The 56,453-nt window shown below is 68.9% G+C and carries 56 protein-coding genes and 1 other RNA gene (2 of these 57 cut by a window edge); 32 read left to right on the top strand and 25 right to left on the bottom strand.

What is annotated here, in order from left to right:
• On the bottom strand, positions 1–44 hold the beginning of the coding sequence (locus ACWEKS_RS08755) for a TetR/AcrR family transcriptional regulator (RefSeq protein ID WP_452339522.1). Its footprint begins 544 nt before the window's first position; the window shows 44 of its 588 coding nt (coding positions 1–44); it begins with the start codon at positions 42–44; the stop codon falls past the left edge of the window.
• Between the two features lie 113 nt (positions 45–157).
• Between ACWEKS_RS08755 and ACWEKS_RS08750 the strand changes: the two genes are divergently transcribed.
• On the top strand, positions 158–1,237 hold the full coding sequence (locus ACWEKS_RS08750; protein ID WP_452339521.1) for a Gfo/Idh/MocA family protein: 1,080 nt from the start codon (positions 158–160) through the stop codon (positions 1,235–1,237).
• A 75-nt stretch (positions 1,238–1,312) separates the two neighbouring features.
• Positions 1,313–1,729 carry a VOC family protein gene (locus tag ACWEKS_RS08745; protein WP_452339520.1) on the top strand — a complete coding sequence of 139 codons (417 nt, stop codon included), beginning with the start codon at positions 1,313–1,315 and terminating at the stop codon, positions 1,727–1,729.
• Between the two features lie 274 nt (positions 1,730–2,003).
• On the opposite strand, the gene ACWEKS_RS08740 is transcribed toward ACWEKS_RS08745, so the two are convergent.
• On the bottom strand, positions 2,004–2,615 hold the full coding sequence (locus tag ACWEKS_RS08740; RefSeq protein ID WP_452339519.1) for a hypothetical protein: 612 nt from the start codon (positions 2,613–2,615) through the stop codon (positions 2,004–2,006).
• A gap of 366 nt (positions 2,616–2,981) precedes the next feature.
• On the opposite strand from ACWEKS_RS08740, the gene ACWEKS_RS08735 reads away from it, so the two are divergent.
• The 3 genes from ACWEKS_RS08735 to ACWEKS_RS08725 all read left to right on the top strand — a co-directional run bounded on the left by ACWEKS_RS08735 (position 2,982) and on the right by ACWEKS_RS08725 (position 5,429).
• Entirely contained in the window at positions 2,982–3,224 is a 243-nt protein-coding gene (locus ACWEKS_RS08735) for a hypothetical protein (RefSeq protein ID WP_452339518.1), read from the top strand.
• A gap of 127 nt (positions 3,225–3,351) precedes the next feature.
• Positions 3,352–3,831, top strand: coding sequence for a DUF4253 domain-containing protein (locus tag ACWEKS_RS08730; RefSeq protein WP_452339517.1), 480 nt, complete (start codon positions 3,352–3,354; stop codon positions 3,829–3,831).
• A gap of 116 nt (positions 3,832–3,947) precedes the next feature.
• Positions 3,948–5,429: a glyceraldehyde-3-phosphate dehydrogenase gene (locus tag ACWEKS_RS08725; protein ID WP_452339516.1), complete on the top strand. Its 1,482-nt coding sequence runs from the start codon at positions 3,948–3,950 to the stop codon at positions 5,427–5,429.
• Between the two features lie 65 nt (positions 5,430–5,494).
• Here the strand turns inward: ACWEKS_RS08725 and ACWEKS_RS08720 are convergent, their stop codons facing one another.
• Together ACWEKS_RS08720 and ACWEKS_RS08715 are read right to left on the bottom strand one after the other, a co-directional pair.
• A complete protein-coding gene (locus ACWEKS_RS08720) occupies positions 5,495–6,205 on the bottom strand; it encodes a hypothetical protein (RefSeq protein WP_452339515.1) in 711 nt (236 codons plus the stop codon).
• 113 nt (positions 6,206–6,318) lie between these two features.
• The gene (locus ACWEKS_RS08715) at positions 6,319–7,257 is read right to left on the bottom strand and encodes a cutinase family protein (protein WP_452339514.1); all 939 of its coding nucleotides are present in this window, start codon (positions 7,255–7,257) and stop codon (positions 6,319–6,321) included.
• Between the two features lie 451 nt (positions 7,258–7,708).
• Between ACWEKS_RS08715 and ACWEKS_RS08710 the strand changes: the two genes are divergently transcribed.
• Positions 7,709–8,491 carry a helix-turn-helix domain-containing protein gene (locus tag ACWEKS_RS08710; RefSeq protein ID WP_452339513.1) on the top strand — a complete coding sequence of 261 codons (783 nt, stop codon included), beginning with the start codon at positions 7,709–7,711 and terminating at the stop codon, positions 8,489–8,491.
• Positions 8,492–8,504: 13 nt separating this feature from the next.
• On the opposite strand, the gene ACWEKS_RS08705 is transcribed toward ACWEKS_RS08710, so the two are convergent.
• Positions 8,505–8,990, bottom strand: coding sequence for a nitroreductase family deazaflavin-dependent oxidoreductase (locus tag ACWEKS_RS08705; protein ID WP_452339512.1), 486 nt, complete (start codon positions 8,988–8,990; stop codon positions 8,505–8,507).
• Between the two features lie 103 nt (positions 8,991–9,093).
• Here ACWEKS_RS08705 and ACWEKS_RS08700 point away from each other — a divergent pair, with 103 nt between their 5' ends.
• The 3 genes from ACWEKS_RS08700 (at position 9,094) to ACWEKS_RS08690 (ending at position 12,495) form a co-directional block, all read left to right on the top strand.
• Positions 9,094–9,699: a TetR/AcrR family transcriptional regulator gene (locus ACWEKS_RS08700; RefSeq protein WP_452339629.1), complete on the top strand. Its 606-nt coding sequence runs from the start codon at positions 9,094–9,096 to the stop codon at positions 9,697–9,699.
• A 481-nt stretch (positions 9,700–10,180) separates the two neighbouring features.
• On the top strand, positions 10,181–10,738 hold the full coding sequence (locus ACWEKS_RS08695; RefSeq protein WP_452339511.1) for a TetR/AcrR family transcriptional regulator: 558 nt from the start codon (positions 10,181–10,183) through the stop codon (positions 10,736–10,738).
• Positions 10,739–10,809: 71 nt separating this feature from the next.
• The gene (locus ACWEKS_RS08690; protein ID WP_452339510.1) at positions 10,810–12,495 is read left to right on the top strand and encodes an alpha/beta fold hydrolase; all 1,686 of its coding nucleotides are present in this window, start codon (positions 10,810–10,812) and stop codon (positions 12,493–12,495) included.
• Between the two features lie 24 nt (positions 12,496–12,519).
• On the opposite strand, the gene ACWEKS_RS08685 is transcribed toward ACWEKS_RS08690, so the two are convergent.
• Positions 12,520–13,251, bottom strand: coding sequence for a DUF7873 family protein (locus tag ACWEKS_RS08685; RefSeq protein WP_452339509.1), 732 nt, complete (start codon positions 13,249–13,251; stop codon positions 12,520–12,522).
• A 106-nt stretch (positions 13,252–13,357) separates the two neighbouring features.
• Complete coding sequence (locus ACWEKS_RS08680) at positions 13,358–14,134, bottom strand: C1 family peptidase (protein WP_452339508.1); 777 nt, start codon at positions 14,132–14,134, stop codon at positions 13,358–13,360.
• Between the two features lie 272 nt (positions 14,135–14,406).
• Between ACWEKS_RS08680 and ACWEKS_RS08675 the strand changes: the two genes are divergently transcribed.
• Both ACWEKS_RS08675 and gndA read left to right on the top strand, forming a co-directional pair.
• Positions 14,407–15,351, top strand: a complete 945-nt coding sequence (locus ACWEKS_RS08675) for a LysR substrate-binding domain-containing protein (RefSeq protein ID WP_452339507.1) — start codon at positions 14,407–14,409, stop codon at positions 15,349–15,351.
• Positions 15,352–15,495: 144 nt separating this feature from the next.
• On the top strand, positions 15,496–16,938 hold the full coding sequence (gene gndA / locus ACWEKS_RS08670) for an NADP-dependent phosphogluconate dehydrogenase (RefSeq protein ID WP_452339506.1): 1,443 nt from the start codon (positions 15,496–15,498) through the stop codon (positions 16,936–16,938).
• An 84-nt stretch (positions 16,939–17,022) separates the two neighbouring features.
• Here gndA and ACWEKS_RS08665 read toward each other — a convergent pair whose 3' ends face one another.
• The 6 genes from ACWEKS_RS08665 to ACWEKS_RS08640 all read right to left on the bottom strand — a co-directional run bounded on the left by ACWEKS_RS08665 (position 17,023) and on the right by ACWEKS_RS08640 (position 22,983).
• Positions 17,023–17,760: a helix-turn-helix domain-containing protein gene (locus ACWEKS_RS08665; RefSeq protein WP_452339505.1), complete on the bottom strand. Its 738-nt coding sequence runs from the start codon at positions 17,758–17,760 to the stop codon at positions 17,023–17,025.
• A gap of 243 nt (positions 17,761–18,003) precedes the next feature.
• On the bottom strand, positions 18,004–19,638 hold the full coding sequence (locus ACWEKS_RS08660; protein ID WP_452339504.1) for a CocE/NonD family hydrolase: 1,635 nt from the start codon (positions 19,636–19,638) through the stop codon (positions 18,004–18,006).
• A 687-nt stretch (positions 19,639–20,325) separates the two neighbouring features.
• Entirely contained in the window at positions 20,326–20,958 is a 633-nt protein-coding gene (locus ACWEKS_RS08655) for a TetR/AcrR family transcriptional regulator (protein ID WP_379378382.1), read from the bottom strand.
• A gap of 142 nt (positions 20,959–21,100) precedes the next feature.
• Positions 21,101–21,274 carry a hypothetical protein gene (locus tag ACWEKS_RS08650; RefSeq protein ID WP_169336781.1) on the bottom strand — a complete coding sequence of 58 codons (174 nt, stop codon included), beginning with the start codon at positions 21,272–21,274 and terminating at the stop codon, positions 21,101–21,103.
• Between the two features lie 141 nt (positions 21,275–21,415).
• A complete protein-coding gene (locus ACWEKS_RS08645) occupies positions 21,416–21,931 on the bottom strand; it encodes a gamma carbonic anhydrase family protein (protein WP_354838296.1) in 516 nt (171 codons plus the stop codon).
• A 68-nt stretch (positions 21,932–21,999) separates the two neighbouring features.
• Entirely contained in the window at positions 22,000–22,983 is a 984-nt protein-coding gene (locus tag ACWEKS_RS08640; protein ID WP_452339503.1) for a GlxA family transcriptional regulator, read from the bottom strand.
• Between the two features lie 71 nt (positions 22,984–23,054).
• On the opposite strand from ACWEKS_RS08640, the gene ACWEKS_RS08635 reads away from it, so the two are divergent.
• Positions 23,055–23,849, top strand: coding sequence for an MBL fold metallo-hydrolase (locus tag ACWEKS_RS08635; protein WP_452339502.1), 795 nt, complete (start codon positions 23,055–23,057; stop codon positions 23,847–23,849).
• A 54-nt stretch (positions 23,850–23,903) separates the two neighbouring features.
• On the top strand, positions 23,904–25,013 hold the full coding sequence (ald, locus tag ACWEKS_RS08630; protein ID WP_452339501.1) for an alanine dehydrogenase: 1,110 nt from the start codon (positions 23,904–23,906) through the stop codon (positions 25,011–25,013).
• Between the two features lie 59 nt (positions 25,014–25,072).
• Here ald and sigJ read toward each other — a convergent pair whose 3' ends face one another.
• The 4 genes from sigJ to ACWEKS_RS08610 form a co-directional block, all read right to left on the bottom strand.
• The gene (gene sigJ / locus ACWEKS_RS08625; RefSeq protein ID WP_452339500.1) at positions 25,073–26,038 is read right to left on the bottom strand and encodes an RNA polymerase sigma factor SigJ; all 966 of its coding nucleotides are present in this window, start codon (positions 26,036–26,038) and stop codon (positions 25,073–25,075) included.
• A 141-nt stretch (positions 26,039–26,179) separates the two neighbouring features.
• Positions 26,180–27,121: a cobalamin biosynthesis protein gene (locus ACWEKS_RS08620; RefSeq protein WP_452339499.1), complete on the bottom strand. Its 942-nt coding sequence runs from the start codon at positions 27,119–27,121 to the stop codon at positions 26,180–26,182.
• Between the two features lie 204 nt (positions 27,122–27,325).
• Positions 27,326–28,273 (bottom strand): SURF1 family cytochrome oxidase biogenesis protein, encoded by a 948-nt coding sequence (locus ACWEKS_RS08615; RefSeq protein WP_452339628.1) that lies wholly within the window; start codon positions 28,271–28,273, stop codon positions 27,326–27,328.
• A gap of 17 nt (positions 28,274–28,290) precedes the next feature.
• Positions 28,291–28,776: a low molecular weight protein-tyrosine-phosphatase gene (locus ACWEKS_RS08610; RefSeq protein WP_452339498.1), complete on the bottom strand. Its 486-nt coding sequence runs from the start codon at positions 28,774–28,776 to the stop codon at positions 28,291–28,293.
• Between the two features lie 44 nt (positions 28,777–28,820).
• On the opposite strand from ACWEKS_RS08610, the gene cobC reads away from it, so the two are divergent.
• From cobC to ACWEKS_RS08590, 4 genes are all read left to right on the top strand, one after another.
• Positions 28,821–29,870 (top strand): Rv2231c family pyridoxal phosphate-dependent protein CobC, encoded by a 1,050-nt coding sequence (gene cobC / locus ACWEKS_RS08605; protein ID WP_452339497.1) that lies wholly within the window; start codon positions 28,821–28,823, stop codon positions 29,868–29,870.
• A gap of 64 nt (positions 29,871–29,934) precedes the next feature.
• Positions 29,935–31,065, top strand: a complete 1,131-nt coding sequence (locus tag ACWEKS_RS08600) for a Nif3-like dinuclear metal center hexameric protein (RefSeq protein ID WP_452339627.1) — start codon at positions 29,935–29,937, stop codon at positions 31,063–31,065.
• A 208-nt stretch (positions 31,066–31,273) separates the two neighbouring features.
• Entirely contained in the window at positions 31,274–32,011 is a 738-nt protein-coding gene (locus ACWEKS_RS08595) for a zinc ribbon domain-containing protein (protein ID WP_452339626.1), read from the top strand.
• A 165-nt stretch (positions 32,012–32,176) separates the two neighbouring features.
• The gene (locus tag ACWEKS_RS08590) at positions 32,177–33,376 is read left to right on the top strand and encodes a bifunctional RNase H/acid phosphatase (protein WP_452339625.1); all 1,200 of its coding nucleotides are present in this window, start codon (positions 32,177–32,179) and stop codon (positions 33,374–33,376) included.
• 21 nt (positions 33,377–33,397) lie between these two features.
• Here ACWEKS_RS08590 and ACWEKS_RS08585 read toward each other — a convergent pair whose 3' ends face one another.
• On the bottom strand, positions 33,398–34,285 hold the full coding sequence (locus ACWEKS_RS08585) for an alpha/beta hydrolase (RefSeq protein ID WP_452339496.1): 888 nt from the start codon (positions 34,283–34,285) through the stop codon (positions 33,398–33,400).
• Positions 34,286–34,315: 30 nt separating this feature from the next.
• On the opposite strand from ACWEKS_RS08585, the gene rnpB reads away from it, so the two are divergent.
• The 5 genes from rnpB (at position 34,316) to ACWEKS_RS08560 (ending at position 38,825) form a co-directional block, all read left to right on the top strand.
• An RNA gene (gene rnpB, locus ACWEKS_RS08580) (RNase P RNA component class A) lies at positions 34,316–34,746 on the top strand.
• A gap of 274 nt (positions 34,747–35,020) precedes the next feature.
• Positions 35,021–35,989: an SPFH domain-containing protein gene (locus tag ACWEKS_RS08575; protein ID WP_452339495.1), complete on the top strand. Its 969-nt coding sequence runs from the start codon at positions 35,021–35,023 to the stop codon at positions 35,987–35,989.
• A 429-nt stretch (positions 35,990–36,418) separates the two neighbouring features.
• Complete coding sequence (locus tag ACWEKS_RS08570) at positions 36,419–36,745, top strand: hypothetical protein (RefSeq protein ID WP_354838327.1); 327 nt, start codon at positions 36,419–36,421, stop codon at positions 36,743–36,745.
• Positions 36,746–36,759: 14 nt separating this feature from the next.
• Positions 36,760–38,250 carry an RNB domain-containing ribonuclease gene (locus ACWEKS_RS08565; RefSeq protein ID WP_452339494.1) on the top strand — a complete coding sequence of 497 codons (1,491 nt, stop codon included), beginning with the start codon at positions 36,760–36,762 and terminating at the stop codon, positions 38,248–38,250.
• On the top strand, positions 38,247–38,825 hold the full coding sequence (locus ACWEKS_RS08560) for a Uma2 family endonuclease (RefSeq protein ID WP_452339493.1): 579 nt from the start codon (positions 38,247–38,249) through the stop codon (positions 38,823–38,825). The genes ACWEKS_RS08565 and ACWEKS_RS08560 overlap by 4 nt, the downstream gene beginning before the upstream one ends.
• Before the next feature lie 55 nt (positions 38,826–38,880).
• Here the strand turns inward: ACWEKS_RS08560 and ACWEKS_RS08555 are convergent, their stop codons facing one another.
• On the bottom strand, positions 38,881–40,128 hold the full coding sequence (locus ACWEKS_RS08555) for an ROK family protein (RefSeq protein ID WP_452339492.1): 1,248 nt from the start codon (positions 40,126–40,128) through the stop codon (positions 38,881–38,883).
• Between the two features lie 156 nt (positions 40,129–40,284).
• Here ACWEKS_RS08555 and ACWEKS_RS08550 point away from each other — a divergent pair, with 156 nt between their 5' ends.
• The 8 genes from ACWEKS_RS08550 to dgoD are packed head-to-tail and all read left to right on the top strand — an operon-like array spanning position 40,285 to position 48,451.
• Complete coding sequence (locus tag ACWEKS_RS08550; RefSeq protein WP_452339491.1) at positions 40,285–41,334, top strand: substrate-binding domain-containing protein; 1,050 nt, start codon at positions 40,285–40,287, stop codon at positions 41,332–41,334.
• Positions 41,325–42,836, top strand: coding sequence for a sugar ABC transporter ATP-binding protein (locus ACWEKS_RS08545; RefSeq protein ID WP_452339490.1), 1,512 nt, complete (start codon positions 41,325–41,327; stop codon positions 42,834–42,836). Before ACWEKS_RS08550 ends, ACWEKS_RS08545 begins: the two co-directional genes overlap by 10 nt.
• A gap of 6 nt (positions 42,837–42,842) precedes the next feature.
• A complete protein-coding gene (locus ACWEKS_RS08540; RefSeq protein WP_452339489.1) occupies positions 42,843–43,910 on the top strand; it encodes an ABC transporter permease in 1,068 nt (355 codons plus the stop codon).
• 16 nt (positions 43,911–43,926) lie between these two features.
• On the top strand, positions 43,927–44,880 hold the full coding sequence (locus ACWEKS_RS08535; protein WP_452339488.1) for an SMP-30/gluconolactonase/LRE family protein: 954 nt from the start codon (positions 43,927–43,929) through the stop codon (positions 44,878–44,880).
• On the top strand, positions 44,870–45,532 hold the full coding sequence (locus ACWEKS_RS08530; protein ID WP_452339487.1) for a bifunctional 4-hydroxy-2-oxoglutarate aldolase/2-dehydro-3-deoxy-phosphogluconate aldolase: 663 nt from the start codon (positions 44,870–44,872) through the stop codon (positions 45,530–45,532). The genes ACWEKS_RS08535 and ACWEKS_RS08530 overlap by 11 nt, the downstream gene beginning before the upstream one ends.
• A complete protein-coding gene (locus ACWEKS_RS08525; protein ID WP_452339486.1) occupies positions 45,529–46,536 on the top strand; it encodes a sugar kinase in 1,008 nt (335 codons plus the stop codon). Before ACWEKS_RS08530 ends, ACWEKS_RS08525 begins: the two co-directional genes overlap by 4 nt.
• A 17-nt stretch (positions 46,537–46,553) precedes the next feature.
• Positions 46,554–47,309: an SDR family NAD(P)-dependent oxidoreductase gene (locus tag ACWEKS_RS08520; RefSeq protein ID WP_452339485.1), complete on the top strand. Its 756-nt coding sequence runs from the start codon at positions 46,554–46,556 to the stop codon at positions 47,307–47,309.
• Positions 47,306–48,451 carry a galactonate dehydratase gene (dgoD, locus tag ACWEKS_RS08515; protein WP_452339484.1) on the top strand — a complete coding sequence of 382 codons (1,146 nt, stop codon included), beginning with the start codon at positions 47,306–47,308 and terminating at the stop codon, positions 48,449–48,451. Before ACWEKS_RS08520 ends, dgoD begins: the two co-directional genes overlap by 4 nt.
• Before the next feature lies 1 nt (position 48,452).
• Here dgoD and ACWEKS_RS08510 read toward each other — a convergent pair whose 3' ends face one another.
• Entirely contained in the window at positions 48,453–49,370 is a 918-nt protein-coding gene (locus ACWEKS_RS08510; RefSeq protein WP_452339483.1) for a DUF4436 family protein, read from the bottom strand.
• Positions 49,371–49,493: 123 nt separating this feature from the next.
• On the opposite strand from ACWEKS_RS08510, the gene ACWEKS_RS08505 reads away from it, so the two are divergent.
• On the top strand, positions 49,494–50,186 hold the full coding sequence (locus tag ACWEKS_RS08505; RefSeq protein ID WP_452339482.1) for a TIGR00645 family protein: 693 nt from the start codon (positions 49,494–49,496) through the stop codon (positions 50,184–50,186).
• 15 nt (positions 50,187–50,201) lie between these two features.
• Here ACWEKS_RS08505 and ACWEKS_RS08500 read toward each other — a convergent pair whose 3' ends face one another.
• The 5 genes from ACWEKS_RS08500 to ACWEKS_RS08480 form a co-directional block, all read right to left on the bottom strand.
• On the bottom strand, positions 50,202–51,098 hold the full coding sequence (locus tag ACWEKS_RS08500) for a CHAD domain-containing protein (protein WP_452339481.1): 897 nt from the start codon (positions 51,096–51,098) through the stop codon (positions 50,202–50,204).
• Positions 51,099–52,055: a prolyl aminopeptidase gene (gene pip / locus ACWEKS_RS08495; RefSeq protein ID WP_452339480.1), complete on the bottom strand. Its 957-nt coding sequence runs from the start codon at positions 52,053–52,055 to the stop codon at positions 51,099–51,101. It lies immediately after the preceding gene.
• Positions 52,055–52,528, bottom strand: coding sequence for a hypothetical protein (locus ACWEKS_RS08490; RefSeq protein WP_452339479.1), 474 nt, complete (start codon positions 52,526–52,528; stop codon positions 52,055–52,057). The genes pip and ACWEKS_RS08490 overlap by 1 nt, the downstream gene beginning before the upstream one ends.
• A 167-nt stretch (positions 52,529–52,695) precedes the next feature.
• Positions 52,696–53,550, bottom strand: coding sequence for a 3-methyl-2-oxobutanoate hydroxymethyltransferase (gene panB, locus ACWEKS_RS08485; RefSeq protein WP_452339624.1), 855 nt, complete (start codon positions 53,548–53,550; stop codon positions 52,696–52,698).
• A 184-nt stretch (positions 53,551–53,734) separates the two neighbouring features.
• Positions 53,735–54,874, bottom strand: coding sequence for a S1C family serine protease (locus ACWEKS_RS08480; protein ID WP_452339478.1), 1,140 nt, complete (start codon positions 54,872–54,874; stop codon positions 53,735–53,737).
• Between the two features lie 294 nt (positions 54,875–55,168).
• On the opposite strand from ACWEKS_RS08480, the gene ACWEKS_RS08475 reads away from it, so the two are divergent.
• Positions 55,169–56,453: the 5' portion of an alpha/beta hydrolase gene (locus ACWEKS_RS08475; RefSeq protein WP_452339477.1), read on the top strand. Its footprint extends 242 nt past the window's final position; 1,285 of the gene's 1,527 nt are visible here — the first part of the coding sequence; it begins with the start codon at positions 55,169–55,171; its stop codon lies beyond the right edge, outside the window.

The following is a 56,453-nucleotide window of genomic DNA, read 5'->3' as shown; positions in this document are numbered from 1 at the left end:
AGTGCGGTGTCTGCATCGAATGCGCGTGGGCGTCCGCCGGGCATGCCGTTCTCCGTGCTCTCTCCCGTGTTTTTTACCTATCGGTACATTACCCCTTGCGCGTGCGTGCCGTGCCACTTAGTTTCTTACCGAAAGGTACATAACTAAGGAGTGGGACATGATCCGAGTCGGAGTTGTCGGGGCAAGCGGGTGGGCGGACAGCTCACACCTACCCGCGCTCGCCGCGCTCGAGGAGTTCGATCTGACCGCGGTCGCGACCACCAACCAGGCCAGCGCGGACCGGGCCGCTGCCGCCCACGGCGCCCGGCATGCCTTCGCCGACGCACGCGAACTCGCCGCGCACCCCGACGTCGACCTGGTCGTCGTCTCGGTGAAGGCATCCGGCCATGCCGCCGTGATCAGGGCGGCACTCGATGCGGGCAAACACGTTGTGTCCGAGTGGCCATTGGGCGTCGACGCCGACGAAGCGCGCGAGTTGACCGAGGCCGCCACCGCCGCCGGCGTCGTTCACGCGGTTGTCCTGCAGGGCCACCATTCCGCGAGTGCCCGCTTCGCCGCAGACCTGTTGGCAGACGGTCGGATCGGCAGGCTCGAATCGGTCGCGCTGGTGGCGGAAGGGGCTCCCTTCGGTGGCAGTCGAATCTGGCCGAATCTGGTGTTCGGCCTGGATCCTGCGGCGGGAACCAACATCCTGACCATCATGGCCGGTCATTTCCTGGCCGCACTCGAACGGGTCGCGGGCCCGCTGACCGAGGTCACCGCACGACTCCCTCGCATGCACGACCACGTTCTCGTCGCGGGGACGGATCGGACCGTACCCAACGCCACGCCCAGCCACGTCCTGCTACACGGACTGCTGGCCGGCGGCGCCACCGCCTCCGTCGCCGTGCATGGCGGCAATGGGCCCGCCCGCGAAGGGTTCCGCCTCGAGCTCGTTGGCAGTGATGGCACGTTGACCGCCACCCCAACCGAGCCCGGGACATTCATCCACTGGGGCGACTGGAACATCCGGATCGACGGCGAAGCCTTGCCCGTGCCCGACACCTATCGCACCGTCCCCGCCGGCGTCCGGTCCGGCCCACCGGCCAACATCGCAGCCCTCTACCAGGAAGTCGCCCGCGCCATAGCCGAAGCCCGCCAACCACATCCCAGCTTCGAGTCAGCCCTGCGCCACCACCGGCTCCTCGCCGCCATCGAAGAGTCCGCGACCGATGGAATCGTCCGGCACATCTCGTAACCGACACGCCGTTCGAGTATTTCCGCTGACGCATTTCACCCGAACGCCAGGCTGGGGACGCCCTAGGCTCACGGAGTGCATCTGGAGCTGATCACGATCATTGTCGAGGAGTACGACTCCGCCATCGAGTTCTTCGTCGAGACACTCGGTTTCGATCTGATCGAGGACTCCCCGTCGCGCACCAATGATGGACGTCCGAAGCGGTGGGTCGTTGTTCGCCCACCTGCCGGGACTACCGGAATCCTGCTTGCGCAAGCGGACGGGGACAGGCAGCGCGGCGCTGTCGGAGATCAGGTCGCTGGGCGAGTCGGGTTCTTTCTCCGGGTCGTCGACTTCGCGGGGACGTATCGCCGGATGGTCGGTGCCGGTGTGACGTTCGTGACCGAGCCGCGCACCGAACCCTACGGTCAGGTTGCCGTCTTCCTCGACATCTCCGGAAACCGGTGGGACCTGCTCGGGCCACCCGAACCCGACCGCGCGGGCCGCGGCTGAGTAGGCGAGAGGATCGCGACGCTCAACCCTCGAGCAGTTCTTCCACCGCGGCGGCGCTTGTATTCGGTTCCAGCGCATCGACTATCGCGTCCGGTGAGTGCTCGGGGTATCGCCGATGCCCACCGTGCGGGCGGGATCGAGCGCCTCGCCGTATGTATTCGGACGTCCGAGACGATCGGTCCCGTGCGCTCCACGCTCATGCGATGGAGCAGTGACCGTGGTGGAGGCGGACTATCCGGTGCCGGTGCCGGTGCCGCAGGGATGGCGAAGCGGGTCAGGGGAGGACGTTCGGGATCAGTTGCGGGGCTTGCTCGGCCACCCAGGATCCGATGAAAGAGCCTGCGTAGTAGCCGATGTAGGTGCCCGCCACGCCGCCGATGATGCCGCCGCCGATCGCGCCGATGGGCAGGGCCACGCCGGCGGTGAGGGCGGTGGCGAGAGCGCTGCCCGCGGCGCCGCCGAGGATCGTGCCGGAGATGCCGCCGAGGATCTGGCCTGCTGTCTGGCCGATGTAGGTGCCGTTCTCGATGGGGCTCGCGATCGGAGCCGCTGTAGCGATCGAGGTGGCGGACGGAATCGGCTGGGGCGCAACGGGTTCGAGAGTATCGACTGCCGGAGCGGAGGCGGCGGCGTCGGGGACGAAGCCCACCGGCGCGGCCGGCTGGGTGGCCGCGGCGAGCGCGATCGGCTCGGCGACGGGGCTGTCGGTCGCCGCGTCCGCGGCGGTGTTCACCATCGCGGTGGGCTCGATGACCCGAGGGGCGGCGGGCTCGGCCGCGGCCGTACCCATCCCGGCGACGCCGACCGCGGCGGGGACGACCACGGCGACCGGAAGTCCGCGCAGCACTCTGCTGGGCTTGCTCGCCGCACGATGCCGACCTGCCATGTCTATCCGCCTTTCCAAGCGCCTGCTGTCACACCCTCATCGCCGGCGGCCGGCGGGGCACAACACGAATGTGACCGGCTTCCCAAAATGCGGTGGCGGCTATGGGTATTCGCCGAGGGCAACGACTCCGCGTCAGGGGCGTGCCGCCGGAACCACGGTCTTCACGGCTCGGAATCGCAGGGCACGCGCCTCGGCGATCTATTCGCAAATCAGTGTTATCGACGCGGGCCGATCGAGCGTCGGGCGAGGTCGGCGTACCAAACGGTCCAAAACGCTCATCTGAATTACCAATATTTCATATGCTCTGGCGCGCGGAGCAGGGGACGACTACACCTGCTTCGCGACGTGGATAAGAGGAACAGCTTCATGAAACGAACCATTCTTGTGAGTGCGGTGGCCTGCGCTCTGTTCGGAGCGGGCATCGGGACGGCCGCAGCGGACGGGCTTCCACTGACGGATGTCGACATCACGCCGGGCTCGGCCGCCGATCTGGGCAATGCCGTGGGCGCCGGGTCGGTCGATGCCGGTAGTGCGGCGGCGGCGCTCGGCAGCGCCTTCGGCGGCGGCTACGCGGGCGGGGTGCTCAGCAGCCTCTCCGCACAGCACTGAGGCGCCCAGCACAGCGGCGAATCGGCAGCGGGCGGTCGTCGTCGCGGCGACCGCCTCCGGTTCGGAACCCGGGAGCGGCGGATTGTCGGTCCGGGCTGATTGGATCCGGGGGTGCTGAATTCGATTGGTGTACCGCCGTTCCGGGCGGATGGGGATGCTGCCGGTCACCGAGGGCGTCGATTCGATTCCACGGAGCCCGCGCGTGCTCACCGCCGCGGATCTGGATCACGACGGATTCGGCTGGGCCGACGCCTGGGCCGTCCTCGACGACGACACCGAGTACCTGGCGCTCGTCCCGGCGCCGCACCCGTGGCGGGTGCCGCACCTGCTGAACTGGTGGGGAGCCTGCAACTACGAACTCGACGGCAGCGATCACGCCGCGATGCTGCGCCGCTGGGCGGGGCACTGGGGTGCGGAGCTGATGGGAATGGGGCTGGGCACCATCGCGCTGCGGGTGGGCAACCCGCCGCAGAATGATGAAGAGGCGCTTGCCGTTTCGCTCGAACGGTTCCTGTACTGCTCGGATCAGGTGCATCAGGGCGTGGGGACGCTGGACGAGCTGAAGCCGCACGCGGCGGCGCCACTGTGGTGGTTCTGGTGGGACTGACCTCGCGGGCTCCCGGCGCGACCTGGATCTCACATGCGGGTAGCCGCGGTTTGTGATACCGCCGGGCTGGCTAGCATCGGTGCACGTACGCATCGAGGCAACCCCGAGGATTTGTGTTGACTACCGACCATCTTGACCGCTGGAACGCTCACGAGGCTGCCGCGGAGGCGATGATTCCGATTATCGGCAGGCTGTATCGCGACAAGGGGGTGACGATCCTCCTGCACAGCCGGTCGCTGGTGAACAAATCGGTGATCAGCATTCTGCGGACGCACCGGTTCGCGCGGCAGATCGAGGGCGAGGAACTGTCGATCGACGAGACGCTGCCCTTCCTCGAGGTGCTCAGCGAGCTGGATCTGGGACCGAGCAAGATCGACCTCGGCCGCCTGGTCCACGCCTACCGCGCCGACGACCGCGGGCTGTCGATTCCCGAGTTCACCGCGACGGTGCTGGCGGAGGTGCTCGACGGGAACAAGGCCGTGGCGCCGGGCCCGCGGGACGTGGTGCTGTACGGCTTCGGCCGGATCGGCCGCCTGGTGGCCCGGTTGCTCATCGAGAAGGCCGGCTCCGGAAACGGGCTGAACCTGCGGGCCGTGGTGGTGCGCAAGGGTGGCGAGGAGGACCTGGTCAAGCGCGCGTCGCTGCTGCGTCGGGACTCGGTGCACGGGCAGTTCAACGGCACCATCAAGGTCGATGCCGAGAACAACACGATCATCGCCAACGGCAACGTGATTCGGTTCATCTACAGCGACTCCCCGGCGCAGATCGACTACACCGAGTACGGGATCAACGACGCGATCCTGATCGACAACACCGGCAAGTGGCGCGACCGCGCGGGGCTCGAGCAGCACCTGCGTCCCGGTATCGCGAAGGTCGTGCTGACCGCGCCCGGCAAGGGCGACGTGCCGAACATCGTGCACGGCGTCAACCACCGCGACCAGGACGCGTCGCAGCAGATCTTCTCCTGCGCCTCCTGCACCACGAACGCGATCGTGCCGCCGCTGAAGGCGATGGACGACGAGTTCGGCATCGTGCGCGGGCATGTGGAGACGGTGCACTCGTTCACCAATGACCAGAACCTGCTGGACAACTTCCACAAGTCGGATCGCCGTGGCCGGTCCGCGCCGTTCAACCTGGTGCTGACCGAGACCGGCGCGCAGTCGGCGGTGAAGAAGGCCATGCCGGACTTCCAGGCCAAGATCACCGGCAGCTCGATTCGCGTTCCCACGCCGGATGTTTCGGTCGCGATCCTGAACCTGCAGCTGAAGCGGGAGACCACGAAGACCGAAGTGCTCGAGTACCTGCGGCAGGTGTCGCTGTCGGGTCCGCTGAGCCGCAATCTCGATTTCACCGCGGCCACCGATGTGGTGTCGAGTGACTTCATCGGGTCGCGGGCGGCGTCGATCGTGGATGCCAATGCCGCCATCGTGGATGGTGACACCGCGATCCTCTACCTCTGGTACGACAACGAATTCGGCTATTCGTGCCAGGTCGTGCGGACGGTGCAGTACATCTCGGGCATCGAGTATCCGACGTACCCGCGGCTGGGCGAGCAGGACCTCGCCGAGGGTGTGCCCGCTGTGGCCGCGGCGGTGTAATTCCCGGTCGACGATGTGAACGGGGCCGGGCAGTCACACTGCCCGGCCCCGTTCACATGTCGGGTCTAGCTGGATTTGACCGGCTGCCAGCACACCACGCGAGCGGGTTGCGGCGTGACGGTCGCCCCGGCGGGGATGGCGCACTGGTTGGGGTCGGTGGTGCCGTCGAAGCGGCCGCCGATCTGGACCGTGACGCCGGGCCCGGCCTTGCTGGCGCAGTCGACCGGCGTGATCTGGTTGACGTCGGCCTGCATCGAATAGCAGTCGCCCACCTTGACATTGGGGGCGAAGCACAGCGAGTGGTTGCCGTCGGTCAGCACGAAGTAGCCCGCGTCCCGGAGTTTGCCGTCCGGGCAGGTGGCGCCGTTGGTGACCGAGGCGGCCAGCTCGTAGACGGCGGTGTGGTCGTCACACGGGGTGGCGTGGATCTTGCCGATCTGGGCGCCGCGGTAGTCGCTGGCGGTCACGCAGTTGCCCACGGCGAGTTCGGGATCGTGGGTGGCGGTCGTGCTGGCGCCCTTGGTGACGGTGGCGAGGATGCCGAGCGCCAGGATCAGCACGCCCGCGACGGCGACGACGGTGCCGGTGTGTTTGGGCAGGCCGGTCGAGGCTGCCGCGTCGGCCGCGGGCCGCTTCGCCCGATTGCGCAGGACGAGGCCCACCACCAGCAGGACCACGCCCGCCGCCGGGATCAGCAGGGTGCCGGCGGAGACGCCGGAGGAGTCGGCCGAGTCGGCCGCAAGGATCGCGGTCGACCCGATTTGACCAATGAACACTGTCTTTCAATTCCTTCCGGTCCGCTGACGGACACGGGCAGGAAGGTACCCCGAGGCGAGGACCGGTCGGGCTGTTTTGAAATGAACTCGTTCCGGAAATTTGTTTCGTGTCGTCAGGGCTTCTGGTCGGCGGTGTCGGCGAGCCAGTTGTGCAGCCAGGTGGTGGCGGTGGTGCCGTCGGCGTCGACGACGTAGTGCGGGTAGGACTGGTGGACGCCGGAAGCCAGGAAATCCTGGACCTGGCGGAGCCATTGCTCGCTCGCGGGGTCGTCGGCCGGGGCGGACAGGATGGCGGCGCCGCCCTGCCAGAGGGCCTCGTTCAGAATGGATTGCAGGGTCATCGCGTAACTCGGGATCTGGACCGGATCCTGCGCTGTCAGCTGGGTGAGCAGACCGGCCGAGCGCCCGGCCAGATCGTCGTTGGGGACCGAGCAGTAGAGATCGCCCGCGGCGCAGAAGGTGCGGACCTTCGGGCTGAGCCAGCCGAAGCCGCCGGCGCGCGCTCCGCCCGCGCCGGTGCCGGGGACCTGCGGGCCGATCAGCGCATCGGTGGGGGAGCGGCGCGGGTCGGAGATCAGCCCGACCGCGACCACCCGATCGGGCGGGACCACTCCCAGCCCGGTGCCGATCTCCGCGGCCAGGTCGCCCGCGGCGTCGGCGCCCTGGCTGTAGCCGATGAGTGCGAAACGCGTTGCGGCGCAGCGTGCCGCGGTCCCGGCGAGCAGCGCCCGCGCGGCATTCACGGCTTCCCGTTTGGAGCTGCCGTAGACCTCGCCGTCCCAGGGGAAGGCGGTGGCGGGATAACTGACGTAGTCGGCGTGCACCGTGGTGGGCAGCCCGCGGGTGACCTGCGAGAGCATGCCCTGCTTCGGGTTCTCGATGGAGGTCTCCCAGGTGCCGGGGACGGCTATGACAGAGAGGCCCGGGCAGTCGGCGGGCGCGGCCTGCCCGCTGGGCTCGCCGGTGACCGTCAGGATTCCGGTCGCGGCCGCCACGACGGCCGCGAGAGCGCCGCCGGCCACCCGGAATGTTCGCAGTGCTCGAAAGGACAAGGCCCACACCCTTTGTTCGAATCGTTCGGACGACTTTTCCACCGCAGGGTCGTGCTCGGTGCAACATACCAAAGGAACTGGTTGGTCCCGCCGCTGATTGCGCGGGAAACGCCGGTAACCGGACGGATCGGATATCCCGGACTTGCCTTCGGGGAACCCCGGTTCGGCGTTGGTCCGCCCGAATTCGATTGCGCCGTATCGAGTTCGATGACGGTAATTCCTCGAATTGCGCAGACCGGCAGCACTGATATCGAAACGCTGCCCGTGTGACACGTCGATCTCGAAATGCCGTGGTTTGCCGATTCGGGCCTTGCCCTCGTCGGATTGCCGGTGTTGTTGCGGGACACGACGGTGGAAATTGTGGCAGCATTCCGTCCTGGGCGTTGCCCCGGCCGCGATCTAGGACTGTTGTCCGACGAAACGGCGGGGGCGGGAAGGAAGCCGGGCGGCTATGACGGGCCGTGTAGGAAGTATCGACGAGAGGCAGGCGGTCGCGCTTCCCTCGTTCGGCGAACTGCTGCGCCGGTTGCGCGACGATCGAGGTGTTTCCCGGGAACGCCTGGCATTCGCTGCCGGAGTGAGCGCCAGCTATATCACGCAGCTGGAGAAGGGCGGGAAAGCCAAGCCGACCCGGGCGGTGGTGGACGCGCTGGTGCGGTGCCTGGAGTCGTGGAATCCATTGTCGGCCACGGAGCTTCGCTATCTCCACGATCTGGCGGGACTGGAGATCGGCGGCCATCCGACGGTCGCGGAGTTGCGGAAGTCGATCGACGCCGACGTTCTGCGAGTGCTCGCGATGCACCGGCCGAACCTGGCCGCGCTGTACGACATCCGCGGGAATGTGCTGGCCGGGAACGAAGATTGGGCGCAGGCGTTGCCCGGATTGCGCGAGGTCGGGAATCTCTACCGGTGGATGTTCGCCGATCCCATGGCCCGGGAGGTGATGGTCGACTGGGAATCCGATGTCCGGCAGTCGGTCAGCTGGCTGCGGGGGACCGTGGGGTCGGCCGCGGATCCCGGCGGATTCGCCGGGATTATGCGGGAGCTCGGCGCCTTTCCGGATTTCCGGCGATTCTGGGCCACGGGCGACGTGGGATTCGCGCCGCCCGTGCACACCATGCGGCTGCGCGATCGGAGCACGGGCGCGGTGCGGAGCTTCCGGGTGCAGGGCGGCGTGCTGAACACCGAGCTCTATCCGGGCCACATCGTCGCCACGGTCGCGCTGGCCGTCTGAGGCGGTGCGGCGACTAGCCGGCCGGCCGGAGGATCACGACCGGAATCTCCCGTTCGGTCCAGGCCTGATAGGTGTCGAAGTCGGCGTATGCCTCGACGAGCCGGGGCCACAGCCGGGCGCGCTGTTGCGGATCGGCGGTGACGGCGTGCACCGGGAAGCGGTCGGCGCGGATCTGGATGTGGGTGTCCGGATCGGCGCACAGATTGCGGTACCACTGCGGGTGTTTGGGGAGCCCGCCCTGCGAGGCCACCACGATGGTGTCGGGCCCGTCGGTGATGTAGAGCAGCGGGACGGTGTAGACGGCGCCCGTCTTGCGCCCGCGGTGTTCGAGCAGCAGGGTCGGCACCGGTTTGCGGAAACCCGCACCGATGCGCCACTTTCCGCCGATGCGGCCGCCGGTGCGCCGGTAGATCCAGACCTGGGCCCGGCCGACCCGCTTGAAGATCTTGGGCAGGACGGGGGAGTCGAGCTGCGGGGGCCGGGGCGGGGCGGTGGTCATGGGCTTCCTGCGTCCACTGACCATACAGTCATGGCCATGTGTATGGTCAAGGCCGGACGGTAATCTCGGCCGGGACAGTCGCGAGCGAAGGGATGGCGATCCGGTGCGCACGCATGGATGGTCGGGGGCGGCGCCGGCCGATGACACGGAGGCCGTCGAGCGCATCGTGGCCGCCGCGCGGCGGGCCATCGATCATTCCGGTGCCGAGTTCAGCATTGCCGAGGTGGCCCGCGATCTCGGTGTCACACGTCAGACGGTGTATCGCTACTTCCCCAGTGTCGAAGCGCTTTTGACGGCCACCGCCCTGGCGCAGACGGAACATTTCCTGGATGTGCTGGCGGAGCGGCTCGGTGATATCCGCGATCCGGCGACCGCCGTGGTGGAGGGTATCGCCTATACGCTCGAGCGCCTGCCGGAGGAGAAATACCTCGGCCTGCTGTTGCGATCGGGGCGGGCCGGCGCTTTCTCGGCCGGCGTAACCTCCGATACCGCACGGTCTTTCGGGCGTTCGATACTGGAACGTTTCTCGGTGGATTGGGCCGCGGCCGGAATCTCCGGCGCCGATCTGGACGAACTCGTCGAGCACATGCTGCGGATCGTGCAGTCCTTCATCATCGATCCGGGCCGACCACCGCGGCGGGGCAAGGAGATTCGCGGTTATCTCTCGAGATGGGTTGCGCCCGCGCTACCTGGGACGCATGAGCAGTAGCCGCGCCACGGGGAGCGGGATGGGAAACCCCGGGGCCTAGCCTGCCCCGGGGTTTCGGTGTCCGCCCATTTGCGGCACGCCGACACGTTTAAGAACGGGTTGAGTCTGAAGTTAACGTGACGCTCTGCGATTGAGCTACGGCCCATTGGTGGCTGAGCCGGCGGGAGTTGAACCCGCAACCTTCACGCTGACAATCCGTTCCCTCGATTCGGCGTTCGGCGGCAAATGCTGAAACTGGAGCGAGAGTGTGAGTTTGAGGGCGCGGTGCCTCTGCCAATTGGGCTATCCCGCCGTGGATGGCGGGAGGAGGACTCGAACCTCCACTGGGCCGCTGTGCCCGTCACAGGGAACTTCGGTTTCAGCTTGCGCTCCTTGCGCACTGCCGACTGTAGACGGCGCCGCGGCGGTCGGCCAAGCGATTATCCGCTCGCCGAGCGGGCCGGGGTTGACAGAAATATGTAGACCGGTCTAGTTTTTCCGCATGGGACAGAAGGGCGCCGAAACGCGAGACCGGCTGCTGGACGCTACGCAGGAGCTGGTCGAGGCCGGAGGGTACTTCGGCGCGGGGCTCAACCAGGTGATCGCGCTCAGTGGTGCGCCGCGTGGTTCGCTGTACTTCCACTTCCCCGGCGGCAAGGACCAGCTGGTGGGGGAGTCCGTGCGACGGGCCGGCGGGGTGATCGGCGATTCCCTTGGGGCGCTTGCCGATTCCGAGTTGCCGGTGGCCGAATTGGTCGACCTGGTGTTGCAGCAACTGGGGGATAGACTGGAAACGTCGGAGTGGCGGAAGGGGTGTCCGGTCGCCACCGTGGCGCTCGAGACGGCCGCCGCCAATGACTCGATGCAGCAGGCGTGTTCGGAGGTCTACTCCTCGTGGGAGGAGACCCTGCGTGCGCGGCTGGCCGGGCAGCCCGGTGCCGATGACCTGGCAACCGCGATTCTCGCCCTGATCGAGGGCGCGCTGCTGCTGGCCAGGGCGCATCGCAGCAGGGAGCCGCTGAATCGGGTCGGCAGGCAGATCGCCGTCTGGCTGCGGTGAGTGCGGGCCGGCGTGATCGCCGGCTCTCTTTTTGGCTCGAGAATATATAGACCGGTCTATTAGGAGTGGGCATGGATGCAATCGTCTTCGGCGCAACAGGATTCATCGGCCGTTCGCTGGTCGCCGAGTTGCTCGGCAGGGGGCAGCGGGTGGCGGCGGCGGTGCGAAACGACACCCTGACCCCGTGGCTCGTCGCCAAGGGGGTCGACATCGGTGGGCTGACGGTCGTCACCGCCGACATCACCGCACCGCTCACGGGGTTGCCCGAGGTGCGCGACGTGTACAACGCCGCGGCGCGGTACGCGTTCGGGCTCGACGTGCGAGAGGCGCGGGCTACCAATGTGATCGGGGTGATCAATGTGCTCGACTGGGCCGCGACCCTGCCCGGGCTGCGGCGGCTGGTGCACGTGAGCGGGTACCGGGTCAGCGCGCCGGACGGCGAGCCCGACTACGCCGGACTGGGGGCGTACGAGGCATCGAAATTCGAGGGCGATCTCGCGGTCCGGAACCGGGCACGCGAGCGCGGCGTGCCGCTGACCATTGCCAACCCGAGCACCGTGATCGGGCCGGGGCAACATCTCGGGCTGGCCGGTCTGGTCCGGGATCTGTGGGAGGGGCGGCTGCCCGCAATCCCGGGTGGTCCGGAGGTTTTCGTTCCCATCGTCACCATCGACTATTTCGTTCGGTTCTTGGCGGCTATTCCCGAATCGCCTGCGGGCGAGCATCATTGGGTGCTCGACGACACCACGCCGCGACTGCCCGAACTGGTGCGCACGGTCGCCGACCAGATGGGGGTGCGGGCGCCGCGCCGCAGCGTTCCCGTCGGTCTGCTCCGGCGCCTGCCGCGCAGGATCACCGGAGCCGATCCCGAGACGCTGTCCTTCCTCTCGACCGACCGCTATCCGACGGCTTCCGCTCGAACCTTCGCCGCCGCAACGGGTCTGGAGATGCCCTCCGCGCACGATGCGCTGCGGACATGGGCCGACGACCTGGTCGCCGAGCGCTTCGGCGCCGCGTCACCGTGGGCGCGCCCCTACGGCTTCCATACCGTGGCGGGCAGCCGGACCTGGATCGCCGGAGACAGGCACACCCCCGATCACGTGCTGCTGCACGGGCTTCCGATGAATGCCGATCTGTGGGCTCCGCTCGCCGCGCGGCTGCACGGTTCGGTCCTGACGCCTGATCTGCCGGGTCTGGGCCGCTCGGCCGCCTCCGGCCGGCCGGTGGAGGAGTGGCTGGGGGAGGTGCTGAGCCAGGTCCGGACGCGGCCGGTGCTCGTCGCGCACTCGCTGGCGTGTGGGCCCGCACTGCGCTATGCCATCGAGCATCCCGACCGCATCAGCAGGCTCGTTCTGATCTCCCCGCCGTTCCTGCAGGCTCCCGGTCCGAAGTCGGCCCGCTCGCCGCTGGCGGCGTCGGTCCTGCGGCGCATGTCCACCGACCGGCTCGCCGAGATGTTGGGGGTTCCCGCGAGTCACGAGATGGACAGTGCCGCAGCAGATTTGCGACGCCCCGGAGTCGCGCGGCGGGTGGTCGAGGCAATGCGGACAGTGCACGCCGAGCGGGCGCGGTCCCGGGAACTGCTGGAGCGGGTGAGTGTCCCGGTCGAGATCATCGCCGGGTCGGCCGATCCGCTGGTCGTGCCCGTCGGCCATCCGGTGACCGAACTGCCCGGCGCCGGACACTATCCGCAGCTCACCCACCCGGCCCAGCTTGCCGGCCATCTCGAACCGGTCCCCGGCCCGCTCCGCGGGTGACTCCGGCCGTGGACGGCTCGGGGATCAGCCGAACAGATATCCGAAGACCTCATCGCCCAGCTTGCGCTGGGTGATCTCGGCATTGTTGGCCTCTTCGCGCGCGAACTTGACTGCGTGCTGGAGCTTTTCGACGCGCTCGGTGAGTTCGTTGACGCGCTTGGCGGGCAGCGCGCCGGAGAACCTGATGGTGCGCCAGTAGCCGACCACCACATCCTCGTGATACACCTCGACCTGCGCCGGATGCTTCTCCGTCGCTTCGGCTTTCACGTGGTTGCGTGGAATCTTCTTGGTGCGCACCGTCTGTACCGGCTCGGTGGCGTAGCAGTCCGCGGCGGCATCGTATTCCCACGACTCCGCGGCATCCAGCACCGGCAGTTTGCGCACGAAGGTGTGCAGGTCCACCAGCTGCTTCTCCAGGAACAGCAGGTAGGTGATGGGCGCGCCCTGCACCAGGGTGCGGCCGTCCACCACCACATCGGCGGTGGCGGTGCAGTTCGCCCAGTCCTTGGTGGCCACCACGTCGAACAGTTTGGTCAGGATCTCCGCCGTGGCCTGCAGGACCTCCTCGGATCTCACCTGGACGCGCGTCGACTCGGGCGGCAGCTGCTCGCCCTCCTCGTCCTTGGGGCGGTAGGTGCGCGAAATACCGCTCAGCAGCGGGTTCTTGGCCAGTTTGTGATGGGCCTCGGTGAGGTCGGAGAAGGTCCGGGACTTGATCCCTTTCTCGACGGCGACAATCTGATTCAAACGTGTCATTCCGGCACTGTATCGGTGCGCACGCGGCAGCGACCACCGGTTTTCGGCGGTCGCTGCCGTGGGTATCCGGCTTGGCGGACAAGCGGTTTCGGCTTGTCCGTGGCGGCTAGCCGGTGACAGTGCGGATGGTCCAGAGGTCGGACGCGTTGACCGAGAGCATGTACGCGTAGGGCAGGGTGCCGTATCCGTTCCGGCCCCAGGCGGTACCCCAGGAATTGCGGATCCGGAATACCGACCGGGTGTCGTCGTATCCGACCGCGACCACGCAATGTCCGCCCACCACCTGTTCATTGGCGGCGGGCAGGGGGATGTCGCCGGTCTTGTCGACCTCCGGGGTGAAGATGCTCTCGTAGACGGTGAAGCCGAAGACGAACGGATATCCGTCGGCCAGGCACCCCTGCATCTGGGAGAGCGTGCGCGCCACCCGGGAATACTGGATGGCCCGATGCTCGGCCGCATCGGTGAAGCACTTCTGCGGCGGTTCGATCGCGAATTCCGAAATATCGTAGGGCCATTCGGATTCCGGGCAGGCGCCCACGGTGGCCACGCTCTTGATGCCGTCGCGGATCATCGCGCCCGCGTCCTGACCGACCGTGCCCTCCATGACGCGTTCGTTGTAGTAGATGAACAGCCGGGACGGCACGGATACGTCGGCCAGTTGCTCTTTCATGGCGTCGAACTGCAGCGCCCCCGCAATGCCGTTGCCGGTGCAGGAGCCGAGCTTGCCCTGGTCGTAGACGGGGGCGAACTTCGAGGTCAGGTCCACGGACGGCGGCAGCTGGGCGATCGTCGCGGCCGGCGCGGCGTAGAGGTGATCGCGCTGGTCGGGTAGGTCCGGAATCCAGCCGAGCCCTTTGTTCTGCTTGATGCTGATTGCTTTCATGACGGGCGGTCCTTCGAGGGAAACGGTGAATCCGCCCGGCGGGGCGAGTTCTGATGCCCTCCAGTGCAGCCCGGGCCGCCGCGATCGGAAACCAGCGAAGTCCGAAAACATCTTCACTCGAACTGATCGGGGTATGTCTCCGAAAATCGGGTAGCCCACCACTCGTTACCCGGACGGCCGTGCGCGCGATATTCGATGGGCACGAGAAGGAGAAACTGCCGACGGCAACCGGTCATCGACCACCGGTGCCGAACGGCGCGAGGGGGTCGGTCGTGGAGCTGCGGCAACTGCGTTACTTCGTGACGCTGTCGGAGGAACTGCACTTCGGGCGCGCCGCGGCGCGCGAGCACATCGTCCAGTCGGCGTTGAGCCAGCAGATTCAGCGGCTGGAACGCGAACTACGGGTCCCGCTGGTGGAGCGCAGCACCCACCACGTGCGCCTCACCGCCGCGGGCACGCTGCTGCTGGGCGAGGCCCGGCTGATCCTCAGCCACGTCGACCGGGCCGCGGCCGCGGCGCGCACCATGACCGGCACCGATGCCGTCCTGCGGGTTGCGCAGGGGGACGCCAGTTTCGACACCATGCCGGTGGTGCTGGCCGCGGTCCGGCATCATCATCCGGAACTGGTCGAGGTGCATCAGGTCGAGGCCGGGGTGCCCGAGCAGTGCCGGTTGCTCGCCCAGGGGCGGCTCGATGTCGGCATCGGGCGTGCGACACAGCTGCCGGACGGGGTGGCGTCGGAGGTCATCCGGTTGGATCGGCTGGGTGTGCTGGTCGCCGCGGAGCATCCCTGGGCGCACCGGCACGCGGTGCCGCTCGCCGAACTGGCCGGGGAGACGCTGGTGTTCGCCGACGAATCCCGCGCGCCGGAATTCAACGAGTACATCCGGGAGCTGTGCCGCACAGCGGGATTCGCGGCCAAGCCCTACCCGGGCACGGTGCACAGCGTGCTGGGCGCGGGCCGGCTGGTCCGCGACGGTCACGCGCTGGTGTGCGTGCCCCGCTCCTGTGCGCCGCTGCCGGGCCTGCGCTGGATCGCGATCGCCGAGCCCGCCTACTATCCGTGGTCGCTGCTGTGGCGCGCGAACGGCGAGACCGAGGCCGTGCGCTCCATCCGCTGCTGTGCCCGGGTACTGGGCGAGCGGCTCGGCTGGACGTCCCGCCGCGAACCCGAGGCGGCCGCGATCCCGCCCGTCACCGGTCGCCTGGCGGGCTGAGCCCGGCCGCGTGGCCGGGGTCCCTCGGTGCGGCGGAGGCCGGACCGGGTAGAAAAGGTATGGCGTCGTGGAGCGCATCCGTCGATGCCGCCGCCGAGGAGACTTCGTGCGGTCATCACAATCTTCGAACGGAGAGGCTGTTTCATGGCGACCTCGGAAGCGCGCGCTCAGATCGGCGTGACCGGCCTGGCGGTCATGGGTAGCAATATCGCCCGCAACTTCGCACGGCACGGGTACACCGTCGCCCTGCACAACCGCAGCATCGGCAAGACCGACGCGCTGCTCGAGGCGCACGGCGGCGATGGTGATTTCGTGCGCACCGAGACCGTCGAGGAGTTCGTGGCCGCGCTGGAGAAGCCGCGCCGCGTGCTCATCATGGTCAAGGCCGGTGACGCCACCGACGCCGTGATCGAGGAGCTGGCCGCGGCCATGGAGCCCGGCGACATCATCATCGACGGCGGCAACGCCCTCTACACCGACACCATCCGCCGCGAGGCGGCCATGAAGGCGCGCGGGCTGAACTTCGTCGGCGCGGGCATCTCCGGCGGCGAGGAGGGCGCGCTGAACGGGCCCGCCATCATGCCGGGCGGCCCGAAGGAGTCCTACGAGTCGCTGGGTCCGCTGCTGGAATCCATTGCGGCGCAGGTCGACGGCACCCCCTGCTGCACCCACATCGGCCCCGACGGGTCCGGCCACTTCGTGAAGATGGTGCACAACGGCATCGAGTACGCCGACATGCAGCTCATCGGCGAGGCCTACAACCTGTTCCGGGACGCGCTGGGCTTCGACGCCAAGCAGATCGCGGACGTGTTCACCCAGTGGAACTCCGGTGAGCTGGAGAGCTACCTGGTGGAGATCACCGCCGAGGTGCTCGAGCAGGTCGATGCCAAGACCGGCAAGCCGCTGGTCGACGTGATCGTGGACGCCGCCGAGCAGAAGGGCACCGGCCGCTGGACCGTCAAGTCCGCCCTCGATCTGGGCATCCCGGTGACGGGTATCGCCGAGGCCGTCTTCGCCCGCGCCCTGTCCGGCTCCCGCGCCCAGCGCGCCGCCGCCAAGGGCCTCTCCTCCGGCGCCCTCGGCGAAAAGCCCACGGATGTGGCCCAATTCACCGAGGACATCCGCCAGGCCCTCTACGCCTCCAAGATCGTCGCCTACGCCCAGGGCTTCGACCAGATCGCCGCCGGCTCCGCCGAATACAACTGGGACCTGCACCCCGGTGACCTGGCCACCATCTGGCGCGGCGGCTGCATCATCCGCGCCCGCTTCCTCAACCGCATCAAGGAGGCGTACGAGGCGGACCCGGCCCTGCCGAGCCTGATCCTCGCCCCGTACTTCCGTGAGGCCATCGAGAACGCCGTCGACAGCTGGCGTCGGGTCGTCGTGACCGCCACGCAGCTCGGCATCCCGGTCCCGGCCTTCGCCTCCTCGCTGTCGTACTACGACGCCCTGCGCGCCGAGCGTCTCCCGGCCGCGTTGACCCAGGGCCAGCGCGACTTCTTCGGCGCCCACACCTACGAGCGCATCGACGCCGAAGGCAAGTACCACACGCTGTGGAGCGGCGACCGCAGCGAAGTCCCCGCGTAATTTCCGGTAGGACAAGACGTTCTACGAGCGGAGTTCGTGCCGAATCGGCACGAACTCCGCTTCTGCGTTGAGGCCCGAATCGAATCAGAGTGGCAGGCAGAGCAACAGGGTTATCCGGTCCGGGTACGTTTCGTTGTGGACCGGGCCGGCTTGGACGCTGTATTCGCGGATTTCGCCGGAGTCGGGGTCGCGGAGGCGTTGGGTGCGGACGGGTGGGGTGAAGTCGACGCCGCCCTCGGACCAGAAGCGGCGGAAGTCGGGGAAGCGGGCCAGATCGGCGACGAAGGTGGTGAAGACGGGATCGTCGGGGGCGCGGCCGACCGTCATGCGCAGCCATTGGACGTATTGGCGGGCTTCGGATTCCCAGTCCACCTCGACGACTTTCGCCTGTTCGTTGCCGAACATCCAGCGGAAGACATTGCCCTCCTCGCGGAGGCCGGGCAGGGCCGCGTTCCAGGAGTCGTTGGAGTCGAGGACGTTTCCGCACGGGTCCAGGTAGGCGGCGAGGGCCGGTTCCAACAGGGCCAGGGCGCGCTGCTGATCCGGGGTGATGGCGGCGTGCAGTTCCTCCGGGTCGGCGGTTTCGGGTATGCGCAGCCCGGCCAGTTCGTGCAGATGCCGGCGGTCGGTGGGGGTCAGCGGGGACATCAGGTTCAGGCAGCGCATCAGGGAATCGACCACCGATCGCGTCGGGTTTCCCCGTTCGCCCTTCTCCAGGGCCGTGATGTAGCTGGCGCTCACACCCGCCGTGTAGGCCAGGTGCTCGCGGGAGAAGCCGCGTTCGTCGCGCAGCCGCCGCAGCGCCTGGCCGAAGGTCGGCACCGCGATATCCTCAGCAAACCAGCCGCTTTCCTCGTCTCCGGACACCGAAGACCCGCCTTCCCAACACCCGATCGTCGCCGTTCCCGCTCGCAGTCATCGACGAGCAACCCGATTACGGATGCTGCCACATGGGTGCGATGCCGAGGAGTCGGTCAGAATATCCCGTTTGTGTTGGTTCGGGGCATTGTGACCGCGGTGCGGCCGTGCTATTGCCATGCACCGGCCGCCCGCGAGTCGGTCCGGTCAGGGCACCATCGGAAGATCGATGTAGCAGGGCCCGTGATCGCTGGACAGGGTGATGACGCTGCCGGGTTGGGTCTCGTCACCGTAGAAGTGGTCGTTGGTGTCGACGATCAGTACGACCCGATGGCCGCCGGGGACCCGATAGTCGGTGGCCTGCAGGGGAACTCGGATGGTCTTGGTCTGCTCCGGGCCGCGGTTGGCGATGGTCGCCGCGGCATGGGTGATGATCCGCAGCGCCCCGGTCACCGGGTTGTGGTCGAACAGATACGTGATCAGCGTGGCCGTCGTGCTGGACGGGGTGACGGTCAGCGCGATCTCGGGGATACCCGCGATGTGGCGGGGCCGGAGGAAGACCCGCGTGTGCCAGACCGCCGCTCGCGTGCGGTCCACCTCGGCCAGCGGCTGGCGGTTGGGCATCAGCAGGCGTTCGCGGAAGCCGTCCATCACCAGTTCGGTGGCTGCCCGGACCTGTTCGGTTCCGGCCTGGAAGCTCTGGCTCATGGTCGCCGGCTGATCCGTGACCAGGGTGCCGTCGGGGGACGCGCCGGAGGGCGCGGCGAGGTGGTAGCGGCGCACGGGATTCGACCACGCGGACAGGTCGTTCGACGAGGTCATCGTGAAGCTGTACATGGTCTCGGTGTGCACGACCCCGTCGCTGTCGATGCCGTTGTCGACGCCGAGCAGATAGTGGTCGAACCAGTCGTAGGCCGCCTCGGTGGTCCGGGTGTAGACGCCCAGCAACAAGCCGGGAATCTCCACCGCGCCATGGTCGCCGATCGCCAGATCCAGTCGCTTCGGCCCGGGGAAGCGGTCGAAGTAATCGATCAGCTGATTCTGCGGGAAGATGGTCTCGTGCCAGAAGCTGGTGAAGAACGTTGGCACCGGGCGGATCTGGTCGGCCTCGGCGGGGGAGCGGGGTCGGGCGTAGTCGAGCACCTTGTCGATATCGGTATTGGCCCGGAAGGATTCGAGCACTTTCTGCAAGTCCTCGCTGGGGCGGTCGCTGATACCGGCGAGGGCTTCGGCGGCCACGATGTGCCGGGTTCCGTTGTCGTAGAGGGCCTTACCCAGATCCGCCCAGGTGCTCAGCGCGACCACGGCCTTGACCGCCGGGTGGGCGTTGGCGACCAGCTGGCTGATGCCCGAGCCGTAGGAGATGCCCGCCATCCCGACCTTCTCCCGATCGGCGCGCAGCTCATCATGGTTCAACGCCCACTCGATAACCGCGCATCCGTCGGCCACGTCCTCGGGACCGGCGACGGTCAGCTCGCCCCCGGATCCGGGCAGCCCGCGCTCGGTGTAGGCGACCACGGCGTAACCGCGCAAGAGCAGTCGGACGACCGCGCCGGAGTACATCTTCCAGCCGGTCTTGTCGAGGCCCGCCGGCAGGACGATGAGCGGATGCGGCCCCTCCGCGCGCGGCCAGGCGATGAGCGCGTCGAGCTCGACGCCGCCCGAACCGGGAATCTGCACCTGGCGGATGCCGCACCGGTTGCGCACGGCCGCGATGTCCTCGGCGAGGTATTCGGGCACTCCGGTGGCATTGCCGGTGAGCAGGTCGTCGACGACCGCGAGAACATCGGATTCCTGGTTCGGGGCCAAAAGGCGCAGTTGACCCGGGTGAGCTTGCGACATGACAAATCCCTTCGATCCTCGGTATTCCGAACAACTTTCGAGGGCAGCGTGCGATAGACCTCCCGGAGTGGAAATTCGGCCGACGCGAGTCGTCGCCGTGCAAACGGTCCAGGGAATTCGCGAATCATTCAGGGCTGGAAGGCCTTTGCCAATCCCGAATACCGTCGATGCTACGCCGGTGACAGAGTTGCCGTGAACGATTTGGAAGTCGTGAGTTCCATTGTGTGCCAGGCGATTTGGAATAACGACTCGTCGGTATCGAGTGGTCGGTCGCCGCGCCGCGGGTTCGCGCCCGGCGTATCACACCGCAACCGGATAGTGAACTGTGAGGGTGCTGGGTATCGCCATGGAGTCCGCCCAGAGTTCGAGTTCGGGTCTCGTCCAGGGGTATTGAGCGGCAGTAACTTTCCATGCGTCTTCGAAGTACACAGTCGAAAGGTCATGAAATGGTTGCTCTGATCCTTGCCGCCGTCGGTCTCATGTCGGGCAGCGCGGTCGCCGCGGGCGCGGCGGGTAGTGCCGGCGCGTTCGCTGGAAACATCTAGGCCCGCGAGGATAGTCGGGAACAGAGAAGCGGGCGGCCGGCCGGATACGGCCGCCGGAACCCCCTGACCCGGGTACGGGGCAGGGGGTTCGCCGTATCCGGGCTACCGGGCGATGGTGCGCGGCGTGCGTTTCCGGGGCGGGTCAGGCCGGCTGTACGCCGATCATGGGCAGCACGGTGCGGCGGGCGAACTCGCGTGCGGCCGTCTCGTCGGTCAGCGGGATCAGGCCGTCCGGGGTCAGCACCAGCGACTGGCCCAGGCGGGCAAGCACTTCCGCGACCAGGTCGGCATCGAAGGCGGGCACGTCGGCGGAGGCCTGCAGCACGCGCAGTTTCTCGGCCAGGTAGGTGCGGCCGAGTGCGAGAATGGGCCCGGCCTCGGTGGTCAGGCGCGGCAGGATGGTGTCGGGCTCGGTGCGCAGCAGCCGTTGCAGCAGTTTGTTGCTCGCCAGCTGGGTGATGAACGCGACGAAGACCTCGACCAGCTGATCGTCCCCGGATTCGCCGGTGGCCGTGGCCTCCTGCACGCGTTTGTCGATCTCGGCGATGAACAGCTGCGCCTCGCGCACGCCCACCGCTTCGACCAGATCGTTCTTGGATTCGAAGCGTCGGTACAGGGTGGCCGGGCTGATGCCGGCGCGACGCGCGATCTCCCCCATGCTGGTTCGCTTGATCCCGAAGTCGAGGAATGCCGACAGCGCGCTCTCCAGCAGCTGTTCGCCTTCGGCCCGCGGCTTCTCCAGGATGCGTTGCAGGATGGTGGGCACGGACGGCATCGAGTCTCCAGTCGATCGGTTGGCGACCGCGACATTGCGGTGAACGGCCAAGGCGCGCAGTGGCGCACAGGTCGAGCCGCATTATCGCATCGCCGGCGGGTTGCGGTCGCAACCCCGTCCGATCAGCGAACACCGCGCCCGATCAGCGGACGTCGAGCGCGGCCATTTCGCTCTCTATCGCATTGGCGGCGAAATCGATGCCATTGGAACGCAGTTCGTGCACCCGGCGCTGGAGCGCCTCGATTCCCCCTGGCTGCGCGGCGATATCGGCCACGCTGATGCGCCGTCGGTGCATACCGTCGTGCTCGTACGACACCGTTGAAACCTCCTGCTAGCCCCGAGCGCGCACCCGGCTGGCGGCGGCACAGCCCGGGCCGCCGGGTACGCATCGCACGATGCTAACAGCGGCCTTTATGGTCACTTGTTCAGTGTGGGGATTCTCACATGCCCCCTTCAGTCACGCCTCTTGACCCTGGCGGTGCACGGCCGTGTTGTGCAGGTAGGCGGTCGCATTCAGGCGAATGTGATCACGCTCGGCCTCGCTCAGCTCCCGGCGCACCTTGCCCGGCACCCCCGCCACCAGCGAGCCCGGCGGAATCTGGGCGCCCTCGGGAACCAGCGCGTTGGCCGCGATCAGGCTGCCCGCCCCGATGACCGCGCCGTTCAGCACCGTGGCGCCCATGCCGATCAGCACATCGTCGCCGACCGTGCAGCCGTGCAGAATCGCGTTGTGCCCCACCGAGACTCCCTCGCCCACCGTGCACGGGAAGCCCGGATCGGCGTGCAGCACACAGCCGTCCTGAATATTGCTGCGCGCACCGACGGTGATCTGATCCATGTCACCGCGCAGCACCGCCGAATACCAGACGCTCACTTCGGCTTCCAGCCGCACCCGCCCGGCCACGGTGGCGTTCGGCGCGACCCACGCGCTCTCGTCGATCTGCGGCACGTGCTCACCCAGCTGAATCCTCATAGCCCCGAACTTAGCCCCCGCCGGGCGCCGGGCCGCCGCGGGGAGCCGCGCCAGCGGACTCGGCTCGGTCAAGCCCGGCGGAAGAGGGCCCGATGGGCCGCGGGCGTGGTGCCGAGCAGGCGGTGGAAGTGATGGCGGAGATTGACGCCGGTGCCCAGCCCGGAATCGGCGGCGATGCGGTCCATGGTGTCGTCGGTGGATTCCAGCAGCAGCCGGGCATGGTCCACGCGCTGCTGCAGCAGCCACTGCTGCGGACTGGTGCCGGTGCGATCACGGAAGCGGCGGGTGAACGTGCGCCGCGACATGAGGGCGGTCCGGGCCCAGCCGTCCAGATCCACCGGCTGGTCGAGATGTGTTCTGGCCCAGACCATCGCGTGCTCGATCGTGTCCTGGTCGGCCGCCTCGGGCACGGCGACGGGGATGTACTGGGCCTGTGAGCCGCTGCGGTGCGGGGCCAGCACCAGCCGGCGGGCCAGCTCGGCGGCGACCCGGCTGCCGTGGTCGGTGCGCACCAGGTGCAGACAGCAGTCGAGGGCCGCGGCGGTGCCGGCGGAGGTGATGAGGTCGCCGTCGTCGGACCACAGGGTGTCCGCGCGCACCCGGACCGCCGGATACGCGCGGGCCAGCTCGACCGCCGCCGACCAGTGCGTGGTGATCTCCCGGCCGTCGGCCAGGCCGCTCGCCGCCACCGCCCACGCGCCCAGGCACAGGCCGACAATGCGGGCGCCGCGGGCGTGGGCCCGGTGCAGGGCGTCCCGGATGGGTTCGGGCAGTGGGAGACCGCGCTCCCAGCTGGGGATGACCAGGGTGTCGGCGGTCTCGGTCGCCTCCAGGCCGTGGGCGACGACGATATCGAAACCCGCTGGGGTGGAGATGGTTCCGGGGCGTTCGGCGCACACCACCACGCGGTAGGGGCTGCCGGCGGGACCGCCCGCGCCGATGCGGCCGAACACCAGGGTCGGCACCGCCAGGTGGAACGGGCTGATCCCGTCGTACACCACGATGGCCACCGTGTGCACGGCGTCGGACTCGGCGGCGTCGGCTTCAGTCATGGCCCGATTTTATCGATCCGCGGCCTTCGGGCCACTGTCGCGACCCACGGTCCGCGACGAGACTCGTCGGCATGACGAACACGATCGACACCGCAGCGGCCACCTCCACCCTCGAGCTCCTCCACATCGGCGGCCCCACAGTGCGATTCGGCTATGGCGACCTGATCTGGCTGACCGACCCCACCTTCGACGAGCCGGGTGAGTACCCGGGCGGCGTCACGCTCTACAAGCTGAGCGGGCCGGCTGTGCCCGCCGCCGAGATCGGGCCGGTCGATGTGGTGCTGCTCTCGCACGATCAGCACGCGGACAATCTCGACCAGTCCGGGCGGGAATTCGTGGCGGGGGTCGAGACGGTGCTGTCCACGCCGGACGCCGCCGGGCGCATGGAAGGTGTTCGCGGACTGGCAGAGTGGGAGTCGGTGCAGATTGGCGCGGTCACCGTCACCGCGGTGCCCGCACTGCACGGACCCGAGGGTTGCGAGCCGTTCACCGGAGTGGTCACCGGGTTCGTGCTGCAGGCCGACGGGCTGCCGACCGTCTACGTCTCCGGGGACAACGCCTCGGTCGACTACGTGCGCCGGATCGCGGAACGCTTCGGGCGCATCGATATCGCCATCCTCAATGTCGGCGCGGCCAATACCGACCGCTTCGGCGATCACGACCTGACCCTCAACGGCCGCACCGCGGTCCACGCCTCGGAGGCGCTGGGTGACGCGGTGATCGTGCCGGTCCACGCCGAGGGCTGGGCGCACTTCTCCGAACACCTCGACTACCTGACCCACCGCTTCACCCTCGCCGGCCGCGCGGACCGGCTGCGCATTCCGACCCCCGGCGAGGTCTTGACCGTCGCCGCGATCGCCTCCTGAAATCGGGCCGTGGCGCTCATGGCGGCGCGGCTCCAGCGGGTGAACGATGGCGGTATGAGAATCGGGGTACCGCGGGAGGTCAAGGAGCAGGAGTATCGCGTCGCCCTCACCCCGGCCGGCGCCGGGGAACTGGTGCGGCACGGGCACGAGGCGCTGGTCGAGGCCGGGGCCGGGGTGGGGTCCGGATTCGGCGACGCCGACTACATCGCGGCGGGCGCGCGGGTGCTGCCGGGCCCGGACGAGGTCTGGGGCGGGGCGGAACTGGTGCTCAAGGTGAAAGAGCCCATCGCCGAGGAATATTCGCGCATGCGGGAGGGGCAGGTGCTGTTCACCTTCCTGCACCTCGCCGCTTCGCGGGACTGCACGGACGCGATCCTGCGCTCCGGCATCACCGCCATCGCCTACGAGACCGTCCGGGCCGCCGACGGGTCGCTGCCGCTGCTCGCGCCCATGAGCGAGGTGGCGGGCAAGCTCGCCAGCCAGGTCGGGGCCTATCACCTGATGTCGCCGCAGGGCGGGGCGGGCCTGCTGCTCGGCGGAGTGCCGGGGGTGTCGCCGGCGGACGTGACGGTCCTCGGGGGCGGGGTGGCCGGTGGCAATGCGGCGGTCGTCGCGGTCGGCATGGGGGCGCGAGTCACCGTGCTGGACACCAATATCGCGCGACTGCGGGAACTCGACGCCCGGTTCGGCGGGCGGGTCACCACGATCGGCTCCAACGCGGCCGAGCTCGAGAAGGCGGTGCTGGCGGCGGACCTGGTGATCGGCTCGGTGCTGGTGCCGGGCGCGCGGGCTCCGAAACTGGTGCCCGACAGCCTGGTCGCCCACATGCGCCCGGGCTCGGTGCTGGTCGATATCGCCATCGATCAGGGTGGGTGCTTCCAGAGCTCGCATCCCACCACGCACGCGAAACCGACGTTCCAGGTGGCGGATTCACTGTTCTACTGCGTGACCAATATGCCGGGCGCGGTTCCGCACAGCTCGACCGTGGCGCTCACCAATGTCACGCTGCCGTATGTCGGCGCCATCGCGAATCTCGGCTGGTCCGGCGCCTGCGCCACCGATCCCGGCCTGGCCCAGGGGCTCACGGCCGACGCCGGCCGGCTCTACTCGCCGGAGGTGGCCGCCGCGCACGGGCTCGGGCCGGTGACGCGGGTCGCGTCCTGACGGACGACGACGGGCCCGCCGCCGGATGAATCCGGTTGCGGGCCCGCGGTTTCCGCGGCTCAGGCGTCGCTGTCTCCGGCGGTGCCGCCGAGCGGCCAATCGGGCTCCGCGCCTTCGGCCGGGATGCCGTGCAGCTTGTCCGGGTTGCGGACCACGTCGATCTTGGTGATCCGGCCGTCGTCGATGGTGAACGCGAAGACGCCGGTGTACTTGCCGTCGAACACCACCAGGCCCGGGCGGCCGTTGACCAGTACCGAACGGCCCCACGCGCCACCGACCTTCGATGCGACATCGAGGAAGCCGAGCAGCGTCTTGGCGACCTTCTCCGCGCCGTGCATGGGGTGCAGGAAGGCCTGCACCTTGCCGCCGCCGTCGGAGGTGAAGGTGACATCGGAATCCAGCACGCCGAGCAGGGCGCTCAGATCACCGGAACGCCAGGCCACCGCGAACGCCGAGACCACCTTCTCGTGCTCGTCCGCGCTGGCGGGGAAGCGGGGCGTGCCGTCCTCCACGTGTTTGCGGGCGCGCGAGGCCAATTGGCGCACGGCGGCGGGGGTGCGGCCGACCACCTCGGCGACCTCGGGGCCGGACATGCCGAAGACGTCCTGCAGGACGAAGGCGGTCCGCTCGGCGGGGGAGAGGGATTCCAGCACCACCAGCAGGGCGGTGGTGACGCGCTCGTCCTGCGAGATGCGGTCGGCCGGATCGTCCCAGGTGGTGATCTCCGGCTCCGGAAGCCATTCGCCCACATACTGTTCGCGCCGCGATCGCGCCGAACCCAGGTGGTCGAGGGCCAGGCGGCCGGTGACGGTGGTCAGCCAGGCGCGCAGGTTTTCGATATCCGCGCCCTCGGGACTGGTCTCGTAGTAGCGCACCAGCCGCAGCCACGCCTCCTGCACCACATCGTCGGCGTCGCTGAGACTGCCGAGCGTGCTGTACGCGACCCGCCGCAGATAGCCCCGGTGCTCCTCGAACCGTCGCGCCAGCTCGACCTGATCGGGCCCGTCCGGCCGTCCGTCACTCATCGCACCCTCGCCCTTCACTCATGTCCGCCCCGGTGGGGCGAACCGTCCACAGCACCGACGAAACAGGTCGGCGGACTGTGACATTCCTTCCGGAAAATCTAGCGAAGACGACCGGACGGTTCGTGAATTCGCGCGGCCTGATCAGCGTCGCCACAGGTAGGCGGCCGACGCGGCGGCGACCACGGTGGCCACCTGCACCGCTTCCGAGAGCCGCACCGCCCGGCGCAGATCACGCACCCGGGGGATCGGACCGTCACCGAGCGTCGGCCGCAGCTCGGTGCCGTGCCGATATTCGGTGCGGCCGCCGAGGGTTACGCCCAGCGCGCCCGCCATGGACGCCTCCGCCACACCGGCATTCGGGCTCGGATGCTTGGCCGCATCGCGCCGCCATGCCCGCCACGCATCGGCCGGGCGACCGCCGATGACCGGAGCCAGCGCGGTGGTGACGAGACCGCTGACGCGGGCGGGCGCGAGATTCGCGACATCGTCCGTGCGGGCGGCAGCCCAGCCGAAGTTGCGGTAGCGGTCATTGCGGTAGCCGACCATGGCGTCGAGGGTGTTGATCGCCCGATACGCCAGCAAGCCGGGAACACCCGCCACCGCGCCCCAGAACAGCGGCGCCACAGTCGCATCGGAGGTGTTCTCCGCAATGGATTCGAGCGCCGCCCGGGCCAGCCCGTCCGCGTCGAGCACCTCGGGATCCCGCCCGCACAGCGACGGCAGCAGTGCTCGCGCCCCGTCGATATCGCCGGATTCGAGCCGATCCGCCATCGCCCGCCCGGTCCGTGCCAAGCTCGTCCCGCCCAGCACCGTCCAGGTCGCGGCAGCCGTGAGCACCGCCTCACCGAGCGCCCGTCCGGCGACGGCCCGCCGTAATCCGATCCCCAGCCCCGAAACCGCACCTACCAGCACGATCTCGTGCACAACCCCCGCCACGCGGCTGTTCCGATAGGTGAGCCATTCCACCTTCGTTGCGGCCGAACCGAATCCGGCCACCGGATGCCCGCGCCGCGGATCCCCCAGCGCCCGGTCCAACCCGAACCCGAGCAGCAGTCCCGCCGCAGTGGCAATTCCCGTTCGCACCCGGCGAGGTTAGCGGAGGCGACAGGCCCGGCCGACTTCAGCCGCGGCGCGGAGAACGGCCGAGCTGCTGTCCGATGCTGCGCGGCCAGGTCGCATATCCGGACGATGAGAAGTGCACACCCGGGTGTCTTTCAGCCTTCGTCGCCCCCGGCGCGGACCGAGGCTGTGCGCATGCGGAATGCGCCGCGACGGTGCAGCCCAGGTCTACCGGCGCGTGCCGCCGTAGCGGTCGGCGAGGCGAGCTTCATTTGTCGTGGGTTTCGGCTCGGGGGCCGGGTCGTTGGGTTTCGTCGCTGTTGTGGGGGCGGGCGCGGCGGTGCTATCGGGCTGGTCGGCGTCGCCCGGTGAGCCGGCGGCTGCCACGCCGGTGGTGGTCGGCTGGGCTGAGGCTTCGAACTTTTCGCGGCGGCGGGCGCGGATCTCGGCCCAGACGAAGTAGCCGAGGCCGAGGGGAGCCATGACGCCGAAGGCCAGCCACTGCAGGCCGTAGGAGAGGTAGGGGCCCGAGTCCAGCTGGGGGAGCGGGTCGGGGGTGAAGGCGCCGGGCTGGCCGGACTCGAGCTGGAGGTAGCCGCCCAGGCCGTCGGTGGGGATGGGGGTCAGGGGGATGCCGAGGACCGTGGCTTCCTGCTGGGTGTCGGTCGTATAGACCTGGCGGTAGCCGTCTTCGGTGGTCGGGGGCTTCTTCTCGATCACGCCCTCGGAGGCGCGGATGCGGGCCGCCAGTTGCTGGGTGCCGGTGGGCGGGGCGGCGACGATCGGCGGATGAGTGCCGCCCGCGGCCGCTGCCACCTGGCCGCGGTCCACCAGCAGGGTGCGCCCGTCGCCGAGGCGGAAGGCGGCCAGCACCGTGTAGGCGGGCTGGCCGTCGAGGTGGCGCAGCCGGACCAGCACGGTCGAATCCGGCACGTAGACGCCGTTCGCGGTGACCCGCCGCCACTCGGTGTTCTTGCCGCTGCCCGACAGCATGCCGGTGATGTCGACCGGGTCGGCGTGCACCGAATTCGCGATGCGGTCGTTGCGTTCGGAGGTGCGGGTGTTCTTGCCCAGCTGCCAGGGGGCCAGCACGGTGAAGCACAGGTAGGCGAAACCGGCGACCACCACGGCGAGAATCAGCCAGCTGGGCCGCAGCAGGAAGGTGAAGCGCCGCAGCAGCGAGGTCACCGAGCTCATGCGACCTCCCCCAGCTGTTCGCGCACCCAGTCCAGCAGACCCGGCACCGCCGCCTCGATCTGTTCGCGCACCAGCGCGAAATCGGACTGGTCGCCGTAGTACGGATCCGGCACCGATCGCCCGTCCGCGTGCGGATCGAAACTCCGCAGCAGCCGCCGCTGATCCGACGGCACCCCCAGCCGGGCCAGCTCCCGCTCGTGCCCGGTGTCGAGCGCTACCAGCAGATCGGCCGCCCGATGATCCGGCCCGATCAGCGCGGCCCGATGCCCGGTCGGATACCCGTGCGCCTCCAGCTCCCGATTCGTCCGGTAGTCGGCTTCGTCCCCGACATGCCAGCTGCCGGTCCCGGCACTGCTCACCCGCACCCGATCCGCCAGCCCCGCACGTTCCAGGTGCACGGCGAAAATCTTCTCGGCCATCGGGGACCGGCAGATATTGCCGGTGCAGATGAAGGTCACATGCAGCTCGCCCACGACAGCCATTCTGTCCGGTGGGCGTGGGAGGCGGCCACGTAGGGTGGACGGCTGTGCCGGACGACACGGAGTTTCCCGATTTCGACCATGCCAGGCTGCGGCACCACGGGGACGTGGATGCGCGGCCCGGCATGGTCGATTTCGCGGTGAACGTCCAGGGGAGCGCGCCGCCGGAATGGTTGCGTGAGCGGCTGGCGGGACGGCTGGGAGAGCTCGGGCGGTATCCGGGCGCGGCGGACGAGCGGGCAGCGCGCGCGGCGGTGGCCGCCCGGCACGGGCGGGCGATCGACGAGGTGCTGCTGCTGGCGGGGGTGGCCGAAGGGTTCGCCATGCTGCCACGGCTGGGGTCGCGGCTGGCGGCGGTGATCCATCCCTCGTTCACCGAACCGGAGCTGGCGCTGCGGGAGGCGGGGGTATCGGTCGCGCGGGTGATGCTCGCGCCGCCGTACACGCTCGACGGCGCCGTGGTGCCGGAGGACGCGGATCTGGTGGTGGTGGGCAATCCCACCAATCCGACCTCGGTGCTGCATCCGGCGGACAGTATCCGCGCGCTGCGGCGGCCGGGCCGCATCGTGGTGGTGGACGAGGCATTCGCCGACGCGGTGCCGGGGGAGCCGGAATCGCTTGCCGGAGAGAGCCGTCCGGATGTGCTCGTATTCCGGAGCCTCACCAAGACCTGGGCGCTGGCCGGGCTGCGCTGCGGCTATGTGCTCGGTGCGCCGCCGGTGCTGGCGCGGCTGAATCACGGGCGCCCGCACTGGCCGCTGGGCACTCTGCAACTGGAAGCCATTGCGGCGGTGAGCGAACCGGCCGCGGTGGCGGAGGCGCAGCGCCGGGCCGGGACCGTCGCGGCCGATCGGGCCGCCATGATTCCACGGTTGCGGGAACTCGGCGTCGAGGTGCACGAGCCCGCGCACGGGCCGTTCCTGCTGCTCCGGGTGCCGGATGCGGAATTGTTGCGAAAGAAGCTCGCGGACAAGGGAATCGCGGTGCGCCGTGGTGATACGTTCCCGGGGCTGGAAACGGTTTTCCTGCGAGTCGCGGTGCGGCCCGCCGCCGAGGTGGATCGGCTGGTCGCGGCCATTCGCGACGTGGGCTTGTGAGTTGAGACGCAGTGCGTTCGTGAGTGAGGCGCAGGCTGGTGAGCGAACAGGAGGTTCGGTTGTGGTGACGACGGTGCGGCTGGCGGATCTCATGGCGGCGCTGGATGCGGCGTACCCGCCCGGGCTGGCCGAATCCTGGGATTCGGTGGGGCTGGTGGCCGGTGATCCGGACGAGCCGGTGTCGCGCGTGCTGTTCGCGGTCGACGCCACCGGCGCGGTCGTGGACGAGGCGATCGAATGGGGCGCGCAGGCGCTGGTCGTGCACCATCCGCTGCTGCTGCGCGGCGTGGACACCGTCGCGGCCAATACACCGAAAGGCGGGCTGCTGCACCGGCTGATCCGTTCCGGATGCGCGCTGTTCACCGCCCACACCAATGCCGACTCCGCCGATCCGGGGGTCTCGGACGCGCTGGCACACGCCATCGGGCTGACCGTGACCGGTCCGCTGGATCCGAAACCCTGGACCGCTCTGGACAAGTGGGTGGTGGCGGTGCCCGTCACGCATCGCGACGAAGTGCTCGACGCCCTGTTCGCCGCGGGCGCGGGCAGCAGCGGGACCTACTCGGATGCGGCGTGGACGGTCTCGGGCACCGGACAGTTCCGGCCCCTCGACGGCGCGAATCCGGCCGTGGGTGCGGTCGGTGAGCTGCACGAGGTCACCGAGGACCGCCTCGAGGTGGTCGCCCCGCCATCCCGGCGCGCCGCCATGCTGGCCGCCCTCCGGGCCGCGCATCCGTACGAGGAACCCTTCTATCACGTGACCGAGCGCGCCGCGCTGCCCTCCGGCCTGGGCATCGGCCGCGTCGGCGAGCTGCCCGCCCCGGAAACCCTGCGCGAGTTCACCGCTCGCGTCCGCGCCGGCCTGCCCGCCACCACCTGGGGGGTGCGCGCCGCGGGGGACCCGGACCGCGTCATCCGTACCGTCGCGGTGTGCGGCGGCGCGGGAGATTCGTTCCTGGGCAAGGTTTCTCGCCTCGGCGTCGATGCCTACGTGACCTCCGACCTGCGCCACCACCCGGCCGACGAGCACCTGCGCGCGGGCGGCCCGGCCCTGATCGACGCCGCCCACTGGGCCACCGAGTTCCCCTGGTGCGCGCAGGCGGAAGGTGTGGTGCGCGCCGCACTGTCGAGCCTCGAGACCCGCGTCTCGACGCTGCGCACCGACCCGTGGACCCTCGGCGCGGCCGGCTGCTGAGCAGGCACTTTTGGGTTCGCGGCCGTCTCGATTCTGGACCGCGGCTGGAATAGACCTCCGCCTTGGAGCAAGGGAGCGAAGCGGAGGAGCGGAGGAGGGAAGAATCGAGACTTCGGGGCCGCGAACCAGCCCGGAGCGAAGCGTAGGGCAAATTGGACACGGTACGGTGGGAGTCTTACTCGTCCATAGCGTCCAGGAGACCTTCGCGTTGAATGCCGAACCATCGATCCAGGCCAAGCTGCTCGACCTCGCCGCTGTCGATGCCGAGCTGACACGGATCGAGCATCGCCGCAAGGTGCTGCCCGAGCAGCAGGAAGTGGCGCGGCTGGAAGGGGAACGCACCACCCGCAAGGACGCGGCGGTGAAGGTCGAGATCCTCATCGACGACCTGGACCGCGACATCCGCAAGCTGGAGGGCGAGATCGAGGCCGTCCGCAAGCGCGAGGACCGCGACCGCGGCATGCTCACCGCCGGGTCGGTCGGGGCCAAGCAGCTCTCCGAACTGCAACACGAACTGGGCAGCCTGGAACGCCGCCGCACGGTCCTCGAGGACGACCTCATCGAGGTGATGGAGCGCCGCGAGGCCGCCGCCGCCGACCACGACCACGCCGGCGCCAACCTGGACCAGGCCGAGGCCGATCTGATCGACGCCGAGCGCCGCCGCGACGACGCGGTCGCCGACCTGGACGTCGCCCAGCAGCGCTGCGACTCCGATCGCGCAGCCCTCGCCAACTCCTTCCCCGCCGAGCTGCTCAGCACCTACGACAAGCAGCGCACCAGCTACGGCGTCGGTGCCGCCCTGCTCCAGGCCCGCCGCTGCGGCGCCTGCCGCATCGAACTCGACCGCGGCGAGATCTCCCGCATCTCCCAGACCGCCCCCGACGTGGTGGTGCGCTGCCCCGAATGCGGCGCGATCCTGGTGCGCACCAAGCAGTCCGGCCTGTGACAACCCGCCGCGCGCCGCTGATCGCCGCGCGCGGCCGTGCCGGAATGCCTCGAGGGCGTTCCACTGTCCTGATGTGATGAGCTCGGCCGGCCCGCCGTGGACGAGTGGCCGCGGGTAGCACGCCGCGTGCGGGATGACGGACGACATGAAGGGTGAGAAGCGTTGGTGGACTTGGTGATCGTCGAGGCTGACGGCGGTTCGCGCGGGAATCCCGGGCCTGCCGGTTACGGCGCGGTGGTGTGGGATGCCGAGCGGGTGCGGGTGCTGGCCGAGCGCAAGGAGTTCCTCGGGGTCACCACCAACAATGTCGCCGAATATCGCGGGCTGATAGCGGGTTTGGAAGCCGCGGCCGAACTCGGTGCACGTGAGGTTTCCGTGCGGATGGACTCCAAGCTGGTCGTGGAGCAGATGTCCGGGCGGTGGAAGGTCAAGCACGAGGCCATGATTCCGCTGGCCGATCGGGCGCAGCGGCTGGTCGCCGGGTTCGATCGGGTGAGCTTCACCTGGATTCCGCGCAAGGAGAACTCGTACGCCGACCGCCTGGCCAATGAGGCCATGGACGACGCCGATACGGTCGCCGAAGTCCGCACCGCGCTGGCGAACGATCGGGCCGCCGGTCCCGCGGCGGTCGACAGCGGTTCGGCGGTAGGGGAAATCGCCGCGGCGGTCGCGGGCGGTGTCGTCGAAGTACCGGAAACCGGTGGGTCTGCCGCGGGGAGCACCGCGCACTCGCCTGGATGGACCGGTGCCGTGGGACGGCCGACGCGGCTGCTGCTGCTCCGGCACGGACAGACGGAACTCTCTGTGCAGCGGCGGTATTCGGGGCGGGGGAATCCGCCGCTGACCGAGCTCGGGCAGGAGCAGGCGGCCAACGCGGCGGCCATGCTGTCGCGCAAGGGCGGGATCGAGGCGATCGTGTGCTCCCCGCTGGGGCGGGCCAAGGAGACCGCCGAGGCGGCGGGCCGGGCGCTCGGACTGCCGGTGCGGGTGCTGGACGGATTGACCGAGACGGATTTCGGTGCGTGGGAAGGGATGACCTTCCCGGAGGCCCGCGAGCGGGATCCGGAGCTGCACGGCCGCTGGCTGGGGGATCCGTCGATTCCGGCGCCCGGCGGCGAGAGCTTCGACCAGGTGCGGGAGCGGGTCGAGGGGGTGCGGCGGGATCTGGTGGCGCTGTATCCGGGCGCGAATGTGCTGGTGGTCAGCCATGTCACGCCGATCAAGACGCTGCTGCAGCTGGCGCTCGGGGTGGGGCCTTCGCTGCTGTACCGGCTGCACCTGGATCTGGCGTCGCTGTCCATCGCCGAGTTCTATCCGGACGGCGGCTCCTCGGTGCGCCTGGTCAACGACACCTCGTACCTCTGAACCCCTGGGCCCCACCGGGGTTCAGGGACGCAGCGTGGCCATCAGGAACTCGGTCTGGTCGTAGACGGCCTTCTCGAACCAGTCGTCGAAGTAGATCTCGAAATGCCCGATGGGGTAACGCTTCACGGTGGCGTGCTTGGTGCGCTCCGCGGCCTTGAGCGTCGGGCCGGCCGGGGCCACCGAGTCGTTGTCGCAGATCGCGTACAGCACCGGCGCTTTGATGTCCTTGACGTGCCGGGTGGGATTGTCGAACAGCGTCGACAGGGCGACGCGGGCCGCCACCTTCGGCCGGTACTGCCCGCTCTCCTCGGCCAGGCGGCCGAAACCGGCCGGCACGTCGGCGGCGCTCATCAGCGCCGCGGAATGCTTCTTGCCCGCCAGCCGGGCATTGATGGGGCGCCGGATGATCGGTCCCACAACCTGATCCGTGACCGCCAGCGTGCCGGTCTTGATCAGGCTGATCGGCCCCTTCGCCAGTGCCGACGACCGGCCGCTGGTGAACGGGCACTGCGCCACCACGGCCGCGATGTAGTGATCGTCGGGCGCGACCGCCAGCACGTGCCCGCCACCGAATGAACTGCCCCACAGTGCGATTCGCGTGGCGTCGATCCCCCGGACGGTGCGCGCGAAGGCGATTGCCGCATGCCAGTCCGCGCGCTGCCGGGCGATATTGATCATCTGCCGGGGCTCACCGCCGCTGGCCCCGAAATGCCGATAGTCGAAGGCCAGGGCCGCGATTCCCGCCGACGCGAACCGCCGGGCATACCGGTCCAATCCCATTTCCCGGTCCGCCCCCAGCCCGTGACCCATGACCACCAGCGGGCGCGGCTTGGGCGGTCCATCCGGGAGATACAGCCATGCGGCGCACTGCTCGCCACCCGAAGGGAACCCCACCTCCACACGCTCCATGGGGCCCTACCGTACCCTGGTGGCCGCGGACGAGTCGGTCGGGCGGCCGCGGCGAAGGGAACGGGCACGCATGTGCCGCCGCCCCTCGCCGAGGAAAGTCCGGACTCCGGAGAGCAGGGCGGTTGTTAACGGCAACCCGGGGCAACCCGCGGGACAGTGCCACAGAAAACAGACCGCCGGTGGGCCGCACTTCGCGAGAAGTGCACCGCCGGTAAGGGTGAAACGGTGCGGTAAGAGCGCACCAGCGCGCCGGGTGACCGGCGCGGCTAGGTAAACCCCGCCCGGAGCAAGGTCGAAGGCCGCACTCGCGAGAGTGCGGCTGCGCAGGTGTTCGAGGGCTGCTCGCCCGAGCCTGCGGGTGGACCGCTCGAGGCACCCGGCAACGGTGTGTCCAGATGGATGGTCGCCACCCGGTGGGTAACCACCGGGGACAGGATCCGGCTTACAGACCGACTCGTCCGCCCGTATTTTCGGCCTCCGCTCCGGCGGGTTCGCGGCCAAGGCGCAGGTCTATGGAGCCGGAAGCTCGATTCTTCCCTCCTCCGCTCCTCCGCTGCGCTCCCCCGCTCCACGGCGGAGGTCTATTCCAGCCGCAGTCCAGAATCGAGCCGGGCCGCGAACCTCGGGTGGCTCATGTGGCGAGTTTTTGCGTCGCGGGGGCGATCCTCCGGTGCCATGATGGAGGCACGCCATCGGGATTTCCGATGGAGCGGAAATAGTTTCGCGGAGCGAACAATGGATGTTCTGTATCTGTTGATGGGATGGCTCGCCGCCTTTGCAGTGATCGCCGGTATCGGACTCGCGGCCGGGGTGCGAGTGGTTACGCAGTACGAAAAAGGGGTGGTATTCCGGCTGGGGCGGGTGCGAGCGGTGCGGGAGCCGGGAATGCGGCTGCTGATTCCGGGCGTGGACAAGATGCAGAAGGTCTCCATGCAGGTGATCACCATGCCGGTGCCCGCGCAGGAGGGGATCACGCGTGACAATGTGACCGTCCGCGTGGATGCGGTCGTCTACTTCCGGGTCATCGATCCCATGCGCGCGCTGATCGAGGTGCAGGATTATCTGTTCGCGGTCGCGCAGGTGGCGCAGACCTCGCTGCGCTCCATCATCGGCAAGAGCGAACTGGATGATCTGCTGTCCAATCGCGAACAGCTCAACAAGGGCCTGGAGCTCATGATCGACAGCCCGGCCATCAACTGGGGCGTGCACATCGATCGCGTCGAGATCAAGGACGTCGCGCTGCCGGATGCCTTGAAGCGCTCCATGTCTCGCCAGGCCGAGGCCGAACGCGAACGCCGCGCCCGCATCATCTCCGCCCAGGGCGAGTTGCAGGCGTCGGAGAAGCTGGCGGCGGCCGCGGCCAATATGGCCCACGCCCCGGCCGCTCTGCAATTGCGCTTCCTCGAAACCGTGGTTCAGGTTGCGGCGGAGAAGAATTCGACCCTGGTGCTGCCGTTCCCGGTGGAACTGCTGCGCTTCCTGGAACGCAGCGGGCACCCGCCCGCCCCGGCAGCCGGATCGGAAGCGGCGGCCGAGCAACCGGCCGCCGAGCCGTCGGCCCTGGAGCCCGCCGCCCTCGGCGAGCTGATGGCGGCGCTCGCCCAGCCCGGCATCCGGGAGGCCCTGGCGGCGCTGGAACAGCCCGGTACGCAGGCGAAGACGAACGCGGCCGGGGGCCCCGGTCGCGGTGAGGAGTCGGCGTAGCGCGGGCACCGGGTCCGAGCGCGTCCGGCGGCAAGAGGTGAGGAAACAATCATGTCGGGTCTGATTCAGCCGGCGGCCATCGTGGTGCTGTTCGGTATCGCATACGCATTCAAACTCTTCAGCGCCAAGTTCCCGGACGGGCTGCGCGGAAAGTAGACCCCGCGACCACGGGCGGGGAAATGGCCGGCGGGAGAGCGGCGTGAGCGACGCCGCTCTCCCGTTCGCGTGCACGGACCGACGGGTTGGATGACAATTGCGACGCGCCACACGGCGTGTAGCGGCGCGGCTCGGCGTGTCGAGCGGGGTTATCTGCTCCGAACTGGCACCGAACGTGATCGACGTCATAAAGTGTTGCGCGTTGGAAAGTTCCGTTGCGGTCCGCAACGGGGCGAAGGGCTCAACAAACGTCGGAAAGCAGGTCTCGTCTACATGCGAATTGCTCGCAAACTGGCAGTCGGTGCGCTTCTCGCTGCCGCCGCTACCGCTGTGCTGGGTGCCGGTTCCGCCTCGGCGGCCACCGTGACCCCGCTGCCGGGTGGGGTGCAGGTCGATCTCACCCCCGCGGACACGGTGTGGGTGGCGCAGACCCACATCGGGCAGGCGATCGCGGGCCTGCCGCATCCCTCGGCCGCGTCCTTCGGGGAGGCTCTGGACTCGGCGGCCGCGATGTCGTCCCAGTACCCGGATGGTCGCGTGGTGTTCACCGTGTACGGTCCGTTCAACGAGCTGAACGGCACCATGCTGGCCCTGCAGTAGGGACAGTCTCCGCAGTGGAACTGCATCAGCGGATCGTGTCGGCGCCGGTGGACTTCGGCGTCGTCCGAGCTGAGTTCGGATTGGCCTCGGACTACCCGTCCGGGGCCGTCTCCGAGGCCCGCGACGCGGTGGACGCGTTCGCGGGCGCCCGGGCCGATCGGCGGGAGATTCCGCTGGTCACCATTGATCCCCCCGGCGCCATGGATCTGGATCAGGCGCTGTATCTGGAGCGCACCCCGGCCGGCGGATTCCTGCTCTACTACGCCATCGCCGATGTGGCCGCGATGGTCGTTCCCGGCGGGCAACTGGCCCGCGTATCCCTGGCCCGCGGCCAGACCTTCTACTTTCCCGACGGCACCGTCCCGCTGCACCCGCCGGTGCTGTCCGAGGGCCGTGCCAGCCTGCTGCCCGGCGTGGACCGCCCGGTCGCGCTGTGGACCATCGAATGCGACGCGCGCGCCGTGCCCGTGCGCTACACGGTGACGCGCGCCCTGGTGCGCTCCCGCGTCCGCCTCGACTATCGGGGTGTGCAGGCCGACGCCGATGCCGGCCGCCTGCACCCGTCCCTCGCGGCGCTGCCGGTGTTCGGCCGCCTGCGCATCGATGCCGGACTCGAGCGCGGCGCGATCACCCTGCGGCTGCCCTCGCAGACCGTGGTGCGCGACGGCGAGCAAACCGGAATCGACCATTGGCAGCTCGCCGTCGAACCGCGCACCGCCGTCGACGATTGGAACGAACAGGTCTCCCTGCTGGCCGGTATGTGCGCGGCCCGAATCATGCTCGATGGCTATAAATCGAACGGGTCCGGCAACCCCGAGCACGTGGGTTTGCTGCGCACCATGCCACCGCCCGCCCCGGCCGCCATCGAGTCGATGCGCCACACCGCCGCCGCGGTCGGGGTGTCCTGGCCGCGGAACGAGTCCGCGGGCCGCATGCTGGCCACGCTGGACTGCAATACTCCCGCCGCCCTGGTGCTCATGTCCGAGGCCACCGGCCTGCTACGCGGCGCGACCTACACCATCCTGAACGGCCAGGCCCCGGAAGCCTTGCAGCACAGTGCGATCGGCGCACCCTATGCCCACGTGACCGCCCCCCTGCGCCGCCTGGGCGACCGCTACGCCACCGAGATCTGCCTGGCCCACTGCGCGAAAACCGAAGTCCCGCACTGGGTCCGCGACGACCTCACCGCCGTCGCCGACGCCATGCGCCGCACCGACGCCATGGCCGGCAAGGTCGAACGCGCCTGCGTAGACCTCACCGAGGCCACCGTCCTGTCCCCCCGCCTCGGCACCGACTTCGACGCCGTGGTCCTCCGCGAAGCCAACGCCACCCGCCCCGCCGAAATCTTCATCGCCGACCCACCCGTCCTCGCCAAGTGCACCGGCACACCCCCGGAAGGCGGGACGGTACGAGTGCGACTCGCCGAGGCCGACCCCACGACCCGCACGGTCATGTTCGGCTACCCCGCCGGACCAGCGCCTTCGATGCCATACTCGAACACATGACCGTCGAACCGTTCCCGCAGTGGTTGCGCCCGCCGCCGGGCGGGTTCGTCGCTGAGGATCTGGACCGCTTGCCCGACCTGCCGCCGCACACCGAGCTGATCGACGGGAGTCTCGTCTTCGTAAGCCCGCAAGCGAAGTTCCACCGCTTGGCGAATATCCTCCTCGACGCAGGGCTGCGCCGGTACGTCCCAGCTGATATGCGGGTCCGAGGTGAGATGACCGTGACCCTGGACCGAGACCAACGCCCTGAGCCGGACGTGATCGTGGTACACGCAGATCGCGACGGCGATCACGGCCTCACCGGATACCAGGCCGACGATGTGGTGCTGGTCGTCGAAATCGTCTCGCCGGAATCGCGAACACGAGATCGAGAGCGCAAGCCTCAGCTGTATGCCAGAGCGGGGATATCGCACTTCTGGCGCGTCGAAAACGTCGACGGACGCCCGGTGGTGTACGTCTATGAGCTCGATCCGGCCACAAGTACCTACGCGCTCACCGGAATTCATCACGATCGGCTTCAGCTGACCGTGCCGTTCGAGATCGACATCGATCTCACCGAGATCGACCGACTCTGACCGTGCCTCGACCTGAGGCATGAGGCGGGTAACCAACGGCGGGGTGTGGCCGCGGTCAGGCCGGGGTCAGGGGTGGGGTGTCGGTGCGGCGGGCTCGGCGGGTGGCTATGGAGGTGAAAGTTTCTCGGTCGGCCAGGAATCCCTCGAGGGCGAAGGTTGCTGCGCCGAGGCTGGAGGGGTTGTGGGGGAGGGTGTCGAGTTCGAGGGTTACTGCCGCGAAGGGGTCGGACATGGCGTGGTGGGCGGCGGCGCGGCGGGTTGCTTCCAGTAGCGGGGTGCCGAGGTGGCGGGCGACCAGGTCGCCGAAGACCATGCGGCGGGGGTTGAAGAGGTTGACCAGGTTGGCTATGGCCACGCCCAGGTAGTGGCCGGTCTTTTCGATGACGGCGTGGGCGGTTTCGTCGCCGCGGGCGGCGGCTGTGGCCACGGCCGCGACGGTGGAGGCGGCATTGTCGGTGAGAAGGTCGCTCGCGGAATCGATTTCGCGCAGGGTCGCGGCGATTCCGGGGGCGCTCACATAGGCTTCGACACAGCCGTTGCGGCCGCAGGTGCAGGACCGGCCGTCGAGGACCAGGTTGGTGTGGCCCCATTCGCCGGCGCTGTTGGTGACGCCGCGGTAGAGCATGCCGTCGATGACGACGCCGATGCCGACGCCCGCCCGGAGGGTGACGACGATGAGGTCGTCGACATCGCGGCCGGCGCCGAACCAGAGTTGCGCCGCGGTACTGGCCTTGAGCGGATTGTCCAGGTAGAGGGGATACGGTAGCCGCTGCTCGAGCAGGGTTTTGAGGGGGACGTCGTGCCAGTGCCAGTACGGTGAGAACACCGACTTCCCGGTCTCGGGTTCGACCAGGCCGGGCACGCTCAGGCCGATGCCGAGCACCGTGTCGGCATCGCCGGCGATGACCTCGTCGATGCCCTGCACGATGAGCTCCACGATGTCCTCCGGCGTGGTCGCGGCGGGATCGACGGGGATCTCGCTCGACCGCAGCACCGACATCGCGAGGTCGAAAACGTCCACGTGGATGCCGGTTTCGGCGATATCGACGCCGATCAGCCTGCCGCGGTCGGGATTGATGGCGAGCTGGGCGCGCGGCCGGCCGATTCCCGCTGCCTCGTAGCCGAGTTCGGCGAGCACCCCCACCTCGAGCAGTTCGGCGATCAGGTTGCCGATCGTCGCGAACGACAGCCCGGTGGCTCGTGCGATCTCCTGCCGGCTGGTGTGCCCCGCTGCGGCGTACACCGCCTGCAGTACGCAGAACCTGTTGCGGCGCCTGATATCCCGCGCGGTCAACTGGTACACGGCCTCGCCCGCTCCTTTCGCTGCTGCCCGTCGAAGATACCCGAGCTGTGCGCGAGACTACTTCCGCCAACAGTATTTACAACAGTTATCCGAAGTCCTACTGTAACCGGCATCACTACCGATGCCTACTGTGTGGCAGATCACCTAGGAGTGCTCATGTCCTGGACCCACCGACGCCGATGGACCAGCGCGCTGGTCTGCGGAGCCGCATTGGCCCTGGCCGCGACCGCCTGCTCGTCGGGCAAGGATTCCGGCTCGAACGACGCAGGCCCGCAGCACACTTCGGGCACGATCAACCTCGTCTACGCCCAGAAGCAAGGCGACCAGGAATACTTCATCGGCGAGGCCGATGGCGCCAAGGCCAAGGCCAAGGAGCTCGGCGTCGACCTGAAGGTGGTGAACCTCGGCAATGACGCCAACAAGGCGGTCACCGAGGTGCAGAACGCGGTGAACCAGAAGGCCAATGGCGTCATCGTGGTCGTCCCGGATCCCTCGGTCGGCCCGCAGGTCGCGCAGCTGGCCAAGTCGGGTGGCGTCGCCCTGCTCACCTCCGACGACCAGGTCTGCACCAATGGCCCGGATCCAGCCTCCTGCACCAAGGACAATCTGGTGCCGCGCGTCGGATTCAGTGGCACGCAAATGGGAACCGAGGTCGGCACCCGCGCGGGCGAGGACTTCAAGAAGGCGGGCTGGAAGGCGGAGGACACCGCGATCGTCGACGCCTGGAAGCAGGACGTGACGGTCTGCACCGATCGGGTGAAGGCGAATCAGAAGGCCTTCAAGGACGCTTCGGGCGCCGACGTCAAGGTGATCGAGGTCGGCACCGACAACACCCCGTCGGACGCGCAGAACAAGATCTCCGCCACCGTCGCGGGCAATCGCTCGGTCAAGAACTGGATCGTCATGGGCTGCAACGACGAGAACGTCAGCGGCGGTGTCGCGGCCATCCAGAACGCCGGCTACTCCGCCGACAATGTGCTCGGCGTCGGCCTCGGCGCGTATCTGGCCTGCAAGGAATGGCGCGGCGGCAAGCCCACCGGTTTCAAGGCGGCCCTGTTCATCAATGGCAAGGACGTCGGCGCGCTGGCCGTGCAGACCATGTACGACTACCTGAAGAACGGAAAGTCCATGCCCGCCGAGGCATTTGCCCCGACCAAGATGGTGGACGCCACCAACTGGCAACAGGCAGGCGTCACGTGCAGCTGACGGGACTGCGGGTCTCCGGGCTCACCAAGGGCTTCGCGGGCGTGCCCGCGCTGCGCGAGGTGAGCCTGGACTTCCCCGCCGGAATGGTGACCGCGTTGATGGGGGAGAACGGCGCGGGGAAATCCACGCTCATCAAGATCCTCGGCGGTGACCATCGTCCCGACAGCGGCACCCTCGAACTCGACGGTGCGCCACTGGAATTGGCGAGTCCTGCGGCAGCGCGCGCCGCGGGCATCCGGGTGATCGGCCAGGAACCGGAGATCGTGCCGCACGTCTCGGTCGCCGAGAACGTCTATCTCGGCGCGCTGCCGCGCCGCGCGGGCCGACTGCTGGATCGCGCGGCACTGCGGGCCCGCGTGCGCGCCGATCTCGCCCGGCTCGGCTTCGACCGGGATCTGGATCCGGACACCCTCGGCTCGAAACTGACTGCGGCGCAACGGCAGTTGGTGGAGATCATGCGGGCACTGACCACCGACGCCAAGGTCATCGCCTTCGACGAGCCGACCTCCTCGTTGTCGGATCACGAGACCGAATCACTGTTCGCGCTGATCGGCCGCCTGCGCGACCGCGGCCTCGCGGTGATCTACGTATCCCACCGCATGCGGGAGATCTTCCAGCTGGCCGACCGGGTGGCCGTACTACGGGACGGCGCGCTGGTCGGCGTGCGCGATACCGCCGGCACCGACGATCAGGAGATCGTGCGGATGATGGTCGGCCGCGATCTGTCGACGGTGTTCGCGCGCAAGCATTCCGAACTCGGGCGGGTGCTGCTCGAGGTGGACCACGTGACCACCGACGATGTGCGTGACGTGAGCCTGCGGGTGCGCGCGGGTGAGGTGGTGGCGCTGGCCGGGCTGGTCGGCGCGGGTCGTTCCGAGCTGGCGGGCGCGTTGGCCGGGGACCTGCCGATCCGGTCCGGGGAGGTGCGGATCGATGGCACCCGGTTGCGGCTGCGCCAGCCGCGCGACGCGGTCAGGGCCGGAATGGGATACGCGCCCGAGGAACGCAAGGCGCAGGCGCTGCTGCTGCATCGCGGTGTGCGCGACAATATTTCGCTCGCCATGCTGGATCGCCTGCGGCACTGGCGTTTCGTGCGCCGCGGTGCGGAACGCGCACTGGCGCTCCGGTATGTCGAGTCGCTGCGGGTGCGGACGCCCTCGATCGAGCAGGAGGTGCGCAAGCTCTCCGGCGGCAATCAGCAGAAGGTGGTGCTGGCGCGCTGGCTGGCCCGCAAACCCAGCGTGCTCATCCTGGACGAACCCACGCGCGGCGTCGACGTGGGCGCGAAGATCGAGATCTACCACATCATCGAGGAACTGGCCGAATCCGGTGTGGCGGTGCTGGTCATCTCCTCGGAGCTCCCCGAAGTCCTCGGCCTCGCCGACCGCATCGTCGTCATGCAGCAGGGCCGCGTCACCGGCGAACTGGACCGCGCCGACGCCAGCGAGGAGGCGATCCTCGCCCTCGCCATGGCTGACGACCTGACCGCGCAGCGACCTTAGGAAATCATGACCGACCAACGAATCGACATGGATACGGAGACAGCGGTTTCCGTGCCGACACCCGTATTCGCCCGCTACCTCGGTGGTTTGACCGCACTCACCCCGCGCCGGGTGATCCGCTTCATCGGCACCGGCAATCTCAGCCTGATCGGCGCGCTGGTCGTGGTCGTGGCGATCTTCGCCTGGCTCAACGACGGCTACCTGGATCCGCGCAATATCGCCGGAATCGGTGACGCGGTCACGGTTTTCGGGCTGCTCGCCGTCGTGCAGACCGTGGTGATCATCTGCGGCGCCCTGGACATCTCGGTCGGCTCGCAGGCGGGTGTCGCCTCGGTCGTCAGCGCCATGGCCTTCACCTCGGCAGGGAGCAACGCCTTCGCCGGGATGCTGGCCGCGATCGGTGCCGGACTGGTGCTGGGCCTGGCGAACGGCATCATCATCGTCTACGGCCGGGTCAACCCCGTCATCGCGACGTTGGCCACGCTGGCCGCGTACAAGGGTCTGGCCCAGTTGATCTCGGGCGGCAAGGCGCAGGGCTTCGTCCTCGACAACGATGTGTTCATCTTCCTGGCACGCGGCAAGATCCTCGGGCTGCCGGTGCCGGTGATCGTCCTCGGCCTGGTCGCGCTGGGCGTGCACGTGCTGCTGAAATACACCGACATCGGACGCAATATCTATGCCATCGGCGGAAACGACACGGCCGCACGACTTTCCGGCATCAACATCAACAAGTACCTGATCGCGGTGTACATGCTGGCGGGCGTGGTCGCGGCCATCGCGGGCATCATCCTGACCGCCCGCACCGGATCCGGCCAGCCGGTCTCCGGTAGCGAGGGCCTCGAACTCAAGGCGATCACCGCGGCGGCGCTGGGCGGCTGTGCCCTCAAGGGCGGCAAGGGCACGGTCGGCGGCACGCTGCTCGCGGTCATCCTGCTCGGCGCGCTGGACAACGGCCTGAACGTGGTGGGCGTCAATACGTTCTGGCAGAACGTCGCCCAGGGCTCGCTGCTGGTCGCGGCCGTGGTGATCCAACAGCGGCGCAGTGGCGAACGCGCCGTCGGACTGCCGACATAGCGGGCCGGAGCTCACCATGAGAACTCTCAGGGCACACGTGTGCGCACCCCCGCCCGGCCGCCTGTGCGAAGGGCCCGTCTGGGACCCGCGCACCGGGGAACTGCTGTGGGTGGACATCCGCGGCGGCCACATCCACCGCGCCACCCTGACCGGTAGCACCCCGGACCTCGCCCCCCGGGCGACCATCAGCCTCGACCCGCCGGTCAGCGCGGTACTGCCGTGCGCCTCCGGCGGACTGCTGGCGACGATGGGAGACACCATCTTCCGCGTCGACGGTCCTGTCGCCGCTGAGCGCTCGTCCGAGAAGTCTCCGGGCGGAACATTCGCCCGGCCACTCAGCCCGGTCGTCACCCTGCCGCTCCCGGACGACGGAGTGCGCCGTCGCCTGAACGACGCCAAGGTCGACCCGCGCGGCACACTGCTCGCGGGCACGATGTCCGAAGACGGCGTGCCGGACAGCGCCGCCCTCTACCGCCTCGACCCCGCCGGCACCCTCACCACTCTCCGCACGGGCATCACCATTTCCAACGGTCTCGGGTGGAGCCCTGACGGCCGCACCCTCTACCACGCCGACAGCCCCACCCGCCGCGTGGACGCCTTCGACTACGACCCCGACACCGGAACACTCGGTGCCGGAAGGCCATTCGCGCACTTCGATGACGGCGAGCCGGACGGCCTGACCGTCGACGCCGAGGGTCACGTCTGGGTCGCGGTTTGGGGCGCAGGCCAAGTCCGCGCCTTCGACCCCTCCGGCAACCTCCACACCACAGTCGATGTCGGCCCCTCGCAAGTCTCGAGCTGCGCCTTCGCCGGACCCAACCTGGACGTTCTGGTGATAACCACCGCGGCCGAGGGCGGAGCCGCACGAGAACCCGGCGCGGGCCGGCTGTTCGCCTGTGTCCCCGGAGTGATCGGCCTGCCGTCGACGCCGTTCGCAGACGAGAGGCTGGTCTCCGCCGATGGCCGATGACACACCGCGGACCTCGCCGGCCGGCGCAGCGGCGGATCCGGCATTCGCCGACCCGTTGCGGCCGGAAATTCCGGTCATCGCGATTCTGCGCGCGCCCAGCGCTGACAGGTTCGTGGAGGTGACCGCTGTTCTGCATGAATCCGGAGTCACCGCGGTCGAATTCACGCTGACGACCGCGAGGGCGTTGGATGCCGTCCGCGAATGCGCGGGATTGGCGCATCCGATCGGAGTCGGCACCGTGCTCACCGCAAAGGATGCGGCGCTCGCGGTCGAGGCGGGGGCTGCGTACCTGATCACCCCGGCGGTGATCGAGGAAGTGATCGTCGAGGGGCGCCGGCTCGGTGTGCCGGTGGTCTCGGGTGCGTTCACGCCCACCGAGATTCATCGGGCCTGGACGGCGGGAAGCGCCATGGTCAAGGTGTTTCCGGCCGCCGTCGGCGGACCGGGATACATCAAAGCTGTTCGTGCGCCGTTGCCCGATATCCCGCTGGTGCCCACCGGTGGGATCGGGCTCGGTGCGGTCCGCGCCTATCTGGATGCGGGGGCCGCGGCACTGGGGATCGGATCGCCGCTCATCGGGGACGCTTGTGCCGGTGGCGATCTCGACGCGCTGCGGGAGCGCGTGCTCCTCGTCCGGGACCAGCTGTCATGAGGGGCGGACTGGTAACGCTCGGGGAGGCGCTCGGCGTGGTGGCGGCGACCGACCCCGGTCCGCTGGCCCCCGGCGCGGCCATGCGGCTGGAGTTCGCCGGGGCGGAGGCCACCGTCGCCATCGGCGTGCGGCGGCTGGGGCACGACAGCGCCTGGATCGGCAGCGTCGGCTCGGACACGATGGGCCGGATGATCCTGGAACGGTTGCGGGCCGAGCAGGTCGACGTGTCACACTGCCGCATCGATCCGGAACTACCCACCGCGCTGATGCTGCGCGAACGCCGCACGGCCGACCGGACCCGGGTCACCTACTACCGGCGCGGGCTGGCGGGTTCCCGCTTGTCGGTGGACGAGGCCGACACCGCCCGGATCGCCGCTGCGGGCGTCCTGCACATCACGGGAATCACTCCCGCCCTCAGTGATTCGGCGCGTGCCGCGGTGGATTCGGCCGTCGACATCGCGATCGATGCGGGCGTGCCGGTGTCCCTGGATGTCAACTATCGCCGTGCGCTGTGGACGCCCGCCCGGGCCGCCACGGAGCTGGCCGAGCTGGTATCGCGGGCCGACATCCTCTTCGCTGGACTGGACGAGGCGGCCCTGCTCCTGCGGGGTGGACGCTCGAACGCGCCGGTGGGTGCACGAACCACCGCCCAGCCGGGCCCGGACGTGGCGGCCGGGGACCTGGTGTCAGCGGCCGAATTGCTTGCGGCCCAAGGCCCTTCGGAGATCGTGTTCAAGCTCGGGGCCGACGGGGCGGCGGCCTGGGCCGGCGGGGCGTTTCTGCGCGAGGGCGCGGTGCCGGTGACCGCGGTCGATCCCATCGGTGCCGGGGACGCGTTCGTCGCCGGGTATCTGGCCGGGCTGCTGGACGGCGGATCTGTCTCGGAGCGTTTGCGATTGGCGTCCATCTGCGGCGCGTTCGCGGTCTCGGTGCCGGGGGATTGGGCGGGGCTGCCCTATCGGGACGAGCTCGGGCTGCTCGATGGGGCCGATGTTCAGCGATGAGGATGAAGGGGAAGAGCATGTGTCGTCTGACGGACCGGGTCGCGGTCGTCACCGGGGCGGCCTCGGGGATCGGGGCGGCCACGGCGCGGCGGCTGGCCGCCGAGGGGGCGGCGGTCGTCGTCGCGGATATCGATCGGGTCGGTGGGCGTGAGGTGGCGGAGAAGATCCGGGCGATGGGGGCGCAGGCCGAATTCCAGTGGTGCGATGTGACGCTCGAGGAGTCGTGGGATGCGTTGCGGGCGCGGGTGAACGATCGGTTCGGGCCCCTGGATTTCCTGTGCAGCAATGCGTCTCGGCAGGCGATCGTGCCGGCGCACGAATTGAGCAGGCGGCAGTGGGACGACGGGCTCGCGGTCAATCTGACGCCGCTGTTCCTGGGCGTGCGGGCGTTCATCGACGACCTGCGTGCCCAGCGCGGCAACGTGGTCGCGGTGTCCAGCGTGCATGCCCAGTTCGGGCTGCCGGGGTATCCGGTCTATGCCGCGGCCAAGGGCGGGCTGACCGCCCTGGTGCGGCAGCTGGCGGTCGAGTACGGGCAGGACCGGGTGCGGGTGAATGCCGTGCTGCCCGGACCCATCCTGACGCCCGTGTGGGACGACGTGGACGCCGAGGGGCGCGAATTATCCGCTCGGGCAACGGTGCTGGACCGGCTGGGCGCGCCGGAGGAGGTGGCGGCCGCGGTCGCCTTCCTCGCCTCCGACGACGCCTCCTTCATCACCGGCGCGAACCTGGTCGTCGACGGTGGCTGGAGTGTGCGAAAGGAATCCCGGTGAAGATCACCGCACTCACCACCTACCTGGTCGCGCCGCGCTGGTGCTTCCTGCGCATCGACACCGACGAAGGCGTCACCGGCTGGGGCGAGCCCGTGATCGAGGGCCGCGCCCACACCGTGGCCGCCGCCGTCGAAGAACTGTCCGACTACCTCGTCGGCAAGGACCCGATGAGCATCGAGGCACATTGGCAGACCCTCACCAAGGGCGGCTTCTACCGCGGCGGACCCATCCTGTCGAGCGCGGTCGCGGGCATCGACCAGGCCCTGTGGGACATCACCGGCAAGGCGCTCGGCGTACCGGTGTGGCAGCTGCTCGGCGGTGCGGTGCGCGACCGGATTCGCGTCTACAGCTGGATCGGCGGCGATCGCCCCGCCGATGTCGCGGCCACCGCGCTGGAGCGAAAGGCCCAGGGCTTCACCGCGATCAAGATGAACGCCTCGGCCGAACTGGAGCCGATCGACACGCCCCGCGCGACCCTCGACATCGTCGACCGGGTGGCCGCCGTGCGGGAGGCGACCGGCGACGACTTCGATATCGCCGTCGACTTCCACGGCCGCCTGTCCGTCGCCATGGCACGGCGCGTGCTGCCCCTGCTGGAGCCGTACCTGCCGTTCTTCGTCGAGGAGCCGCTGGTGCCGGAGGCCGGTGGCCGGCTCGGCGAGATCACCAGCGGCACAGCCATTCCCATCGCCACCGGCGAGCGGCTGTATTCGCGGTGGGACTTCCTCCCGGTGCTGGATCGCGGTGTGGCCGTGGTGCAGCCGGACCTGTCCCACGCGGGCGGCATCTCCGAGGTCCGCCGCATCGCCGCACTCGCGGAGGCCCGCGATGTCGCCCTGGCCCCGCACTGCCCGCTCGGTCCGATCGCCCTGGCCGCCTGCCTGCAGGTCGGCTTCGCCACCCCGAATCTGCTCATTCAGGAGCAGAGCCTGGGCATCCACTACAACACGGGTTCCGACCTGCTCGACTATCTGATCGACCCAACGGTTTTCGACTACCGCGACGGCTACGTCGGCCTGCCGCGCGAACCCGGCCTCGGCCTCCGCATCGATGAGCGTGCCGTCGCCCGCGCCGCCGCGACCGGGCACCGCTGGCGCAATCCGATCTGGCACCGCAGGGACGGTTCGCTCGCCGAATGGTGAATCACCGCTGCGGCGTGAGCATTCGGAATTGATCGGTCGGATGCTGCGTGGCCGCCTTTTCCTCGCGTTCCTTCGCCATTTCGACGCGGTAGCCGACGATCACGGTGCCCACCAGGGCCGCCGAGATAATGCCCTCCGCGATGAAGAACGATGTGAAATCGATGATCGACCCGATCGGTGCGCCGCCCGGCACCGCATTGCGCAATGGCACCAGCGCGAAAAGCAGTGCGCCCATCATGGATACGGCCGGGAACATCAGACCGCGCTTACCGGCCAGGACGTAATAGCAGGCGATGGCAGCGGCCAGGGCCAGACCCAGCATGAGGATCATGATGAACAGGGCGAAGGTCAGCGACGGGACGGACCGGGCGGCGTGCAAGCCGAGATCGATGCCGTTGTCGGCGCCGGATTCCGGTTGCTCGCTCACCGCGAACAGCGTGTCCCCGCTGGCCACGGTAGCGGCGGTGGGCAGGCGCCGGTCGCCGCTGAACACATCGAAGGCCAGCACCGCGTCATAGGCGTCGAACGGGTAGTCGGTGAGCGTGCCCTCCACCACGACCCTCACCTCGGCCGCGGAGATCGGTTCGCCCGCTTTGATTTTGATCGGATCGGCCTTGAGCGCCGAGGTGTAGATGAGGGTGTCGGCGGCGAAATTGCCGTTCTTGTCCGCCAGCGCGCCCCGCGGGGTGGCCAGTACCTCGACGGTGGTGGTCTGGGTGACCGGGTCGATCTTGGCGACCCAGATACCCAGGTCCACCCGATCCCTGACCGCCGTATTGCCGAAGGGATGCGAGGCCTCCGCCCGGGTCCGGCCCACCTCGTAGGTGGACAGCGCGAGCACCAGGCCCACGATGAGCGCCGCCGCGGTCGCGACCAGCCACAGCGGGCCGCGGCGTTTCTGCTGAATTCCGTGTTGCACGCGGCGAACCTATCGGCGCGCACATCAACGATCGATCAGGAAGACATCAATTCCCGAGCAGCGCCCGCGGCCGTGATCGATTACTGATCGGTGCTTGATTTCGCACGTGCTGTATTGAGTCCCATGGCTTTTCCATACCCGAACGCGAATTCCCCCGAGGCCGCCCAGCAGCGCAGTCTGGGCTATTTCATCTTCCTCAGCCGCTGGCTGCAGCTACCCCTGTACCTGGGTCTGATCGTGGCGCAGGCCGCGTACGTGTGGCAGTTCCTGCGCGAGCTGTGGGATCTGGTGCACGGGCTGTTCGCCGACGGCAATGTCGAGACCAGCATCATGCTGTCGGTGCTCGGGCTGATCGACGTGGTCATGATCTCCAACCTGCTGATCATGGTGATCGTCGGCGGCTACGAGACCTTCGTATCGCGCCTGCGCATCGACGGGCATCCCGATCAGCCGGAGTGGCTGGCACAGGTGAACGCCAATGTGCTGAAGGTGAAGCTGGCCATGTCCATCGTCGGCATCTCCTCGATCCACCTGCTGAAGACGTTCATCTCCATCACCACCGACACCGACCCGGGCGCGCACAGTGCGCGCTACCTGTGGCCGGTGCTCATCCATCTGGCATTCGTGGTTTCGGCGGTACTGCTGGCCTGGATCGACCGCATCATGCCGCACGCCGCGCACCGGGACCACCACGACTCGACCGGGCACCCGCACGACTCGAACGGGCATCACCACGGTGAAACGGTGTCCGCGGTCGAGGGGGCGCACCCCGCGGGCTGGGGCCACGGTGACCCGGCGAGCATGCGCATCAACTAGCCCGCCGGGCGCTGGTCAACCGAGCGGCTGTTCGCGCAGGAACTCGATCGCGTCGGGATACTCCTCGAGCGCCTTGGCGGCCGCCGCCTCCTCGGCATCGCAGAGCCGCTGGTAGCCGGACTCGCCGGCCTCGGAGGCGTGGGTGCGCAGGGTCTCCAGGGCCTCCACGGCGTCCCGGTGATCGCCGAGCACACCCTGCAGGTGTTTGGCCTTCCTGCCGAGCTCCTCGGCGGGCTTGCCGAGCACCTCGGTGGCGGCCTCGGCCGAATAGCGCAATCGCTTGGCGGCCTTGCGGATATCGTGTAGCCGCTCGACGCGTTCCTCCCCGGACAGGCCGGGCTCCGTGCGCACCAGGCGGCGTAGTGCCCGGAAGTCGTGGCGCAGCACGCCGGCGAAGACCGGTTGGGCCGGCTCGTCGGCGTGCGAGGCGCGCAGCGGCGGGTCGGCGATCAGCCGGTGCAGGCGCTTCACCAGGCTGCGGTAGCGGCTGCCGTCGAAGGCGTCGACCGCCGCCCGGTGCGCCGCGGCGTAGAACCGGCGCTCCTCGTCGACCAGTCGCTGCCCGAAATCCTTTCGGGGAGCGGATTTCTCACCCAGCGGCACGGTCTGCTCGTCGAACGGCACCCCGGTGTCGCCGAGCAGCGTGGCGAACCGTTCGGCCCGCACCTCGGCGTCGCGCGCCACCCCGAGCAGTCCGGCCAGCCAGCGCAATTCGTCGGTGATCTCGCCGACCGGCTTGCGCCGCAGCACCCGGCGGTAGGACTTGAGGACGCTGCGCAGTCGCCGGGTGGCGACCCGCATCTTGTGCACGGAATCCGGAAGGTCCTGGCGCACATCGGGTTCGGCGGTACACAGCCGGTCCACATCGGCGGCTACGGCGTCGACCAATGCGGGACCGGCTGTGGTACTCATCTACGTCCTGTACTTGTCCGTGGCCTCCACCAGATGGTGGGTGATGCCGGGTTCGAGAGCGGCGTGGCCGGCGTCGGGCACCAGGTGCAATTCCGAACCGGGCCAGGCCCGATGGAGATCCCAGGCGCTGGTGGCCGGGCACACCACGTCGTGGCGGCCCTGCACGATGACGCCGGGAATATGGGCGATGCGCCCGATGTCGCGCAGCAGCTGCCCCTCGTCGAGGAAGCCGTGATTGACGAAATAGTGGTTCTCGATGCGCGCGAAGGCCAGCGCGAAGCGCGGGTCGGCGGTTTCGGCGACCCGTTCCGGTTGGGGCAGCAGGGAACTCGTGGCACCCTCCCAGGTGGACCACGCGACGGCCGCGTCGGTGGCAAGGGCGGCATCGGGGGAGTGCAGCAGGCGGTGGTAGACCTCGATCAGATCCTGCCCGCGTTCGGCTTCCGGCACCGGCGCCAGGAACTTCTCCCACTCATCGGGGTACACGTACCCCGCGGAGCCATTGTAGTACCAATCGATTTCCTTGCGCCGCAACAGGAATATCCCGCGCAGCACCAGTTCGGTGACCCGCTCCGGATGGGCCTGCGCATAGCTCAGCGCCAGCGTCGAACCCCAGGAACCGCCGAACACCAGCCACTGCTCGACGCCGAGATGCGTTCGCAGCCTTTCGATATCGGCGACCAGATGCCCGGTGGTGTTGTGCTCGAGACTCGCCCCGTCCGCGATGTGCGGCGTGGACCGGCCGCAACCCCGCTGATCGAACAGGACGATGCGGTACGCCTCGGGATCGAAGAACTGCCGGTGATACGGCGACGTGCCGCCGCCGGGGCCGCCGTGCAGGAAGACCGCCGGCTTGCCGTCCGGATTCCCGCTCACCTCGTAGTAGAGCCGCTGGCCGTCGCCGACGTCCAGCATGCCCTGCTCATAGGGCTCGATCGGCGGGTAGAGGGTTCGCATCAGCCGGCCGCCAGGCCCGAGGCCAGATCCGGGATCTCGATCGCGGAGAGGGCCTGATCGCGCACATCCGGACAGGCCTTGGTGGTGACCTGGTCGACCAGGCCCCGATTGCTCGGCAACTGCAGCAGGAAGCCGTTCTGGGTCGCCCACTGGATCACGGTCGCGTTCAGCGAGATCTTGTCCATGGTCGGGGTCTGCACCCGCCAGTCCGACAGCTGCGGCCGGATCAGGTCGCACAGCTGCTTGGCCGCCTCGTCGGAGACGGTCAGCCCCGAGCCACTGCCCGCCGACGTGGTCGGTCCGCCCGTGGTGGTCGGCTTGCCCGGCGTCGAGGACAACGACGAGGAGGAGCCCTGCGGCTGCGTCGAGCCGGTCGAGGAGTTGCCCCCGCAGGCCGCGGTCAATGCGACGGTGGCCACCGCCGCGACCAGTAGTGGCGCCCGCCGAATCCAGCGACTCGTTCCACGATCCATGAACTTCCCTTTGGTCGATCCAGCTCGTTGGCTTCCGAGTCTGCCACCAAAAGTTCGCAGTGGACCGAGATGATCGGCGGCGAATAGATTCCAATAGCCGACTGCTATGAAAGAACGCCCCCGCGGTCCTCGCGGGGGCGTCCTCGATCACTGCGCGGCAGGGCGGCTCAGTAGCTGTGCTCCGGACCCGGGAACACGCCGCGCCGCACCTCGTCGGCGTAAGTGGCTGCGGCGGTACGCAATTGACCGCCCACATCCGCGAACTGCTTGACGAACTTGGCGGTCTTGCCGCCGGTGTAGCCGACCATGTCCTGCCAGACCAGCACCTGCGCATCGCATTCCGCGCCGGCGCCGATGCCGACGGTCGGAATGGTCAGCTTGCGGGTGACCTGCCCGGCCAGCTCGGCGGGCACCATCTCCATGACCACCGAGAAGGCCCCGGCCTCCTGCACCGCGATGGCGTCGGCGACGAGCTGCTCGGCCCCGTCACCGCGACCCTGCACCCGGAACCCGCCGAGGGTGTTGACGCTCTGCGGGGTGAACCCGATGTGCGCCATCACCGGAATACCGGCGGCGGTCAGCTTGTGGATGGTGTCGGCCACCCGCTCACCGCCCTCCAGCTTCACCGCGTGCGCGCCGCCCTCCTTCATGAAGCGGACCGCCGTGGCCAGGGCCTGCTCGGGGGAGGACTCGTAGCTGCCGAACGGCAGATCCGCCACCACCAGCGCGTGCGGCGCACCGCGCACCACGCCACGCACCAGCGGGATGAGCTCGTCGACGGTGATCGCGACCGTGGTGTCATAGCCGTACACCACATTGGCGGCCGAATCGCCGACCAGCAGGACCGGAATCCCGGCCTCTTCGAAGAGCCGGGCGGTGGAATAGTCGTATGCGGTGAGCATGGACCAGCGCTCACCGGCCTGCTTCATCTGCTGCAGGTGCTGCACTCGCGTCTTCCGCCGCGTGGGAGTCTTCGGTGCCGCAGACCCGTACACAGGGGTTTCCGCATCGGATACGGACATCATCGTCCCTTTCGTCGTTCCTCGAGGCCCATGACCGGGTCCCCGGGTTGTTCTGACGAATGTCAGTCTGCCATTCCGGCCGCTCCCGGCAGGGATGCAATTCCTCACACCGCGCAGATGAGAGACACCGCGCGCAGAGAAAGAGGCGAGGGATGCGCCCCTCGCCTCTTCGCCCCGCTACTCGCTAGCCGATCGGGCCCTTACCCAACTGGACCTGCGCCGACTGGGACTGGCCGGTCTGGTCGGTCCACTTCAGGGTGACGGTGTCGCCCGGGTGGTGGTGATCCATGGTCGAGGTGAGGTCGTTGGCCGAGGTGACCGCGTGGTCGTCGACGCCGGTGATGATGTCGCGGGCCTCGAGACCGAGCTGGTCCGCCGGGCCGCCCTGGACCACGCCCCGGATCTCCGCGCCGCCGGAGACCGAGCTGACCGAGACGCCGATGAACGCGGTGTCGCCGATGTGCACCCGATCCGAGGCCTGGCCGGCCTCGATCTGCTTGGCCACCGACAGCGCCTTGTTGATCGGGATGGCGAAGCCCTCGCCGCCGCCGATGCTGAAACGGAAGCCCTTGGAGGCGGCGGTGTCCATGCCGATGACCTGTCCGGCCGCGTCGACCAGCGGGCCGCCCGAATCCCCGGGTTCGATATTGGCGGCGACCTGGATGAGCCCGGTCAACTGCTCGGAGCTGCCGGTGGAGTCGTCGCTGGCGGTGATGGCCCGGTCCAGGGCGGTCACCTTGCCCGCGGCCGCGGTGGGCGTGCCGCGTCCACCCGCATTGCCGACGCCGGCCACCGTGTCGCCGACCGCCACCTTGTCCGAATCCCCGAGCGGCGCGGTCTGCAGACCGGACGCGCCGGTCAGTTTGATGACCGCCATGTCCTCACTGCGGTCGAAGCCGACCACGGTGGCGCCGTAGGTCCGGCCATTGCCCAGATCGGTGACCGAGATCTTGGTCGCGCCCTCGACCACGTGGTTGTTGGTGAGCACGTAGCCGTCCGAGCTGAGCACGATCCCGGTGCCCGCGCCCTCACCGTTCTGCAGTCCGAGCTCGGTGTTCACGTCCACGATGCCCGGCACCACGCCCTGCACGGCGGAGTCGAGATCGGCCGGGGGCGTGGTGAAGTCGATCGGCTGGCTCTGGGTGACGCCACCCGGCGAGTGCGCGATCGGATTGCCAGGCAGCGTCGACGGCCCGCAGGCCACCAGGCCCAGGGTGGCGGCCAGTGCCACTGCCGCGGCGGCCGCGGCCCGGATGGTGCGTGAACGCGATGAACCGGATCCGGCCGCGGCGGACCGATTCGGCGAATGTGGTTGCACGGTCATGGCATCCCTCATCAGTAGAGCCCCCAGGTCACCTCCCATTAAGCATGCCGTTTCTGAGAGCGGACTGGGGACTTGCCGTGTGAACGCCCACGTACTCGGTGGTCTCGGCTCCGAACCTCTACCGTTGCCGAATCCGTGCCATGCGTGACGTTTCGCACAGCGGCGGCGAGCGCGATGTACACAGCGGTGACGGTCGCCATGTGAACCACGGTGGCGGCCGGAATGTAAACGGAGAGATATATGGACCGGACGAGGGGTGCGAGGGTGATTTCGGCGGGATGGCACGATCGTGGGATGGCGTTGATGCGAACCGGCCGGGTCGTGCTCCTGGTGACGGCGTTGGCGATGACCGCGGCTGCGTGCACCAGCGTGGTGGACGGCAAGCCCACCTCGAGCACACCGGTGGGGATGGATTCCTTCTACAACCAGACCCTGACCTGGGGTAGCTGTGCCGATTACAGCGAAGACGAGATGCCCAAGAACTCCGAGTGCACGCGGGTGACGGTGCCGGTCGACTACGCCAATCCGGACGGGGCGACCGCCAAGATCGCGATCTCGCGGGTCCGGGCCACCGGCAACAAGATCGGCTCGCTGCTGCTCAACCCCGGCGGTCCCGGCGTGACCGGACTGAACATGGTCACCCTCGGTGACAGCACCCCGCTGGCCGAACGGTTCGACCGGATCGGCTTCGATCCGCGTGGCATCGGCGCGTCGCAGCCCGCCATCAAGTGCATGACCGCGGCCGAGGACGACGCCCAGCGCGCCGAGCCCAACAAGGACAACTCGCCCGCGGGCATCGCGGCCGCGGAGAACGAGAACAAGGACTTCGCCGGCAAGTGCGTCGAGCGCACCGGCAAGGACTTCCTGGCCCACGTCGGCACCCGGGAGGTCGTGCAGGACATGGACGTGATCCGGGCGGCGCTGGGTGATCGGAAGCTGACCTACCTGGGCTACTCCTACGGCACCCGCCTCGGTTACGCCTACGCCGAGAAGTTCCCCGACCACGTGCGCGCGCTGGTGCTCGACGGCGCGCTGGATCCCGAGCAGGATCCGGTCAAGGAGTCGGTGGCGCAGGCCGCCAGCTTCCAGAAGGCCTTCGACGCCTACGCCGTGGACTGCGCGGCCAAGGAGAAGACCAACTGCCCGCTCGGTGACGACCCGGGGCAGGCCACCAAGAAGTTCCGCTCGCTGGTGGATCCGCTGTGGGACAAGCCGGTTCCCACCCAGGACCCGCGCGGCCTGCACTACGGCGACGCCATCACCGGTGTGCAGCAGACCCTCTACTCCAACCGTCTGTGGCCCGCGCTCACCAAGGGCCTGCGTGAACTGGCCCAGGGCAGCGGCGACACGCTGCTCGCCCTCGCCGACATGTACGACGGCCGCCACGACGACGGCACCTACGACAACAGTTCCGACGCGTTCAATGCCATTCGCTGCGTCGACGACCCGGCCATTACCGACCGATCCATCGCGGCCAAGCAGGACGCCGACTACCGCCGCGTCGCCCCCTTCCTCGACGACGGCCACGGCGGCAACGCCGCGCCGCTGGAACTGTGCGCCATCTGGCCGGTCCCGAATA

The sequence above is a fragment of the Nocardia sp. NPDC004711 genome (assembly GCF_053601595.1).
Note: the sequence above shows the minus strand (reverse complement) of the source record. Positions and strands in the feature narration are given on the sequence as shown.

Coding starts and splice junctions, on each gene's coding strand:
- ACWEKS_RS08750 (WP_452339521.1), top strand. CDS start 158: ATGATCCGAGTCGGAGTTGTCGGGGCAAGCGGGTGGGCGGACAGCTCA.
- ACWEKS_RS08740 (WP_452339519.1), bottom strand. CDS start 2,615: ATGGCAGGTCGGCATCGTGCGGCGAGCAAGCCCAGCAGAGTGCTGCGC.
- ACWEKS_RS08735 (WP_452339518.1), top strand. CDS start 2,982: ATGAAACGAACCATTCTTGTGAGTGCGGTGGCCTGCGCTCTGTTCGGA.
- ACWEKS_RS08710 (WP_452339513.1), top strand. CDS start 7,709: ATGACGGGCCGTGTAGGAAGTATCGACGAGAGGCAGGCGGTCGCGCTT.
- ACWEKS_RS08705 (WP_452339512.1), bottom strand. CDS start 8,990: ATGACCACCGCCCCGCCCCGGCCCCCGCAGCTCGACTCCCCCGTCCTG.
- ACWEKS_RS08695 (WP_452339511.1), top strand. CDS start 10,181: ATGGGACAGAAGGGCGCCGAAACGCGAGACCGGCTGCTGGACGCTACG.
- ACWEKS_RS08690 (WP_452339510.1), top strand. CDS start 10,810: ATGGATGCAATCGTCTTCGGCGCAACAGGATTCATCGGCCGTTCGCTG.
- ACWEKS_RS08685 (WP_452339509.1), bottom strand. CDS start 13,251: ATGACACGTTTGAATCAGATTGTCGCCGTCGAGAAAGGGATCAAGTCC.
- ACWEKS_RS08680 (WP_452339508.1), bottom strand. CDS start 14,134: ATGAAAGCAATCAGCATCAAGCAGAACAAAGGGCTCGGCTGGATTCCG.
- gndA (WP_452339506.1), top strand. CDS start 15,496: ATGGCGACCTCGGAAGCGCGCGCTCAGATCGGCGTGACCGGCCTGGCG.
- ACWEKS_RS08660 (WP_452339504.1), bottom strand. CDS start 19,638: ATGTCGCAAGCTCACCCGGGTCAACTGCGCCTTTTGGCCCCGAACCAG.
- ACWEKS_RS08655 (WP_379378382.1), bottom strand. CDS start 20,958: ATGCCGTCCGTGCCCACCATCCTGCAACGCATCCTGGAGAAGCCGCGG.
- ACWEKS_RS08645 (WP_354838296.1), bottom strand. CDS start 21,931: ATGAGGATTCAGCTGGGTGAGCACGTGCCGCAGATCGACGAGAGCGCG.
- ACWEKS_RS08640 (WP_452339503.1), bottom strand. CDS start 22,983: ATGACTGAAGCCGACGCCGCCGAGTCCGACGCCGTGCACACGGTGGCC.
- ACWEKS_RS08635 (WP_452339502.1), top strand. CDS start 23,055: ATGACGAACACGATCGACACCGCAGCGGCCACCTCCACCCTCGAGCTC.
- ald (WP_452339501.1), top strand. CDS start 23,904: ATGAGAATCGGGGTACCGCGGGAGGTCAAGGAGCAGGAGTATCGCGTC.
- sigJ (WP_452339500.1), bottom strand. CDS start 26,038: ATGAGTGACGGACGGCCGGACGGGCCCGATCAGGTCGAGCTGGCGCGA.
- ACWEKS_RS08610 (WP_452339498.1), bottom strand. CDS start 28,776: ATGGCTGTCGTGGGCGAGCTGCATGTGACCTTCATCTGCACCGGCAAT.
- ACWEKS_RS08585 (WP_452339496.1), bottom strand. CDS start 34,285: ATGGAGCGTGTGGAGGTGGGGTTCCCTTCGGGTGGCGAGCAGTGCGCC.
- ACWEKS_RS08575 (WP_452339495.1), top strand. CDS start 35,021: ATGGATGTTCTGTATCTGTTGATGGGATGGCTCGCCGCCTTTGCAGTG.
- ACWEKS_RS08570 (WP_354838327.1), top strand. CDS start 36,419: ATGCGAATTGCTCGCAAACTGGCAGTCGGTGCGCTTCTCGCTGCCGCC.
- ACWEKS_RS08560 (WP_452339493.1), top strand. CDS start 38,247: ATGACCGTCGAACCGTTCCCGCAGTGGTTGCGCCCGCCGCCGGGCGGG.
- ACWEKS_RS08550 (WP_452339491.1), top strand. CDS start 40,285: ATGTCCTGGACCCACCGACGCCGATGGACCAGCGCGCTGGTCTGCGGA.
- ACWEKS_RS08540 (WP_452339489.1), top strand. CDS start 42,843: ATGACCGACCAACGAATCGACATGGATACGGAGACAGCGGTTTCCGTG.
- ACWEKS_RS08535 (WP_452339488.1), top strand. CDS start 43,927: ATGAGAACTCTCAGGGCACACGTGTGCGCACCCCCGCCCGGCCGCCTG.
- ACWEKS_RS08530 (WP_452339487.1), top strand. CDS start 44,870: ATGGCCGATGACACACCGCGGACCTCGCCGGCCGGCGCAGCGGCGGAT.
- ACWEKS_RS08525 (WP_452339486.1), top strand. CDS start 45,529: ATGAGGGGCGGACTGGTAACGCTCGGGGAGGCGCTCGGCGTGGTGGCG.
- ACWEKS_RS08520 (WP_452339485.1), top strand. CDS start 46,554: ATGTGTCGTCTGACGGACCGGGTCGCGGTCGTCACCGGGGCGGCCTCG.
- ACWEKS_RS08505 (WP_452339482.1), top strand. CDS start 49,494: ATGGCTTTTCCATACCCGAACGCGAATTCCCCCGAGGCCGCCCAGCAG.
- ACWEKS_RS08500 (WP_452339481.1), bottom strand. CDS start 51,098: ATGAGTACCACAGCCGGTCCCGCATTGGTCGACGCCGTAGCCGCCGAT.
- pip (WP_452339480.1), bottom strand. CDS start 52,055: ATGCGAACCCTCTACCCGCCGATCGAGCCCTATGAGCAGGGCATGCTG.
- ACWEKS_RS08490 (WP_452339479.1), bottom strand. CDS start 52,528: ATGGATCGTGGAACGAGTCGCTGGATTCGGCGGGCGCCACTACTGGTC.
- panB (WP_452339624.1), bottom strand. CDS start 53,550: ATGTCCGTATCCGATGCGGAAACCCCTGTGTACGGGTCTGCGGCACCG.
- ACWEKS_RS08480 (WP_452339478.1), bottom strand. CDS start 54,874: ATGACCGTGCAACCACATTCGCCGAATCGGTCCGCCGCGGCCGGATCC.